50 protein-coding genes, 2 pseudogenes and 1 riboswitch are annotated in these 56,142 nt (G+C 71.1%); of the genes and pseudogenes, 32 read left to right on the forward strand and 20 right to left on the reverse strand.

Annotated features, from left to right (window positions below; all coding sequences use genetic code 11):
* Positions 1–99: 99 nt before the first annotated feature.
* Complete coding sequence (locus ACFXAZ_RS00385; RefSeq protein ID WP_384582701.1) at positions 100–696, reverse strand: DUF6817 domain-containing protein; 597 nt, start codon at positions 694–696, stop codon at positions 100–102.
* A gap of 174 nt (positions 697–870) precedes the next feature.
* Between ACFXAZ_RS00385 and ACFXAZ_RS00390 the strand changes: the two genes are divergently transcribed.
* Positions 871–1,761 (forward strand): LysR family transcriptional regulator, encoded by an 891-nt coding sequence (locus ACFXAZ_RS00390; RefSeq protein ID WP_384582704.1) that lies wholly within the window; start codon positions 871–873, stop codon positions 1,759–1,761.
* Between the two features lie 19 nt (positions 1,762–1,780).
* On the opposite strand, the gene ACFXAZ_RS00395 is transcribed toward ACFXAZ_RS00390, so the two are convergent.
* From ACFXAZ_RS00395 to ACFXAZ_RS00405, 3 genes are read right to left on the reverse strand one after another with little or no spacing between them, the layout of a single operon-like run.
* Positions 1,781–2,023 (reverse strand): DUF397 domain-containing protein, encoded by a 243-nt coding sequence (locus ACFXAZ_RS00395; protein ID WP_384582707.1) that lies wholly within the window; start codon positions 2,021–2,023, stop codon positions 1,781–1,783.
* A 22-nt stretch (positions 2,024–2,045) separates the two neighbouring features.
* Positions 2,046–2,240 carry a DUF397 domain-containing protein gene (locus ACFXAZ_RS00400; RefSeq protein ID WP_384582710.1) on the reverse strand — a complete coding sequence of 65 codons (195 nt, stop codon included), beginning with the start codon at positions 2,238–2,240 and terminating at the stop codon, positions 2,046–2,048.
* Entirely contained in the window at positions 2,237–3,088 is an 852-nt protein-coding gene (locus tag ACFXAZ_RS00405; protein WP_384582712.1) for a helix-turn-helix transcriptional regulator, read from the reverse strand. The genes ACFXAZ_RS00400 and ACFXAZ_RS00405 overlap by 4 nt, the downstream gene beginning before the upstream one ends.
* Positions 3,089–3,216: 128 nt before the next feature.
* On the opposite strand from ACFXAZ_RS00405, the gene ACFXAZ_RS00410 reads away from it, so the two are divergent.
* On the forward strand, positions 3,217–3,648 hold the full coding sequence (locus ACFXAZ_RS00410) for an ATP-binding protein (RefSeq protein ID WP_384582715.1): 432 nt from the start codon (positions 3,217–3,219) through the stop codon (positions 3,646–3,648).
* Positions 3,649–3,792: 144 nt separating this feature from the next.
* Here ACFXAZ_RS00410 and ACFXAZ_RS00415 read toward each other — a convergent pair whose 3' ends face one another.
* The 3 genes from ACFXAZ_RS00415 to ACFXAZ_RS00425 all read right to left on the reverse strand — a co-directional run bounded on the left by ACFXAZ_RS00415 (position 3,793) and on the right by ACFXAZ_RS00425 (position 5,177).
* Positions 3,793–4,026, reverse strand: coding sequence for a hypothetical protein (locus tag ACFXAZ_RS00415; protein ID WP_384582719.1), 234 nt, complete (start codon positions 4,024–4,026; stop codon positions 3,793–3,795).
* Positions 4,027–4,182: 156 nt separating this feature from the next.
* On the reverse strand, positions 4,183–4,497 hold the full coding sequence (locus tag ACFXAZ_RS00420) for an AzlD domain-containing protein (protein ID WP_384582722.1): 315 nt from the start codon (positions 4,495–4,497) through the stop codon (positions 4,183–4,185).
* A complete protein-coding gene (locus ACFXAZ_RS00425; protein ID WP_384582725.1) occupies positions 4,494–5,177 on the reverse strand; it encodes an AzlC family ABC transporter permease in 684 nt (227 codons plus the stop codon). Before ACFXAZ_RS00425 ends, ACFXAZ_RS00420 begins: the two co-directional genes overlap by 4 nt.
* A 75-nt stretch (positions 5,178–5,252) precedes the next feature.
* Between ACFXAZ_RS00425 and ACFXAZ_RS00430 the strand changes: the two genes are divergently transcribed.
* Complete coding sequence (locus ACFXAZ_RS00430; RefSeq protein WP_384582728.1) at positions 5,253–5,819, forward strand: helix-turn-helix domain-containing protein; 567 nt, start codon at positions 5,253–5,255, stop codon at positions 5,817–5,819.
* Between the two features lie 155 nt (positions 5,820–5,974).
* On the opposite strand, the gene ACFXAZ_RS00435 is transcribed toward ACFXAZ_RS00430, so the two are convergent.
* On the reverse strand, positions 5,975–6,178 hold the full coding sequence (locus ACFXAZ_RS00435) for a cold-shock protein (protein ID WP_003992177.1): 204 nt from the start codon (positions 6,176–6,178) through the stop codon (positions 5,975–5,977).
* A gap of 306 nt (positions 6,179–6,484) precedes the next feature.
* On the opposite strand from ACFXAZ_RS00435, the gene ACFXAZ_RS00440 reads away from it, so the two are divergent.
* The 5 genes from ACFXAZ_RS00440 to ACFXAZ_RS00460 all read left to right on the forward strand — a co-directional run bounded on the left by ACFXAZ_RS00440 (position 6,485) and on the right by ACFXAZ_RS00460 (position 11,894).
* Entirely contained in the window at positions 6,485–7,333 is an 849-nt protein-coding gene (locus ACFXAZ_RS00440) for a menaquinone biosynthetic enzyme MqnA/MqnD family protein (protein ID WP_384582732.1), read from the forward strand.
* A 156-nt stretch (positions 7,334–7,489) separates the two neighbouring features.
* Entirely contained in the window at positions 7,490–9,175 is a 1,686-nt protein-coding gene (locus ACFXAZ_RS00445) for a protein kinase (RefSeq protein WP_384582735.1), read from the forward strand.
* A 2-nt stretch (positions 9,176–9,177) separates the two neighbouring features.
* Positions 9,178–9,894, forward strand: coding sequence for a prepilin peptidase (locus ACFXAZ_RS00450; protein ID WP_384582738.1), 717 nt, complete (start codon positions 9,178–9,180; stop codon positions 9,892–9,894).
* A gap of 164 nt (positions 9,895–10,058) precedes the next feature.
* Positions 10,059–11,273, forward strand: coding sequence for a cyclic dehypoxanthinyl futalosine synthase (gene mqnC / locus ACFXAZ_RS00455; RefSeq protein ID WP_384582741.1), 1,215 nt, complete (start codon positions 10,059–10,061; stop codon positions 11,271–11,273).
* Positions 11,274–11,291: 18 nt separating this feature from the next.
* The gene (locus tag ACFXAZ_RS00460; RefSeq protein ID WP_384582744.1) at positions 11,292–11,894 is read left to right on the forward strand and encodes a hypothetical protein; all 603 of its coding nucleotides are present in this window, start codon (positions 11,292–11,294) and stop codon (positions 11,892–11,894) included.
* Positions 11,895–12,072: 178 nt separating this feature from the next.
* Here the strand turns inward: ACFXAZ_RS00460 and ACFXAZ_RS00465 are convergent, their stop codons facing one another.
* Positions 12,073–13,065, reverse strand: a complete 993-nt coding sequence (locus tag ACFXAZ_RS00465; RefSeq protein ID WP_384582746.1) for a chitinase — start codon at positions 13,063–13,065, stop codon at positions 12,073–12,075.
* A gap of 148 nt (positions 13,066–13,213) precedes the next feature.
* Between ACFXAZ_RS00465 and ACFXAZ_RS00470 the strand changes: the two genes are divergently transcribed.
* Positions 13,214–13,912, forward strand: coding sequence for a demethylmenaquinone methyltransferase (locus tag ACFXAZ_RS00470; RefSeq protein ID WP_384582749.1), 699 nt, complete (start codon positions 13,214–13,216; stop codon positions 13,910–13,912).
* A 122-nt stretch (positions 13,913–14,034) separates the two neighbouring features.
* Here the strand turns inward: ACFXAZ_RS00470 and ACFXAZ_RS00475 are convergent, their stop codons facing one another.
* Both ACFXAZ_RS00475 and ACFXAZ_RS00480 read right to left on the reverse strand, forming a co-directional pair.
* On the reverse strand, positions 14,035–14,346 hold the full coding sequence (locus ACFXAZ_RS00475) for a PASTA domain-containing protein (RefSeq protein ID WP_384582752.1): 312 nt from the start codon (positions 14,344–14,346) through the stop codon (positions 14,035–14,037).
* A gap of 142 nt (positions 14,347–14,488) precedes the next feature.
* Positions 14,489–14,995: a GNAT family N-acetyltransferase gene (locus tag ACFXAZ_RS00480; RefSeq protein ID WP_384582755.1), complete on the reverse strand. Its 507-nt coding sequence runs from the start codon at positions 14,993–14,995 to the stop codon at positions 14,489–14,491.
* 48 nt (positions 14,996–15,043) lie between these two features.
* On the opposite strand from ACFXAZ_RS00480, the gene ACFXAZ_RS00485 reads away from it, so the two are divergent.
* Positions 15,044–16,384: a geranylgeranyl reductase family protein gene (locus ACFXAZ_RS00485; protein WP_384582758.1), complete on the forward strand. Its 1,341-nt coding sequence runs from the start codon at positions 15,044–15,046 to the stop codon at positions 16,382–16,384.
* 57 nt (positions 16,385–16,441) lie between these two features.
* Here ACFXAZ_RS00485 and def read toward each other — a convergent pair whose 3' ends face one another.
* Complete coding sequence (gene def / locus ACFXAZ_RS00490) at positions 16,442–17,068, reverse strand: peptide deformylase (protein ID WP_384582761.1); 627 nt, start codon at positions 17,066–17,068, stop codon at positions 16,442–16,444.
* A 121-nt stretch (positions 17,069–17,189) separates the two neighbouring features.
* Here def and ACFXAZ_RS00495 point away from each other — a divergent pair, with 121 nt between their 5' ends.
* Positions 17,190–19,061: an FAD-dependent oxidoreductase gene (locus tag ACFXAZ_RS00495; protein ID WP_384582764.1), complete on the forward strand. Its 1,872-nt coding sequence runs from the start codon at positions 17,190–17,192 to the stop codon at positions 19,059–19,061.
* Between the two features lie 173 nt (positions 19,062–19,234).
* On the opposite strand, the gene ACFXAZ_RS00500 is transcribed toward ACFXAZ_RS00495, so the two are convergent.
* The gene (locus tag ACFXAZ_RS00500) at positions 19,235–20,113 is read right to left on the reverse strand and encodes a C40 family peptidase (protein WP_384582767.1); all 879 of its coding nucleotides are present in this window, start codon (positions 20,111–20,113) and stop codon (positions 19,235–19,237) included.
* A gap of 894 nt (positions 20,114–21,007) precedes the next feature.
* Between ACFXAZ_RS00500 and ACFXAZ_RS00505 the strand changes: the two genes are divergently transcribed.
* From ACFXAZ_RS00505 to recQ, 15 genes are all read left to right on the forward strand, one after another.
* Positions 21,008–21,367 (forward strand): NADH-quinone oxidoreductase subunit A, encoded by a 360-nt coding sequence (locus ACFXAZ_RS00505; RefSeq protein ID WP_007383963.1) that lies wholly within the window; start codon positions 21,008–21,010, stop codon positions 21,365–21,367.
* Positions 21,368–21,380: 13 nt separating this feature from the next.
* Positions 21,381–21,935, forward strand: coding sequence for a NuoB/complex I 20 kDa subunit family protein (locus ACFXAZ_RS00510; RefSeq protein ID WP_382680274.1), 555 nt, complete (start codon positions 21,381–21,383; stop codon positions 21,933–21,935).
* Positions 21,932–22,687 (forward strand): NADH-quinone oxidoreductase subunit C, encoded by a 756-nt coding sequence (locus ACFXAZ_RS00515; RefSeq protein ID WP_384582771.1) that lies wholly within the window; start codon positions 21,932–21,934, stop codon positions 22,685–22,687. The genes ACFXAZ_RS00510 and ACFXAZ_RS00515 overlap by 4 nt, the downstream gene beginning before the upstream one ends.
* Positions 22,684–24,006, forward strand: coding sequence for an NADH-quinone oxidoreductase subunit D (locus ACFXAZ_RS00520; protein ID WP_384582774.1), 1,323 nt, complete (start codon positions 22,684–22,686; stop codon positions 24,004–24,006). The genes ACFXAZ_RS00515 and ACFXAZ_RS00520 overlap by 4 nt, the downstream gene beginning before the upstream one ends.
* Positions 24,003–24,821, forward strand: a complete 819-nt coding sequence (nuoE, locus tag ACFXAZ_RS00525) for an NADH-quinone oxidoreductase subunit NuoE (protein WP_384582777.1) — start codon at positions 24,003–24,005, stop codon at positions 24,819–24,821. The genes ACFXAZ_RS00520 and nuoE overlap by 4 nt, the downstream gene beginning before the upstream one ends.
* Positions 24,818–26,167 (forward strand): NADH-quinone oxidoreductase subunit NuoF, encoded by a 1,350-nt coding sequence (gene nuoF, locus ACFXAZ_RS00530; protein WP_382680278.1) that lies wholly within the window; start codon positions 24,818–24,820, stop codon positions 26,165–26,167. The genes nuoE and nuoF overlap by 4 nt, the downstream gene beginning before the upstream one ends.
* A complete protein-coding gene (locus tag ACFXAZ_RS00535; protein WP_384582781.1) occupies positions 26,164–28,668 on the forward strand; it encodes an NADH-quinone oxidoreductase subunit G in 2,505 nt (834 codons plus the stop codon). Before nuoF ends, ACFXAZ_RS00535 begins: the two co-directional genes overlap by 4 nt.
* Positions 28,665–30,032 carry an NADH-quinone oxidoreductase subunit NuoH gene (gene nuoH, locus ACFXAZ_RS00540; protein WP_384582784.1) on the forward strand — a complete coding sequence of 456 codons (1,368 nt, stop codon included), beginning with the start codon at positions 28,665–28,667 and terminating at the stop codon, positions 30,030–30,032. The genes ACFXAZ_RS00535 and nuoH overlap by 4 nt, the downstream gene beginning before the upstream one ends.
* Entirely contained in the window at positions 30,025–30,627 is a 603-nt protein-coding gene (nuoI, locus tag ACFXAZ_RS00545; protein ID WP_384582787.1) for an NADH-quinone oxidoreductase subunit NuoI, read from the forward strand. The genes nuoH and nuoI overlap by 8 nt, the downstream gene beginning before the upstream one ends.
* A complete protein-coding gene (locus ACFXAZ_RS00550) occupies positions 30,624–31,466 on the forward strand; it encodes an NADH-quinone oxidoreductase subunit J (RefSeq protein ID WP_384582790.1) in 843 nt (280 codons plus the stop codon). Before nuoI ends, ACFXAZ_RS00550 begins: the two co-directional genes overlap by 4 nt.
* Positions 31,463–31,762, forward strand: coding sequence for an NADH-quinone oxidoreductase subunit NuoK (gene nuoK / locus ACFXAZ_RS00555; protein WP_351837913.1), 300 nt, complete (start codon positions 31,463–31,465; stop codon positions 31,760–31,762). The genes ACFXAZ_RS00550 and nuoK overlap by 4 nt, the downstream gene beginning before the upstream one ends.
* 15 nt (positions 31,763–31,777) lie before the next feature.
* Positions 31,778–33,691, forward strand: coding sequence for an NADH-quinone oxidoreductase subunit L (nuoL, locus tag ACFXAZ_RS00560; RefSeq protein WP_384582793.1), 1,914 nt, complete (start codon positions 31,778–31,780; stop codon positions 33,689–33,691).
* 5 nt (positions 33,692–33,696) lie between these two features.
* On the forward strand, positions 33,697–35,268 hold the full coding sequence (locus ACFXAZ_RS00565; RefSeq protein ID WP_384582796.1) for an NADH-quinone oxidoreductase subunit M: 1,572 nt from the start codon (positions 33,697–33,699) through the stop codon (positions 35,266–35,268).
* Entirely contained in the window at positions 35,265–36,914 is a 1,650-nt protein-coding gene (nuoN, locus tag ACFXAZ_RS00570; protein ID WP_384582799.1) for an NADH-quinone oxidoreductase subunit NuoN, read from the forward strand. The genes ACFXAZ_RS00565 and nuoN overlap by 4 nt, the downstream gene beginning before the upstream one ends.
* 224 nt (positions 36,915–37,138) lie before the next feature.
* A complete protein-coding gene (gene recQ, locus ACFXAZ_RS00575) occupies positions 37,139–39,325 on the forward strand; it encodes a DNA helicase RecQ (RefSeq protein ID WP_384582802.1) in 2,187 nt (728 codons plus the stop codon).
* A gap of 721 nt (positions 39,326–40,046) precedes the next feature.
* On the opposite strand, the gene ACFXAZ_RS00580 is transcribed toward recQ, so the two are convergent.
* Together ACFXAZ_RS00580 and fahA are read right to left on the reverse strand one after the other, a co-directional pair.
* On the reverse strand, positions 40,047–40,985 hold the full coding sequence (locus tag ACFXAZ_RS00580; protein WP_384582805.1) for a M56 family metallopeptidase: 939 nt from the start codon (positions 40,983–40,985) through the stop codon (positions 40,047–40,049).
* 547 nt (positions 40,986–41,532) lie between these two features.
* Positions 41,533–42,765, reverse strand: a complete 1,233-nt coding sequence (gene fahA, locus ACFXAZ_RS00585; RefSeq protein ID WP_384582808.1) for a fumarylacetoacetase — start codon at positions 42,763–42,765, stop codon at positions 41,533–41,535.
* Positions 42,766–43,027: 262 nt separating this feature from the next.
* Here fahA and ACFXAZ_RS00590 point away from each other — a divergent pair, with 262 nt between their 5' ends.
* Together ACFXAZ_RS00590 and ACFXAZ_RS00595 are read left to right on the forward strand one after the other, a co-directional pair.
* Positions 43,028–44,356: an ATP-grasp domain-containing protein gene (locus ACFXAZ_RS00590; protein ID WP_384582812.1), complete on the forward strand. Its 1,329-nt coding sequence runs from the start codon at positions 43,028–43,030 to the stop codon at positions 44,354–44,356.
* 284 nt (positions 44,357–44,640) lie between these two features.
* Positions 44,641–45,474: an HAD family hydrolase gene (locus tag ACFXAZ_RS00595; RefSeq protein WP_384582815.1), complete on the forward strand. Its 834-nt coding sequence runs from the start codon at positions 44,641–44,643 to the stop codon at positions 45,472–45,474.
* A 135-nt stretch (positions 45,475–45,609) separates the two neighbouring features.
* On the opposite strand, the gene ACFXAZ_RS00600 is transcribed toward ACFXAZ_RS00595, so the two are convergent.
* The 3 genes and pseudogenes from ACFXAZ_RS00600 to ACFXAZ_RS00610 form a co-directional block, all read right to left on the reverse strand.
* Entirely contained in the window at positions 45,610–46,083 is a 474-nt protein-coding gene (locus ACFXAZ_RS00600; RefSeq protein ID WP_384582818.1) for a transglycosylase SLT domain-containing protein, read from the reverse strand.
* A gap of 5 nt (positions 46,084–46,088) precedes the next feature.
* A riboswitch (cyclic di-AMP (ydaO/yuaA leader) is annotated at positions 46,089–46,261 on the reverse strand.
* A gap of 269 nt (positions 46,262–46,530) precedes the next feature.
* Positions 46,531–46,938, reverse strand: a pseudogene (locus ACFXAZ_RS00605) (peptidase S15); the annotation flags it as partial.
* A gap of 324 nt (positions 46,939–47,262) precedes the next feature.
* A pseudogene (locus ACFXAZ_RS00610) lies at positions 47,263–48,849 on the reverse strand (CocE/NonD family hydrolase); the annotation flags it as partial.
* Between the two features lie 309 nt (positions 48,850–49,158).
* Here ACFXAZ_RS00610 and ACFXAZ_RS00615 point away from each other — a divergent pair.
* From ACFXAZ_RS00615 to ACFXAZ_RS00630, 4 genes are all read left to right on the forward strand, one after another.
* Positions 49,159–50,169, forward strand: coding sequence for a polyprenyl synthetase family protein (locus ACFXAZ_RS00615; RefSeq protein ID WP_384582821.1), 1,011 nt, complete (start codon positions 49,159–49,161; stop codon positions 50,167–50,169).
* A 299-nt stretch (positions 50,170–50,468) separates the two neighbouring features.
* On the forward strand, positions 50,469–51,674 hold the full coding sequence (locus ACFXAZ_RS00620; RefSeq protein ID WP_384582824.1) for an outer membrane lipoprotein carrier protein LolA: 1,206 nt from the start codon (positions 50,469–50,471) through the stop codon (positions 51,672–51,674).
* A 110-nt stretch (positions 51,675–51,784) separates the two neighbouring features.
* Positions 51,785–52,759 carry an ATP-binding cassette domain-containing protein gene (locus tag ACFXAZ_RS00625; RefSeq protein ID WP_384582827.1) on the forward strand — a complete coding sequence of 325 codons (975 nt, stop codon included), beginning with the start codon at positions 51,785–51,787 and terminating at the stop codon, positions 52,757–52,759.
* 397 nt (positions 52,760–53,156) lie between these two features.
* Entirely contained in the window at positions 53,157–54,053 is an 897-nt protein-coding gene (locus ACFXAZ_RS00630; RefSeq protein ID WP_384582830.1) for an ABC transporter permease, read from the forward strand.
* Positions 54,054–54,120: 67 nt separating this feature from the next.
* Here the strand turns inward: ACFXAZ_RS00630 and ACFXAZ_RS00635 are convergent, their stop codons facing one another.
* The gene (locus ACFXAZ_RS00635) at positions 54,121–54,714 is read right to left on the reverse strand and encodes a flavodoxin family protein (RefSeq protein WP_384582833.1); all 594 of its coding nucleotides are present in this window, start codon (positions 54,712–54,714) and stop codon (positions 54,121–54,123) included.
* Positions 54,715–54,806: 92 nt separating this feature from the next.
* On the reverse strand, positions 54,807–56,066 hold the full coding sequence (locus tag ACFXAZ_RS00640; protein WP_384582836.1) for an amidase: 1,260 nt from the start codon (positions 56,064–56,066) through the stop codon (positions 54,807–54,809).
* Positions 56,067–56,142 lie beyond the last annotated feature (76 nt).

Raw genomic sequence — 56,142 nt, forward strand, 5'->3', positions numbered from 1 at the left:
GCGGGGGGGGCCGGCTTGTCTGGGGGGCCCCCCCGGGGCCGTGCGGGGCACAGCAGCCGCGGCCCAGCGCCAGGACCCAGTCCCTCGACCCCCCACCCCTTACCCCCGCAGAACCGCCCGGCAGTCCCCCCAAGCCCCCTCCCCCAGCAACGGCCGCATCCGGGTGAACAGGGCCAGTAGCTCCCGTCCGTACCGCGCCCGGAAGTCCTCGTCCTGCGTGGCGATGTCGAGTTCGTTCGCGGCCGTCAGCTCCGCGAAGTCCCGTAGGCGGCTGGACGGCAGCACCCGGACCACCCCCGTGAACCGGTCGTGGAACGGCCCCTCCGGCAGCCCCGGATACGTCGCCCCCCGGTCGCAGCTCGCGTAGAGGTACACCAGCGCCTCCGCCTCCGCCCCGATCGCGGCGGCGATCGCGCCCCGCCGGTCCAGCGGCAGCAGCGTCTTCGCGAAACCGTCCGTCCCGTACAGCGCATGGCAGAACCCGGCCAGTTGCAGCGCGGGTCGCGCCTGCCACCGGGCCAGCCTCAGATGCACCCGGTCCAGATGCGCGTACAAGGTCCCGCCGGGATGCGGTAGCGAGTCCGCCCCGAGATGCCGCAGCAGCGTCGCGGCACGGGTGTGGGAGGACGGCGGCGCGGCCGTCCCTTTGCGCGGCTGTACGGAGGGCACGGTGGTCCCCTTTCCGACGCGGCTCATGGGGTCGGCACCCGCCCCGCACCGCCTCCGGGTCCGGACCAGAGGCATGAGGAACGGACAGCGGGTTGCCGCCCCGGGGAGCGGCCGGCTCCCCGTTGATCGATCGTCCCAACGCCCCATCCGCTTAGTCAATCCTAAGGATTCCTCGCAACACCCCAGTGTTAGCTTGGAGTTATGACCCTTGAGGATCTGCGAGTGTTCGTGGCGGTGTGCCGCGCGGGCAGTCTGAGCGCGGTGGCCCGGCAGTTGGGGGTGACCCAGTCGGCGGTCAGCCAGCATGTGAAACGCCTGGAGCGCGAGACGGGCGTCAGCCTGCTGGAACGCCAGCCGCGCGGCGTCGCCCCGACCCGCGCCGGCCAGATCCTGGAGGCGGCGGCCTCCGAAGGACTCGCCGGACTCGATCTCGCCCTGCGCAACCTGCGTGAACTCGCCGACGGCGAGACCGGCTCCGTCCGCGTCGCCACGGGCGCCACGACCGTCCGGCACTTCATGGCCGACGCCGTCGTCGCCTTCCGCCAGCGTTACCCCGAGGCCAGCCTCGAATTCCACACGGAACCCTCCAGCCGCGCCTGCTTCGACGCCCTCGCCGACAGCGAACTCGACCTCGCCTGGGTCACCCTCGGCCCGCCCGTCCGGGGCATCGAACAGCGGGCGGTGGTCGACCTGCCCTGGGTCCTGGCCGTACGAGCCGACGACCCCCTCGCCGGCCGCCCCCACGCCCAGGTCCGCGAACTCGCCGACCTGCGCCTGATCCGGCTCCCCCCGAACTCCACCTCCGCCGCCCAACTGGACGCGGGCTGCGCGGAGTTGGGCGTCCGCTTCTCCTTCGACACCAGCGTGACCGACTGGGACACGGCCCTGTTGCTGGCCGAACTGGGCCTGGGCAGAGCGGTGGTCCCCGCCCTGCCCAGGTTGCACATCAACGGCACCGCCACCCCACCCACCGGCGACCTGCGCCTGGTCCCGCTCCCCGAACTCCGCCCCCTGACCGTCGGCTGGGCGGTCCGCCGCTGGTCGGCCCTGTCGCCCCTGGCCAGAGCGTTCGCGGAAACGGTCGCGGTGTGAGTCGTCCGGTACGGGTCTGTCAGCGCCCCGCGAGGCCGAGGAACCGGTCCCAGGCGTCGGCGGAGAGCGCGAGCTGGGGGCCGGTGGGGTTCTTGGAGTCGCGGATGTGGATGGTGTGGGGGCAGGTGGCGACCTCGACGCATTCGCCGCCCGCGCCGCTGCTGTAGCTGGACTTGCGCCAGGTGTAGGAGGCTTCGACACAGTCGCCGCCTTCACCACTGCTGTAGCTGGACTTGAACCAGGTCCGTGCCTCGGTGGTCATAGCTCCTCCAGCTTCTATGCGATCAGTGCTCGTGATGCCTTGCGCTGAGGGTGAGGAACCGGTCCCAGGCGTTGGCGGAGAGCGCGAGCTGGGGGCCGGTGGGGTTCTTGGAGTCGCGGATGCGGATGGTGTGGGGGCAGGTGGCGACCTCTACGCAATCGCCGCCAGAGCCGTCGCTGTAGCTGGACTTGAACCAGGTCCGTCCCTCGGTGCTCATAGCTCCTCCAGCTTCTTCTTGATCAGTGCTTCTGACTCCAGAGGGTTCAGAGCCATAGCCCGCATGATCCCATAGCGGTCGGCGATCTTCCGGACCTCATTCCGGTCGGTGATCAGCTGAGGGAATGCCTGTGCCTCGGTGTACGCCACCTGCCCATGCTCCTTGGGAGTCAGCAGGTTGAAGGCGCTGCTCAGATTGGGATGAGCCTCAATGCACGTGGGCAGCACCTGAATCTCGACATTCCGCATGCTCCCCATGTGCAGCAAGTGCCGCAACTGCCCAGCGAAGACCTCCCGTCCGCCGATCGGCCGGTCGAGAATGACCTCTTCGAGCACGTAGCTGACAATCGGGACAGGCCAGCCTTCGAACAACTGCTGTCGGGAGAGCCGGTCGGCGATGCGCTTCTCGATGGTCCCCTCGTCGTAGAGCGGACGCCAGTGAGTGAAGACCGCGCGCGCATAGCCCTCGGTCTGGAGCAGCCCTTGCACCACCTGGTTGCTGTAGTGGTGCAGCTCAACCGACTGAGCCTCCAGCGTGGCATAGCTCCGGTACCACTCCGGATGCCGAAGCCGAGCCTTCTTGATCGCCTGATGGACGTCCGGAATCATCTTCTTCAGCAGGCCGTTGGCGTCGAGGAGCTTGTCCGCCAACTCCAGCAGTTCCGGGCGCGGCACCCGCACCCCGCGCTCCATCGCGCCGATCGCGTCCGGCCCGTAGCTGACCAGGTCGCCGAACTGCTTCTGCGTCAGGCCCTTCCGCTCCCGCAGCAGTTTCAGTACGGTGCCCACCGCCACGAACAGCGCGGCCGACTCCGCGACCTCCAGTGGCAATTCCACCCGCTCCGTCATGTGCCCGTCCTCACGTCGTTGTGGTCACGGCCGACCGGCCGACAAAGGGCACGCCGCATCCGTACGGAACACGGCAGTCGCCCCGCCTCCCCTGGTCAGGGTAGATACACGCGGACACGCTGAGTCACATGAACCCCGAAATCTCCACCCCCCAATTTTCCTGCTACTTCAGCGCCACCCCCCTCGGCGCCCGCACCGCGCGAAACATCACGGAACGTCAGGTCGCTGAGTGGGGGCACCCACGCGGCAGCGAGGCCAACGAGACCGCCAAGCAGGTCGTCGCCGAACTCGCCTCCAACGCGGTTACTCACGGTCGCGTTCGGGGCCGAGGATGCAATCTGCGCCTCCTGCTCCCCTCGGCGGACATCCTCCGGATCGAGGTGAGCGACCCCCGGGGCGAACGCCAACTCCGTTACGTCATCGACCCGGACGCGGAGCACGGCCGTGGCCTGATCCTCGTCACGCTGCTCAGCCTCGCGTGGGGCGTCGCGGACCGGCAGATCGGCAAGACGGTGTGGGCGGAGATCTCCCTCAAGGAACCGGGCCGCAACCGTCGCTAGCGGCGAGGGCGTCCCGCGATCAGAAACGCGTGCGGCTTCGCCTCGCGGACCGTACGGGAGTGGGTCACGAACCCCGTCTCCTCCAGTGGCGCCGCCTTCCGCGCGGGTCGGCGCCGCCGGAAATCGACAGGGCCGGAAGCCGGATCAATCCCGTGCCCGTCCGTCTTCCGGCAGGTAGAAGTAGACGGTTCCCGAACGCCACGGGCCGTGTTCGGTCACCTCGGACTCGATCACCACGTCTTGGATCTCCACAGGGCCCAGAGCCTCGATGGCATCGGCCAGCCGTCGCAAGAGGGCCGGAACGCTGTCGCACCCCGGGCCGACGGGGTTGGCCTGCGAGAAATGGCGCACGGTCCAATGCTCCGGAGGATCAATCATGGGCTGATCGTAAAACCGCTGCGGTCAGCCGTGGTCAGCCGTGGTCAGCCGACGGACCGGGGGCCGGGCGACCCCCATCCCGCGTGGCCGGGATCGTGATGGATCGGACAAGCCCTGGGCGCCCCCACCGACAGACCCCCGGCGACCCCGTACGGATCAAGCCACCCCCACCAGCCGCAGCAGCGCCGTCGCCCCCGCCGCCCCCAGCACCACCCCCACGAACGGCACCCCCCGCCACGCCAGCACACCCCCGACCAGCACCCCCGCCGGACGCGCCCAGCCCGCGAAACCGCCGCCCTCCGTCAGCGCGCCCGTCGCCAGCAGTGCCACCAGCAGCACCACCGCCCCGGCCGCCAGCAGCCCCCGTACCCGATCCGGCAGCTCGACCCGCCCGTGCAGCAGCGGCCCGACCAGCCGGAAGGCATACGTGCCCACCGCCAGCGCCAGGATCATCACCACCGTCGCGTTCACGCCCGCGCCACCTCCCGCCGCCGTCCGTACAGCGCCAGCCCGGCCAGCGCCAGCAGCACCGGCAGGCCCGACGGCACCAGCGGCGTCACCGCCAGCGCCACCCCCGCGCCGACCAGCGCGGCCCGCCGCACCGCCGCGTCCTTGCGCAGCGTGGGCAGCACGAGGGCCACCAGTACGGCGGGGAAGGCCGCGTCGAGGCCGTAGCGCGCGGTGTCGCCGAGCGCGCCGCCCGCCAGCGCCCCGGCCAGGACCCCGAGATTCCACACCACGAACAGACCGATACCGGAGATCCAGAACGCGGCCCGGCGCCGCCGGGGATCCTCCTGCGCGAGCGCGAAGGCGACCGTCTCGTCCGTCACCAGATGCGCCCCCAGCAGCCGCGCCACCCGCCCGCGCCCCAGCACATCCGCCACGGCGAGGCCGAAGGCGACCGTACGGGTGTTGAGCAGCAGGCCGGTCGCCGCGGCGGCCACCGGGCCACCGCCCGCCAGCAGCACCCCGACCGCGCTGAACTGGGCCGATCCCGCGTACACCAGCACCGACATCAGTACCGGCACCCAGACCGGCAGCCCGCCCGCCACGGAGATCGCCCCGAACGACACCCCGACGACCCCACTGGCCAGCCAGACCAGCGAGGCGTCCCGGAGCAGATCCCTGGGTGTTCGGAGTAGCGAACGCATGTTTTCTACAGTGAACGGAAGAGGTAGTGTTCGTCAAGGCGAACAAAATGTCCGACCTGGCGAACGGAATCCGCGATGGACAGCACCCCCCCACCCCGACTCCCCCTCGACTGGATCGCCGGCGCCCTGCGCCGCGAGCGCACCCGCGCCGGGCTCTCCCTCTCCGAACTGGCCAAACGGGCCGGAATCGCCAAATCCACGCTGAGCCAGCTGGAGGCGGCGGCCGGGAATCCCAGCATGGAGACCATCTGGGCGCTGGCGGTGGCGCTCGGCGTGCCGTTCAGCGCGCTGGTGGAGCCGCCCGCCCCGGCCGTCCGGGTGATCCGGGCCGGACAGGGCCCCGCGGTCCGCTCCGGGCAGACCGGCTACTCGGCCGCGCTGCTCTCCGCGAGCCCGCCCGGCGCCCGGCGCGATGTATACGACGTACAGATCGAACCCGGCCCGGCACATGAATCGGAGCCGCATATTCCGGGAACGGTGGAGCATCTCGTGGTGGCGGCCGGACGGGTGAAAGCCGGGCCGCGCGGCGCCGAGGAAGAACTGGACGCCGGGGACTACATGACCTATCGCGGGGATGTCGCCCATTCGTACCGGGGGCTGGTGCCGGGCACGCGGTTCGTCCTGATCATGCAGCACGTGTGAGGGTCGGCCCGGGGGCAATTCCCGAAGAATTCATCTCACCGGGTTCGGAGGTATCGCCGGGCTCGGGGGGAGAAAGGGGCAGGAGCCCCGGCGCCTTACGGCGTGGGGCTCCTTGGGTACTGCGCTCGATCCTGGATCCGAGGAAATCAGACCGGTCAGACCGGGGTGACGTTCTCCGCCTGCGGGCCCTTCGGGCCCTGAGTGACGTCGAAAGACACCTGCTGGTTCTCCTCAAGGGAGCGGAAGCCGCTCGCGTTGATCGCGGAGTAGTGGACGAAGACGTCGGGGCCGCCGCCTTCTTGGGCGATGAAACCAAAGCCCTTTTCGGCGTTGAACCACTTCACGGTTCCGGTAGCCATAAGCCCTCCTTGGGCCCAAAGGGTTGCCCTGCTCCAGAACCAGCAAGTGTGAAGATGTAATTCTGCACAACTGCCCTAAGTCCAAGAACGACGAGAGCCCGCGGTCACATGCTCCGCAGGCTCTGTACTGCAAGGGAAACCAAACTGCAACTTGCGGCGAGCCTAGCACGCACGCGACGGAATGCAATAGAGGTCAAGATCACGCCACTGGGGTGTTTGAACGACCGTACGAGCGGTGCTGGCGGCGACGCCCCACCGGGAAGGGCCGCACCCGGTATCGCACCACCCAGGGTCTAGCCTCGCCGTGTGGACAATTCTCGCATCCGGCCGCGCGTCGGCCACATCCAGTTCCTGAACTGCCTGCCCCTGTACTGGGGGCTCGCGCGAACCGGAACCCTCCTCGACTTCGACCTGACGAAGGACACTCCGGAGAAGCTCAGCGAGCGACTGGTCCGCGGTGATCTCGACATCGGCCCCATCCCCGTCGCGGAGTTCCTGAAGAACGCCGACGACCTGGTGGTCTTCCCCGACATCGCGGTCGGCTGCGACGGCCCCGTCATGTCCTGTGTGATCGTCTCCCAGGTCCCGCTGGACCGGCTCGACGGTGCCCGGGTCGCCCTCGGCTCCACCTCCCGCACCTCGGTGCGGCTGGCCCGGCTGCTGCTGGCGGAGCGCTACGGCGTACAGCCCGACTACTACACCTGCCCGCCCGACCTCAGCGTGATGATGCAGGAGGCCGACGCCGCCGTCATCATCGGTGACGCGGCGCTGCGGGCCAATCTCCACGACGGGCCCCGCTACGGCCTCGACGTGCACGACCTGGGCTCGCTCTGGAAGGAGTGGACCGGGCTGCCGTTCGTCTTCGCGGTGTGGGCCGCCCGCCGCGACTACCTGGAGCGCGAGCCCGAGCTGACCCGGCAGGTGCACCAGGCGTTCCTGTCCTCGCTGGAGCTGTCCCGGCAGGAGGTCGCCAAGGTCGCCGAGCAGGCGGCCCGCTGGGAGGAGTTCGACGAGCAGGTCCTGGAGCGGTACTTCACCACCCTCGACTTCCACTTCGGCGCGCCGCAGCTGGCGGCGGTGGAGGAGTTCGCCCGCCTGGCCGGTCCGGCGGCCGGTTTCCCGTCGGACGTACGGGTGGAACTGCTGCGCCCCTGAGGTCCCGGCCATGGGTGTCCCGGGCAGGTTTGCTGCTTATACGCTTCCGGGCAGCAGGCGCGTACCGGCAGGCACCACAGGGGACCGGCCCACGGGGATCGCCCCACGGGGGGCCGGGCCCGCAGGGGATCGGGCACACAGGGGGATGAGGCCGCCATGCAGCCGCTCGGAGCCGATGAACCGTCCGTCGTGGGCCCCTACCGGCTGCTCGGCCGGCTGGGGTCCGGCGGCATGGGCCGGGTCTATCTCGGCCGCAGCGCGGGCGGCCGTACCGTCGCCGTGAAGATCGTCCATCCGCACTTCGCGCTGGACGAGGAGTTCCGCGAGCGCTTCCGCCGCGAGATCGCCGCCGCCCGGCGGGTCGGCGGCGCGTGGACCGCGCCCGTCCTGGACGCCGACCCCGAGGCGCCGGTGCCCTGGGTGGCCACGGCGTACGCGGCCGGACCCTCGCTGACCACGGCGATATCCGACGGCGGCCCGCTGCCCACGCACTCGGTACGCACCCTCGGCGCGGGCCTCGCCGAGGCGCTGAGCGCCGTCCACGAACTGGGCCTGGTGCACCGGGACGTCAAACCCTCCAACGTGCTGCTGACCCTCGACGGCCCCCTCCTCATCGACTTCGGCATCGCCCGCGCCATCGACGGCACCGCGTCCCTCACCTCCACCGGCGTCTCCGTCGGCTCCCCGGGCTATATGTCCCCGGAGCAGATCCTCGGCAAGGGGATCACCGGCGCGGCCGATGTCTTCTCGCTGGGCGCGGTACTGGCGTTCGCGGCGACCGGGGAGCCGCCCTTCCCCGGGGACACCACGGCGGCCCTGCTCTACAAGGTCGTGCACGAGGAGCCGCACCTGACCGGCCTCGACGGCGCCCTGCGCGACCTGGTCGCCGCGTGCCTGCGCAAGGACCCGGCGGCCCGTCCCGCCCCCGCCGAGATCGCCGCCCGGCTGGCCCCCGAGGGCGCGGCCCGGCTGGTCGCGGGCGGCTGGCTGCCGGGACCGCTGGTGGAACAGGTGAGCCGGGGCGCCGTACGCCTGCTGAATCTGGAGGCGGCGCAGGACGCGGTGCCGTCCGGGCCGGTGGGGTTCAGCAGGCCGGCGGTGGGGGAGTTCGGGCCGCCGCCCGTGATGGGGGCGGCCGAGCCGAGAGATGCCGTACCGGGGCCGACGGATGCCGTACGGGTCCCGGAGCCGGAGCCGAGGGATGCCACGCCCGTGCCGGAACCGGGCACGGGCGGCGGTGCCGGCCGCATATCCGTCTCCGTGGCGGCGACCACCACCGGGGGCGGGGTGTCCGGGCGGCGCCGGGGGCTCAGCTGCACGGTGGCGCTGGGGGTGGCCGCGGCGCTGGCGGCGGTGACCGTCGGCTCGGTCTTCGTCCTCGACCTGCTGCCGGGTGGCATCGACCTGGGACCCTCGACCGGTACCGACAGCGGCCAGGCGTCGCCCTCCCCGAGCGCCGGGTCGACGGAGGCCGACAGCGAGGCCATGGACCGGGTCCCCGCGTCCTACCTGGGCACCTGGGAAGGCGCGGGCGCGGGCCTGGACGGGGCCGTCCCCATGGGGACCTTCCGTCTCGTCGTCGAGCAGGCCGAGATCGGCGAACGGCTGGGCGAGGTCAGCAACACCGACCCCCTCGGCGGTGTCTGCGTCGACGAACTCAGCCTGAAGAGCGCCGCGCGGAACGAGGTGGTGGCGGAGGCCAAGGGCGTCGACGGCAACCCGGCCACCTGCTCCCAGACCCCGCACATGGTCACCCTCACCCCGGTCGGCGACGACCTCACGTACTCCTCCGACAGCACCGACTCCGGCGAGCCGACGGCCCGGCTGACGAAGGTCGAGTAACCGTGGCGATCACGGTCGTGTCCGCGCTGCTGTGGGGTGCCGTCACCGGCGCGCTGCTGCCCCGGGCGGCGTACCGCCTCTCCGTCCCCCCGGCGGAGCCATGGCGGGACGCCTGCCCCCAGGGCCACCCGCTCCCCGGCTGGCTGGGCCGCGCGACCTGCCCCCACTGCCCTACGCCGTACGCCCCCTCCGCCCTGCTCCCGGCCATGGTGACGGCCCTGCTGTGCGGGGGCGCGGCGCTGGCGACGGGCCTCCGCCCGGAGTTGGCGGTCTGGCTGCTGGTCCTCCCGCCCGGCGTGCTCCTCGCGCTCGTGGACCGGCGCGTCCACCGCCTCCCGGACGTCCTCACCCTCCCCCTGGCGGCGGCCGTCCCGGCGCTGCTGGGCCTCGCCGCGCTGTTCCCCGCCCACGCGGGCGACTGGCCGACCGCCCTGCTCGGCGCCGCCGCGCTGGCCACCGGTTTTCTGGTCCTCCACCTCATCAACCCCTCCGGCATGGGCTTCGGCGACGTGAAACTGTCCCTCGTCGCGGGCGCGGCCCTGGGCTGGTACGGCTGGCCGACGGTCCTGTTCGGCACGTTCGCGGGGTTCACGGGCGGCGCGGTGTACGCGGGCGCGCTGATCGCCGTACGACGGGCGGGGCGGGGGACGGCGATCGCGTTCGGGCCGTTCCTGCTCGCCGGGGCGTACGCGGGGGTTGTGGTGGGCGCCGCGGGCTGACGGCATCGGGGCGCGGGGGCGGGGCGGGCTGACGGCGTCGGGGCGCGGGGGGCGTGGCGGGCGCCGCGGGCTGACGGCGTCGGGGAAAATCCGCTGACGTAGGCTGGTTCAGTCCGTCCAGACCTGGGACAAAGTCCCTGACCCTTGACGAAAGGGACGCTTCGGTGAGCGAGCAGGCCGACCTCATGCCGTTCGATGTCACAGCCGTCCTCGACCGGGCCGCCGAGGGCGGGCGGATCACGCCGGAGGAGGCGCTCGTCCTGTACCGGGACGCCCCGCTCCACGCGCTGGGCGCCGCCGCCGACGCCGTACGCCGCCGCCGGTACGCCGGGGTCGAGCACATCGCGACGTACATCATCGAGCGGAACATCAACTACACCAACGTCTGTGTGACGGCGTGCAAGTTCTGCGCCTTCTACGCCCCGCCGACGGCCAAGGACAAGGGCTGGACCCGCGACCTGGACGACATCCTGCGGCGCTGCGCCGAGACGGTCGAACTGGGCGGCACCCAGATCATGTTCCAGGGCGGGCACCACCCGGACTACGGCGTGGAGTACTACGAGGAGCACTTCGCGGCGATCAAGAAGGAGTTCCCGCAGCTCGTCATCCACAGCCTGGGCGCCAGCGAGGTCGAGCACATGGCCCGGATCTCCAAGGTCGGCGTGGAGGAGGCCATTCAGCGCATCCACTCCGCCGGGCTCGACTCCTTCGCCGGAGCCGGTGCCGAACTGCTCCCCGAGCGGCCCCGCAAGGCCATCGCCCCGCTCAAGGAGAGCGGCGAGCGCTGGCTGGAGATCATGGAGACCGCCCATGGGCTGGGCGTCGAGTCCACCTCCACCATGCTGATGGGCACGGGCGAGACCAACGCCGAGCGCATCGAGCATCTGCGGATGATCCGTGACGTACAGGACCGGACGGGCGGCTTCCGCGCCTTCATCCCGTACCTCTACCAGCCCCAGAACAACCACCTCAAGGGCCGCACCCAGGCGACCATCTTCGAGTACCTGCGGATGATCGCCATCGCCCGGCTCTTCTTCGACAACGTGGCCCACATCCAGGGCTCCTGGCTCACCACCGGCAAGGACGCGGGTCAGCTCACCCTGCACTACGGCGCCGACGACCTCGGCTCGATCATGCTGGAGGAGAACGTCGTCTCGGCGGCCGGTGCCAAGCACCGCTCCAACCTGCTGGAGATGATCGAGATGATCCGTGGCGCCGACCGGGTCCCGGCCCAGCGCGCCACCACGTACGAGCACCTCGTCGTGCACGACGACCCGGCGGACGACCCGGTCGACGCGCGCGTGATGTCCCACATCTCCTCCACGGCGATCGAGGGCGGCACGGCTCACCCCGAGCTGAAGCTCCTCGCCTCCAGCTGACGACCCGGAGCCGCTGCCGTGCTGACGATCCACGCCGACGGGCGGGGCCACGCTTTCGCGGTGCGCGGGGAGTGGATCACGGCGGTGGGGCCGGTGGCCGAACTGGTGGCCGGTCACCCCGGCGCCCGCGTGCGCGAATGGCCCGGCATGCTCACCCCGGGCCTCATGAACCTCTACGGCCCCGAACTGCTCGACCACGCCTACCACCCCGACCCGCGCGAGGCCGCCGACCTGGGCACCGAGCCCCTCACCGGCGACGCCCTGGCCGCCCTCCCGATGGACGACACACGGTGGGGCGCGAGCGCCCGGCGCGGAGTCCAGCGGATGCTCGCGCACGGGACGGTGGCCGTGGCCGGGGCGCCGACCCGCCCGTCCGTGGAGGCCGCCGTACGGCGCTCCGGGATGGGGGTGGTGGGGCGGCTCGGCGCCCCCGAGGGACCGCCCTCCCTGGACCCCTTCGCCTGTCCGCTGCCGGTGGAGTTCCCCCCGGAGCGCGAGCCCGGCTCCGCCGCCCGCTTCGCCGTCTTCGACGTACGGGATGCGGGCGAGCTGGCGGAGAGGGGCGCGGGCACGTGCGTGGCGACGGTGGTGGCGGGGCGGATCGTGTATCGGCGGCGGTAGCGCGCATCGGGGGTGGGGTGGGGCGGGCCTCCCGACCTGTTGGCGGGCGCCGCGGGGCGGCCCGGCGCGGCCGGGGCCGCGGCGCGGCATTTGCCGGGCCGCGGGCAACCCCCCGACCAACCCCCACCGGCCCGCACCCGGCCTGCCGCCTTTACCCCCCGAGTTACCCCCCCCCGAGTTACCCCCCGAACGCCTCCCCGAACGCCCCCTCCTCCTGCTCCACCCCACTGCACTCCGTCGTCTGCCCCTCCGCACACGCCCGGTCCCGGTACGCCGCCCACATCGACACCCACCCGATGCCCTTCTCCTCGGCGAAGGCCCGTACCTGCCCGGCGTCCTCGACGGTGAACGTCTCGCCCTCGACGTCGTTCACGCCGATCATCGAGGTCAGGGCCATGCCCCGCCACGCCTCGGCCTCGCTCCACCCCAGCGCCTCCATCAACTGCGCGTGCGCCGCACCGGCCGCCTCGACGGCGTAGTCGCCCATGTCGCCGCCGAGGGACTCCGCGTAGTTCATGGTCATGAGATTGACCGTGCCGACCTCCACCCCGTGGTCCCCGGCGGACGCCAGCAGGTTCAGGCCGCCCTCATCGAGCCCGGAGGGCATCACGGGAAGGGTGTACGACACCTCCAGACCGGCCCGCTCCTCCTGGAGCAGCGCGATCGCCTCGTTGCGCAGCCCGACCGACCCGGTGTCGCCGAGGTCGTCGCCCTCGATGTCGAAGTCGGCCTTGGTCGCGTCGACCGCGTCCAGCGCCTCGCCGTACGCCCGCGCCAGCTCCCGCGCGCTGCCGCAGACGGACGCCAGTTCATCGCCGTCCGCCCCGCCGAAGGAGACCCGGACATCGGCGCCGGAGCCGGTGAGCATCGAGACGCGGGTCGGTATCGCCGCGTCGTCGATCGCCACCACCCCGTCCCACATCGGCGTGCACCCCTCGCCGTCGGAGAGGACGAAGGCCAGGTTGTACGACTGCGGCGACCCGGCCCCGTCGACCAGCGAGGGGGTCGTGGCGATCACGTAGGGGGCGTACGCGGTGCCGTCGGCGGCGGCGGACGGCTTCGCGGCGGACGCCGGGTCCGTGCCCTCGCCCTTGCTCTCCGCCTCGCCGGAGCATCCCGTGAGCGCCAGCACCAGGCCCAGCCCGGCCGCCGGCTTCAGCAGAGCCCTCATCGCACACCTATTCGCTTTCGTTGTCACGGCAGATGGGGGACAAGGTATGTCGTCGTGTTCGGCGAGGTGGCCGAAAGCCCGCTTTTCTCGATCGACTTCACGCGGAGCCGGGACGGGCCCGTGCGGCGGCGGCTGCAAGAATGGATCCGTGACCCGCGCCTCCCTGAGCAAGCAGCCGCACGAAGTCGCCTCGATGTTCGACGCCGTGGCGAGACGGTACGACCTGACCAACGACGTGGTGTCGCTCGGCCAGGACCGGGTGTGGCGCAAGGAGGTGTCGAAGGCCGTCGACGCCCGGCCCGCGCAGAAGGTGCTGGACCTGGCCGCCGGTACGGCGACCTCGTCGCTGCCGTTCACGCGTGCGGGCGCGTACGTCGTGCCGTGCGACTTCTCGCTCGGGATGCTCCAGGTCGGCAAGGAGCGGCACTCCTGGATGCCGTTCACGGCGGGGGACGCGACGCGGCTGCCGTTCCGGGACGAGGTCTTCGACGCGGTGACGATCTCGTTCGGGCTGCGCAATGTGCAGGACGTCGACGCCGCGCTGCGCGAGATGTACCGGGTCACCCGGCCCGGTGGACGCGTGGTGATCTGCGAGTTCTCCCAGCCGACGTGGGCGCCCTTCCGGACCGTCTACTCCGGGTATCTGATGCGCGCGCTGCCGCCGGTGGCCCGCACGGTGTGCTCCAACCCGGACGCGTACGTCTATCTCGCCGAGTCGATCCGCGCCTGGCCCGACCAGCCCGCACTGGCCGAGCGGCTCCAGGCGGCGGGCTGGTCGAAGGTGGCGTGGCGGAATCTGACGGGGGGCGTGGTGGCGCTGCACCGGGGGTTCAAGGCGGTGGACTGACGGCGCTGTCCGGGGTGGGGTGGGCCGAGGGGCCTGGCCGGTGGGCTGACGGTCCTGGCCGGTGGACTGACGGCCACGTCCGGTGGGCTGACGGCCACGTCCGCGGCCGTCGCCGCCGCTTCTCAGTGCATCGGCTCGAAGGCGTCCCCGGGTGCGTCCAGTTCCCGTTGCATTCCGCCGCTCGGCGGCCTCGGCACCCTGGGCTCGCGCACTCCCGCGCCGCCCCCGCCCGCTCCCTCGTCCAGGTCGAACCACACGGTGACCACCGCGCCGCGCGGCACCTCCACGCCGGGCGGCGGGTACTGCCGTACGACATAGTCCACGACGGTGAGATGGAAATCGGGTCGGTCGGGCGCGGCGAGCAGGATTCCGTGCGTCTCGGCGGCCTCGCGGGCGTCCACGGCCATCAGTCCGACGAGCTTCGGCACGCGCACTTCGGGTGTTTTGGGTGGTATGCGCACAGATGTCACCCCCTGCGGTACTGGCAGGGTAACCGCCCGGGGGTGTCGTCCGGAAGCGTCAAGTGTCTTTCCGTAGCCGATTACTACTCTCGGTAGCTCTCCGGTATGAGGGCGGTCAGAGGTCGAGCCGGTAGCAGTGACCCTTCTGCTGGGTGGCCGGGGTCAGATAGGTCTCGGCGAGACGCATGCCGAGCCGCTGGGTCACCGCGATCGAGCGGGCGTTGCGGGCGTTGACCATGGCGACCACGCTGCTGGTGCCGGTGGCCCTCAGCCGCTCCAGGGTCAGCCGCGCGGCGGCCGTGACATACCCCTTGCCCCAGTGCTCCCGGCCCAGCCGCCAGCCGATCTCGATCTCGCCCTGCGGACCCCACTCACCGGGCCACGGCTGGGCGCCGGTGAAGCCGAGCACCCGGTCGTGCTCGTCCAGCACGGTCCACAGGCAGAAGCCGCGCTCGGCGTCGTGGCGGCGCTGGCGTGCGGTCAGCTCCTCGTAGACGGACAACTCGGCGGACCGGCCGCCGTGGAACTCCATGACGTCCGGGTCGTCGAAGACGCGATGCCAGGCGACCGCGTCCTCGTCGGTCGGGACGCGCAGTCGTACCACGGGTGGAGCTGAGTTCACGAGGCATCCCCTTCGGCCGGTTGATCAATTCTGCTGAATAGACTGCCCATGTCCAGTGCCGGTCGGCACGCAGATTTCGAGCTTTGGGGAGATCCCGTCGTGACCGAGCCTCTGTCGGACAACACCGCCGATGTGATCGTCGTGGGCGCCGGACCGGCCGGTTCCACGACGGCGTACCACCTGGCCCGCGCCGGACTCGATGTCCTGCTGCTGGAGAAGACCGCGTTCCCGCGCGAGAAGGTGTGCGGCGACGGGCTCACCCCGCGAGCCGTGAAGCAGCTCGTCGCCATGGGCATCGACATCTCCGAGGAGGCCGGCTGGCTGCGCAACAAGGGGCTGCGCATCATCGCCGGCGGCTCCCGGCTCCAGATGGACTGGCCGGACCTGGCTGCGTACCCGAACTACGGACTCGTCCGCAAGCGCGACGACTTCGACGAGCAGCTCGCCCGGCAGGCCCAGAAGGCGGGCGCACGCCTGTACGAGCGCTGCAATGTCGGCGCCCCCGTCGTGGACGACCGCACCGGCCGGATCACCGGCGTGCACGCCAAGCTCGGCGACACGGGGGACAAGCGGGAGGTCACCTTCCACGCACCCCTGGTGGTCGCCGCCGACGGCAACTCCACGCGGCTGTCCCTGGCGATGGGCCTGCACCGCCGCGAGGACCGCCCGATGGGCATCGCGGTCCGGACGTACTTCACCTCGCCCCGCCATGACGACGACTACCTGGAGTCCTGGCTGGAGCTGTGGGACCGCCGCGGCGCCCAGGACCGGCTGCTCCCCGGCTACGGCTGGATCTTCGGCATGGGCGACGGCACGTCCAACGTCGGTCTCGGGGTCCTGAACACCTCCTCCTCCTTCAAGGAACTGGACTGGCGCGAGGTGCTCAAGGCGTGGTGCGCGTCCACGCCGGAGGAGTGGGGCTACACCCCGGAGAACATGACCGGCCCGATCCGCGGTGCCGCCCTGCCCATGGCCTTCAACCGCCAGCCGCACTACACGCGCGGGCTGCTGCTGGTCGGCGACGCCGGCGGCATGGTGAACCCCTTCAACGGCGAGGGCATCGCCTACGCCATGGAGTCCGGCCAGATCGCCGCCGACATCGTCGTCCAGGCGTTCGCCCGCGCGACCCCGGCCCAGCGTGAGATCGCGCTGAGGCGCTATCCCCAGGTCCTGAAGGACACCTACGGCGGCTACTACACGCTGGGCCGCGCCTTCGTGAAGCTGATCGGCAACCCGAAGATCATGAAGCTCGCGGCGGAGCGGGGGCTGACGCATCCGCTCCTGATGAAGTTCACGCTGAAGCTGCTCGCCAACCTCACCGATCCGACGGGCGGGGACGCCATGGACCGGATCATCAATGGGCTGAGCAAGGTGGCGCCGAGGGCGTGACGTCCTCCGGGGCCCCGGGGAGGGCCGGGGGGCTTGGCGCGTCAGGACATCAGGCCGTCAGGCCGTCAGGGAGCGTTCCTTGGCGGCCCGGCGGGCGTAGACGTCCTCCCGGCGGTCCGTCGCCTGCCGCAGTGCCTCCTTCCGGTCCCTTCGTGACAGCCGGTCGATATAGACCTGCCCGTTGACATGGTCGGTCTCGTGCGCGAGGCAGCGGGCGAAGTAGCCGGTGCCCTCGATCAGGAGGGGGGCGCCCTCCTTGTCGTACCCACGCACCACCGCGCGGTCCGGGCGCGGTACCTCCATGGTGGCACCCGGCACTGACAGACAGCCCTCGCCCTCCTCGATCAGGCGTCGCCCGGTCGGGTCGAGCGGTGCCAGTACGGGGTTGACGATGTGTCCGACATGTCGGACGCCGTCGTCGTCGGGGCAGTCGTAGACGAAGAGGCGCAGATCCACTCCGACCTGGTTCGCCGCGAGCCCGGCCCCCTCGGCGACGTACATGGTCAGGAACATGTCGTTGATCAGCGCGGCGAGATCCGGTCCGAACTCGGTGACGTCCCGGCACGGCTTGTGCAGCACCTCCGCACCGACCTCGGTGATCCGCCGTACCGTCCCGTGCCGGGCCTCGGGCGCGAGCCGGGGGTAGGAGCCCACGGGTCGTCCCTGAACGAAAACACTGGGCATGTCTCTTTCTCCTTCTGTTGGTTTGTCGGCTTGCTGGGTCGTTGGCCCGGCGGTCTGTTGACATGGCTGGCCGGTAACCGTCCTTTCGGCCCCGGCCGCCCGTCCGTACCCTCCCCTACTCATGACAGCAGAACACCCCCCACACCACTCCCAGGACTCCCAGGACCTTCAAGGCCCCGAGCACTCCCCGGACCCTCGGAAGCCGGGCGGCGGTTCCAGCCGCCGCCGCTTCCTGGCAGGTACCGGCGCCGCCACGGGCGTCCTCGCGCTCGGGACGACCGGCGGGATTGCCGCAGCCGCCACCCCCGCCAAGCGCGTGGCCGTCCTCGGCGGTGGCGTCTCCGGCCTGAGCGCCGCCCAGGAACTCGCCGAGCGCGGCTACCACGTCACCGTCTACGAGTACTACGACGAACTCGGCGGCAAGGCCCGCTCGATGGACGTCCCCGGCACCGCCGCCGGAGGGCGCGCACCGCTCCCCGGCGAGCACGGCTTCCGCTTCTTCCCGGGCTTCTACCGGAACCTTCCGGACACCATGCGCCGCATCCCGGTCCCCGGCAACGCCGACGGCGTCCGCGGCAATCTGCGCAGCGGCACCGAGGCCCTCTTCGCCCGCGCGGACGGCAGGCCCGACCTGCACTTCCCGTTGCGCCGCGTGACGACCCCGCCCGCCCTGGGCAGCCTCACCCCGAGCTGGATCCGCGATCAGTTGCTGTCGGTCCTGGACCTCGGCACCCGGCTGCCCGCCCATGAGGCGGCCTATTTCGTCGGCCGGGTCCTGGTCCACCTCACCAGCTGCGACGCCCGGCGCGAGGACGAGTGGGAGCGGACGGCGTGGTGGGACTTCATCCGCGCGGAGGAGATGAGCACCGAGTACCGCACCCTGCTCGGCATCGGCCAGACCCGCAACCTGGTCGCCACCCGCGCGGAGGTCGCCTCCACCCGTACCGTCGGCCGGGTCATCATCGAGGCCCTGCTGCTGTGGGGCCTGCTCGGCCGGGGCATGGACGGCCCGGACGCCGACATCGACCGCGTCCTCAACGCCCCGACCAGCGAGGCGTGGATCGACCCCTGGGAGAGCCATCTGCGCTCACTGGGGGTGGAGTTCGCCCTCGGCACCGAGGTACAGGAGATCGAGTACGCCGCCGGACGGATCACCGGCGTACGGGTCGCGGCCCGGGAGGGCGGACAGAACCGGACGATCCATGCCGATCACTACGTCTGCGCGCTGCCCGTCGAGCACGCCCGCCGGACCTGGGGACCGGCCCTGCGCTCGGCCGACCCGCAGCTCGCCCGCTGCGACGCGCTGACCACCGACTGGATGACCGGAGTGATGTTCTATCTGCGCACCCCCACCCCCGTGGTGCACGGCCACATCAACTGCCTGGACTCGCCCTGGTCGGTGACCGCGATCGGACAGGCGCAGTTCTGGGACGGCCGGGACTTCGCCCGCGACTACGGCGACGGCCGGGCCCGTGACTGCCTCTCCGCGATCATCTCCGAGTGGGACAAGCCGGGCATCCTGTACGGCAAGACGGCCCGCGAGTGCACCCGGGACGAGGTGGTCGCCGAACTCTGGGCCCAGCTCAAGGACAGCCTCAACGACTCCGGCAAGACCACCCTCACCGACGCCGACCGCCTCGGCTGGTTCATGGACCCGGCGGTGACCGGTCTGGGCGGCCCCGACCCGCAGAACCGGGAGCAGTTGCTCGTCCATCCGACAGGCACGCTCCACAACCGCCCCACGGCGCGCACCCGGGTGCCCAATTTCTTCCTCGCCGGGGACTATGTCCGCACCGACGTGGATCTCGCGTCCATGGAGGGCGCCAACGAGTCCGCCCGGCACGCCGTGAACGCCCTGCTGGACGCGGAGGGCTCGGACGCGGAGCGCTGCCGGCTGTTCGAGCTGTACCGCCCACCGGAGTTCGAGCCGCTGAAGCGGGTGGACGAGGTGCGGTATCGGCTGGGGCTGCCGAATACGTTCGATCTGGGGTGACGGGGCGGGGCGTCCCGTGCGTCCCGTGAGAAGAAGCGGCCCCGCGAGGAAGCGCCCCGAGAGGAAGCGCCCCGAGAGGAGAAGCGCCCTGGGAGGAAAGCAGGGCGGGACCGCTGCCCGGGCGGCTGCGGTCCCTTCCGCTTCTGCGTCCTGCGTCCTGCGCCTTGGGCAGGTCAGAGCACGCGTACCGCGCCCGACGCCGGGTAGCCGGAGAGGTCCTGGATGACCACGCCCTTGGACGGGTTGGCCGCGTCCAGGTACTGGCCGTCCCCGATGTACACACCGACGTGGTAGGCGGAGCCCTTGCCGCCCCAGTACAGGATGTCGCCGACCTGGAGGTTGGAGGTGCCGACCTCGGTGCCGACCATCGACTGGTCCTGCGAGACCCGCGGCAGATCCACGCCGACCTGCTTGAACGCGGCCTGCACCAGGCTGGAGCAGTCCCAGGCGCTGGGGCCGGTGGCGCCCATGACATAGGCGTCGCCGAGCTGCGCCTTGAGGAAGTCGATGACGGTCGCGACGCTGCCGCTCGCGGGGGCCGAGGCGGTCGACTCGCTGCTCGTGCCGGTGCTGGTGCTGCTGTCGGTGGACGACGACGGCGTCGAGGCCGTGGTGGTGAGCGTGGTGCGCTCGGCGTCCCGCGCGGCGCGCTCGGCGGCCTCCTTGCGGGCCTCCTCGTCGGCCTTCTTCTTGGCCTCGGCCTTCGCCTTCGCCTCCGCGAGGTCGGCCTCCGCCTGCTGGGCGGCGTCGGCCGCGGCGGCGTCGCGCTCGGCCTGGAGTTCGTAGTTCGCGGCGGCCAGCTGCGTGGCGTACGCGGACTTGGACACCTGGACGGACAGGTCGGCCGTCAGGGTGGGCAGTTCGAGGGTCTGGGTCACGGGCTCGGCGGCGTTGGCCGAGGCGGCGGAACCGACTGCCACGGTGCTGAGGATGCCACCGGCCACTCCGGCGCGCATCGCGAGCGACGAGGCGCTGCGGGGCCGGGGTTTCCGGTGGCTGCGTATGTGAGCGGTGAGGGACATGGGACTAACCGGTATCAGGGGCTCCTCCATACCTTCAAGAAACGTGTCCTGCGCCACAGTTGTTCAATCGGTGTGATGAATCCCGGGCGTGTCACTCTTTATTGACGCCGTAACGGACATTGTGGACCGGCCGTAATGCGCCTGTGATCATGGGCTTTCATTGATACGTCCGAATTGCCCCGCACCTACCACCTGTTGCGATTCTTGGCCAACACCCGTTCTCACCTCCCTCTCATCAATGTGGCGGAGGTCACGGAACGGTTACCGGTACTTGTTGCGTCCAGTAGGGGCTCGCTCTTGATCGGCCTCGGAGGTGGGCCGGGGTGGGTGGGGGGTGGGGCGGAGTCCGGCAGGTCGGCTGCCGGGTCGGGGTCGGCGTCCGGGCCGGAGGGTGGAGTGGATCGGCCTTGGTCGGCTCCCGAGTCGGCTCGCGGGTCTGCCCCCCGGTCGGTTCCTGAGTCGGCTCCCGAGTCGGACCCGGACCGCTCGTGAATGCGTGCACACGTCCACATCTCGCCCCGCACCCCCTCCGGGGTGTGAACGCGCTCCACTACCAAGACCGCCCGTCCGGCACCAATTTGCATGCAGCGGAACTCTCTTGATATTGAGACGCACCCTCTGAGCTGCCCTGACGAGCGAAGATGTCGCGATTGGTGATCGCTCGACTGCTTCCAGTGTGAAGATCACCGCTCATCCGGCTTCATGATCCTTCGTCAGGTGGTGGAGATCACAAAGCTTGTGTAATACCCCGTGTCGCAGATCACAGAGCGGCGGGCATAAGATGCGGAGCAGTTGGGCTTGTGACCTGCTTCACATGTTCTCGATCTTCGCCGGGACGAGTGGGACTCGTAGGACTGGTGGGGCGGAGTGCGGGCCCATGCACCACCGCCAGCAGTCAGTGCCGACTGAGAGGAGCGAGGAGCGGTGAACGCGTATGCGCCCATCCTCGTACTGGGAGCCCTCGGGGCAGGCTTTGCGATCTTCTCCGTGGTCATGGCCACGCTGATCGGTCCGAAGCGGTACAACCGCGCCAAGCTCGAAGCCTACGAGTGCGGTATCGAGCCGACCCCCACGCCGGCCGGCGGCGGGCGCTTCCCTATCAAGTACTACCTGACGGCGATGCTCTTCATCGTCTTCGACATCGAGATCGTCTTCCTCTACCCATGGGCCGTCACCTTCGACGCCCTGGGTGTGTTCGGGCTCGTGGAGATGCTGCTCTTCGTGCTCACCGTTTTCGTCGCCTATGCGTATGTATGGCGGCGCGGCGGCCTGGAATGGGACTGAGGGGCCTTTAGCCATGGGACTCGAAGAAAAGCTGCCGAGCGGATTCCTGCTGACCACCGTCGAGCAGGCCGCGGGCTGGGTGCGCAAGTCGTCCGTCTTCCCCGCCACCTTCGGCCTCGCCTGCTGTGCCATCGAGATGATGACCACCGGCGCCGGCCGCTACGACCTGGCGCGCTTCGGCATGGAGGTCTTCCGCGGTTCACCGCGACAGGCGGACCTGATGATCGTGGCCGGCCGGGTCAGCCAGAAGATGGCGCCGGTGCTGCGGCAGGTCTATGACCAGATGCCCAACCCGAAGTGGGTGATCTCCATGGGCGTGTGCGCGTCCTCGGGCGGCATGTTCAACAACTACGCCATCGTCCAGGGCGTCGATCATGTCGTTCCGGTCGACATCTATCTCCCCGGCTGTCCGCCGCGGCCCGAGATGCTGCTGGACGCGATCCTCAAGCTCCACCACAAGATCCAGACCTCCAAGCTCGGTGTGAACGCGGAGGAAGCGGCCCGTGAGGCGGAGGAAGCGGCGCTGAAGGCCCTGCCGACGATCGAGATGAAGGGGCTGCTGCGATGAGCGACGCCAACGGCACCGGCGAGGCGTCGAACGGGGTGAACCCCGAGAAGGACCTCGCCGCCGCCAACCTCCCCGGCCGGCGCGGCGAAGGCGGTGAGGAGATCCGCGTCCAGCGCGGCATGTTCGGCGCCAACAACGGCGGCGACACCTCCGGCTACGGCGGCCTGGTCCGCTCGGTCCGGCTGCCGGGACCCGCGAGCCGTCCCTACGGCGGCTGGTTCGACGAGGTCGCCGACGAGCTGGAGGGCGCCCTGGAGGAACAGGGACTGGTCCCCGAGAACGCGATCGAGAAGACGGTCACCGACCGCGACGAACTCACCTTCCACATCGAGCGCGAGCACCTCGTCCGCGTCGCCCGCACCCTGCGCGACGACCCGGCCCTGCGCTTCGAGCTGTGCACCGGCGTCAGCGGTGTCCACTACCCGCAGGACAAGGGCCGCGAGCTGCACGCCGTCTACCACCTGCGCTCGATCACCCACAACCGGCTGATCCGGCTGGAGGTGAGCGCCCCCGACGCCGACCCGCACATCCCGTCGCTGGTCCCCGTGTACCCGACCAACGACTGGCACGAGCGCGAGACGTACGACTTCTTCGGGATCGTCTTCGACGGTCACCCGGCCCTGACGCGGATCATGATGCCGGACGACTGGCAGGGCCACCCGCAGCGCAAGGACTACCCCCTCGGCGGCATCGCCGTCGAATACAAGGGCGCCCAGATCCCGGCTCCGGACCAGCGGAGGTCGTACTCATGAGCACACAGCACGCGACTGGGCGCGAGACCACTGAGGGCACCGTCTACACGGTCACCGGTGGCGACTGGGACGAGGTCGTCCAGTCCGCGGCCCGCGCCGACGACGAGCGCATCGTCGTCAACATGGGCCCCCAGCACCCCTCCACCCACGGAGTGCTCCGCCTGATCCTGGAGATCGACGGCGAGACGGTCACCGAGGCCCGCTGCGGCATCGGCTATCTGCACACCGGCATCGAGAAGAACCTCGAATACCGCACGTGGACGCAGGGCACCACCTTCGTCACGCGCATGGATTACCTGACGTCCTTCTTCAACGAGACCGCCTACTGCCTCGCCGTCGAGAAGCTCCTCGGCATCGAGGACCAGATCCCCGACCGGGCCACGATCATCCGCGTGCTCCTGATGGAGCTGAACCGGCTCTCCTCCCACCTGGTGTGCATCGCCACCGGCGGCATGGAGCTGGGCGCGACCACGATCATGATCTACGGCTTCCGCGACCGCGAGATGATCCTCGACCTGTACGAACTGATCACCGGCCTGCGGATGAACCACGCCTACATCCGCCCCGGCGGACTCGCCCAGGACCTGCCGCCCGGCGCGGTCGACCAGATCCGCGAGTTCATCAAGAAGATGCGCAAGAACCTTCCCGAGTACGACAAGCTCGCCACCGGGAACCCCATCTTCAAGGCCCGGATGCAGGACGTCGGCTATCTGGACCTGGCCGGCTGCATGGCGCTCGGCGCCACCGGCCCGATCCTGCGCTCCACCGGCCTGCCGCACGACCTGCGCAAGACCCAGCCCTACTGCGGCTACGAGACCTACGACTTCGACATCCCGACCGCCGACACCTGCGACTCCTACGGCCGCTTCCTCATCCGCCTGGAGGAGATGCGCCAGTCGCTCAGGATCGTCGAGCAGTGCCTGGACCGGCTACAGCCCGGCCCGGTCATGGTCACGGACAAGAAGATCGCCTGGCCCGCCCAGCTCGCCCTGGGCCCCGACGGGCTCGGCAACTCCCTCGACCACATCAAGACGATCATGGGCACCTCCATGGAGGCCCTGATCCACCACTTCAAGCTGGTCACCGAGGGCTTCCGCGTCCCGCCCGGCCAGACGTACGCGGCGGTCGAATCACCCAAGGGCGAACTCGGTGTGCACGCCGTCTCCGACGGGGGCACCCGCCCCTTCCGGGTCCACTTCCGCGACCCGTCCTTCACCAACCTTCAGGCCATGGCGGCGATGTGCGAGGGCGGCCAGGTCGCCGATGTCATCGTCGCCGTCGCGTCCATCGACCCCGTGATGGGAGGCGTCGACCGGTGACCACCTCTTCTTCGGAACGCGGCGTCAGCCTGGGCATGCCCGAACTGCCCGCGCCCGCCTACCCGGACGACGTCCGTGCCCGGCTGGAACGGGACGCGCGCGAGGTCATCGCCCGCTACCCCGACTCCCGCTCCGCCCTGCTGCCGCTGCTGCACCTCGTGCAGTCGCAGGAGGGCCATGTCACCCGCACCGGGATGCAGTTCTGCGCGGATGTGCTGAACCTGACCACGGCGGAGGTCACCGCGGTCGCCACCTTCTACACCATGTACCGGCGCCGGCCCTCCGGCGACTACCAGGTCGGGGTGTGCACCAACACCCTGTGCGCGGTGATGGGCGGCGACGCGATCTTCGAGGCGCTCCAGGAGCACCTCGGCGTCGGCAACAACGAGACCACCGACGACGGCAAGGTCACCCTGGAGCACATCGAGTGCAACGCGGCCTGCGACTTCGCGCCGGTCGTGATGGTCAACTGGGAGTTCTTCGACAACCAGACCGTGCCCAGCGCGAAGCGCCTGGTGGACGACCTGCGCGCCGGGCGTGAGGTGACCCCCACGCGCGGGGCGCCGCTGTGCACCTTCAAGGAGACCGCCCGCATCCTGGCGGGCTTCCCCGACGAGCGGGACGGCGCCGTCGCCGCCGGCGGCAGCGCGGGACCCGCGTCCCTGATCGGGCTGCGCCTGGCCAAGGGGGAGACCGGTCCGGCCCGCGTGGTCCACCCGCGCGACAGCGGCCCACAGGACACACCGCACGACGCACCGCACGACGCGCCACGGGACGAACCGCGCGACGCGCCGCCCGTCGAGGAGGGGGAGTGATGACCTTGGCACCCGAGCTGAAAGGGACGAGCCCCGAGAAGCTGCTCGCACCCGTGCTGTCGGCCTTCTGGGACGAGGACCGGTCCTGGACGCTGGACGTCTACCGTCGGCACGAAGGGTACGAGGGACTCCGCAAGGCGCTCGCCATGTCGCCGGACGACCTGATCGCGTACGTCAAGGACTCCGGTCTGCGCGGGCGCGGCGGGGCGGGATTCCCGACCGGGATGAAATGGCAGTTCATCCCCCAGGGCGATGGAAAACCGCACTATCTAGTTGTCAACGCCGACGAATCGGAGCCCGGAACCTGCAAGGACATTCCGCTCCTCTTCGCGAACCCGCACAGCCTCATCGAGGGCATGATCATCGCGTGTTACGCCATCAGGTCGTCGCATGCCTTCATCTATCTGCGTGGTGAAGTCGTCCCCGTGCTGCGGCGGCTGCACTCGGCGGTCGCCGAGGCGTATGCGGCGGGCTATCTCGGCGAGAACATCCTGGGCAGCGGGCTCGATCTCGACATCACCGTGCACGCGGGCGCGGGCGCGTACATCTGCGGTGAGGAGACCGCACTGCTGGACTCGCTCGAAGGCCGCCGCGGCCAACCGCGGCTGCGTCCCCCCTTCCCTGCCGTCGCGGGCCTCTACGCGTGCCCGACTGTGGTGAATAACGTCGAGTCGATCGCGTCGGTTCCCGCGATCCTGAACAACGGCAAGGAATGGTTCAGGTCGATGGGCAGCGAGAAGTCCGCGGGCTTCACGCTCTACTCGCTCAGCGGCCATGTCGCCGGTCCCGGGCAGTACGAGGCCCCGCTCGGCATCACCCTGCGCCAGCTGCTGGAGATGAGCGGCGGGATGCGTCCCGGCCACCGGCTGAAGTTCTGGACGCCGGGCGGCTCCTCGACGCCCATGTTCACCGACGAGCACCTCGACGTCCCGCTCGACTACGAGGGAGTGGGCGCCGCGGGTTCCATGCTCGGCACCAAGGCACTCCAGTGCTTCGACGAGACGACCTGCGTGGTGCGGGCCGTCACCCGGTGGACCGAGTTCTACGCCCACGAGTCCTGCGGCAAGTGCACACCCTGCCGCGAAGGCACGTACTGGCTGGTCCAGTTGCTCCGTGACATCGAGGCCGGCAAGGGCACCCTGTCCGACCTCGACAAGCTCAACGACATCGCCGACAACATCAACGGCAAGTCCTTCTGCGCCCTCGGCGACGGCGCCGCGGCGCCGATCTTCTCCTCGCTGAAGTACTTCCGCGAGGAGTACGAGCAGCACATCACCGGCCGGGGCTGCCCCTTCGACCCGGCCAAGTCGACTGCCTGGGCGGACCGCCCGGAGGTGAACGCATGACCGTGACCACCAGCGCCCCCACCGGCGGGGGAGAGGCGGCGGTCCCGCCCGAGGACCTCGTCTCGCTGACGATCGACGGCGTGGAGATCAGCGTGCCCAAGGGCACCCTGGTCATCCGGGCCGCCGAGCGCCTCGGCATCGAGATCCCCCGGTTCTGCGACCACCCCCTCCTCGATCCGGCCGGCGCCTGCCGCCAGTGCATCGTCGAGGTCGAGGGCCAGCGCAAGCCCATGGCGTCCTGCACCATCACCTGCACCGACGGGATGGTCGTCAAGACCCAGCTGTCCTCGCCGGTCGCGGAGAAGGCGCAGAAGGGTGTGATGGAGCTGCTGCTCATCAACCACCCGCTGGACTGCCCGGTCTGCGACAAGGGCGGCGAGTGCCCGCTCCAGAACCAGGCCATGTCGCACGGCCAGTCCGACTCCCGCTTCGAGGGCAAGAAGCGCACCTTCGAGAAGCCGGTGCCGATCTCCACCCAGGTACTGCTGGACCGCGAGCGGTGCGTGCTGTGCGCGCGCTGCACCCGGTTCTCCAACCAGGTGGCCGGCGACCCGATGATCGAACTCCTCGAACGCGGCGCGCTCCAGCAGGTCGGCACCGGCGAGGGCGACCCCTTCGAGTCGTACTTCTCCGGCAACACCATCCAGATCTGCCCGGTCGGCGCGCTCACCTCGGCGGCGTACCGGTTCCGCTCCCGCCCCTTCGACCTGGTGTCCTCGCCGAGCGTGTGCGAGCACTGCTCCAGCGGCTGCGCCACCCGCACCGACCACCGGCGCGGCAAGGTCATGCGCAAGCTCGCCGCCAACGACCCCGAGGTCAACGAGGAGTGGATCTGCGACAAGGGCCGCTTCGCGTTCCGCTACGCCCAGCAGCGCGACCGGCTCCAGACGCCCCTGGTGCGCAACGCCGAGGGTGACCTGGAACCCGCGTCCTGGCCCGAGGCGCTCCAGATCGCCGCCCAGGGGCTGCTCGCCTCGCGCGGCCGGACCGGGGTGCTCACCGGCGGGCGGCTGACGATCGAGGACGCCTACGCGTACAGCAAGTTCGCGCGCGTGGCGCTCGACACCAACGACATCGACTTCCGCGCGCGCGTGCACAGCGGCGAGGAGGCCGACTTCCTCGCCGCCCGCGTCGCGGGCCGCGGCCGGGACCTCGACGGTACGGGGGTCACGTACACCCTGCTGGAGAAGGCTCCGGCGGTGCTGCTGGCCGGGTTCGAGTCCGAGGAGGAGGCGCCCGGCGTCTTCCTGCGGCTGCGCAAGGCGTGGCGCACGCACGGGCAGCGGGTGTTCTCGCTGGCCACACACGCCACCCGCGGTCTGGAGAAGGCGGGCGGCACGCTGCTGCCGGCCGCGCCCGGCACCGAGACCGAGTGGCTGGACGCGCTGGCCGGCGGTGTCGGCCTGGAGACGCCCGGCGAGCGGGCCGCCGAGGCGCTGCGGGCCGAGGGCGCGGTCATCGTCGTCGGCGAGCGGCTGGCGGCCGTGCCGGGCGGCCTGACCGCCGCCGTACGGGCCGCGACCGCGACCGGCGCGCGGCTGGTGTGGATCCCGCGCCGGGCCGGGGAGCGCGGGGCGATCGAGGCGGGCGCGCTGCCCTCGCTGCTGCCGGGCGGGCGCCCGGCGACCGACCCGCGCGCGCGGGAGGAGGTCGCGGCCGTGTGGGGCGTGGCCGAACTCCCGCACCGCTACGGCCGTGACACCGGGCAGATCGTGGAGGCCGCCGTCTCCGGTGAACTCCAGGCGCTGCTCGTCGCGGGCGTCGAGACCGCCGATCTGCCGGACCCGGCACGCGCGCGGGAGGCGCTCGGCGCGGTCGGCTTCCTGGTGTCGCTGGAACTGCGGCCCAGCGAGGTCTCCCGCCTCGCCGATGTCGTCCTGCCGGTCGCCGCGGTCGTCGAGAAGGGCGGCACCTTCCTCAACTGGGAGGGCCGGGTGCGGTTCTTCGACGCCGCGCTCAAGCCCGACCAGATGCCCCGGACGCTGCCGCCGACCGACGCGCGCGTGCTCCAGATGCTGGCCGACGCCATGGACGTTTACCTCGGTCTGCCGGATCTGCGCACCGCGCGGGCGGAGATCGACCGGCTCGGCGCCTGGGACGGCCCCCGCGCGGGCGAACCGCGTGAGAGCGCCGTCCAGTTGCCGCGTCCCGCCGCCGGCGAGGCCGTGCTGGCCGGGCACCGGCTGCTGCTCGACCAGGGCGTCCTCCAGCAGGGCGATGCCGCCCTCGCGGGCACGCGACACGCCGCACACGCGCGCGTGTCGGCCGCCACGGCCGTCGAGGCGGGCGTCGCGGACGGTGACCCGCTGGTGGTGACCGGCCCCGCCGGGACCGTCGCCCTGCCGCTGCGGATCACCGAGATGCCCGACCGTGTGGTCTGGCTCCCGCTGAACTCCACCGGGGGCGGTGTCGCCTCCGACACCGGCGCCCTGCCCGGCTCCCTCGTCCGCATCGGCCCGGCCCTCGCCGCCGGCGAGGCCCCCAAGGAGGTGGAGGCATGAGCCCGTACTTCCTCGCCGCTGAAGACCTCTCGCTGTTCGGCCGCGACCCGTGGTGGCTGGTCGCCATCAAGGCGGTCTTCTGCTTCGCCTTCCTGATGGTGACCGTGCTGTTCTCCATCGTCTGGGAGCGCAAGGTCGTCGCCTGGATGCAGTTGCGCATCGGCCCGAACCGGCACGGCCCCTGGGGCATGCTCCAGTCGCTCGCCGACGGCATCAAGCTGATGCTCAAGGAAGACCTCATCGTCAAGCGCGCGGACAAGGTGGTCTACGTCCTCGCGCCGATCGTCGCCGCCATCCCGGCGTTCATGGCGATCGCGGTGATCCCCTTCGGCCCGGCCGGCAACGAAGTCTCGATCTTCGGCCAGCGCACCACGATGCAGCTCACCGACCTGCCCATCGCGATGCTCTACGTCCTCGCGGTCGCCTCGGTCGGCATCTACGGCATCGTGCTGGCGGGCTGGAGCAGCGGATCGACGTATCCGCTCCTGGGCGGCCTGCGCTCCGCCGCGCAGATGATCTCGTACGAGATCGCCATGGGCGCCGCCTTCGCCTCGGTCTTCCTGTACTCGGGGTCGATGTCCACCTCGGCGATCGTCGAGGCGCAGGCGGACCGCTGGTACGTGATCCTGCTGCCGGTCTCCTTCATCATCTACATCGTCACGATGGTCGGTGAGACCAACCGCGCCCCGTTCGACATGCCGGAGTCCGAGGGCGACCTCGTGGGCGGCTTCAACACCGAGTACTCGTCGATCAAGTTCGCGATGTTCATGCTCGCCGAGTACGTGAACATGGTGACGGTCTCGGCGGTGTCCGTGACGCTGTTCCTCGGCGGCTGGCGGGCCCCCTGGCCCGTCTCCACGTTCTGGGAGGGCGCGAACCACGGCTGGTGGCCGATGCTCTGGTTCGTCCTGAAGGTGCAGTTGCTGCTGTTCTTCTTCATCTGGCTGCGCGGCACCCTGCCCCGCGTCCGCTACGACCAGCTGATGAAGCTCGGCTGGAAGGTGCTGATCCCGGTCTCCCTGGTCTGGCTGATGCTGGTCGCGACCGTGCGGACGCTGCGCAACGAGAACTTCGACTTCGCCGACATCGCGTTGTACGTCGGCGCCGCCGTCCTTGCGCTGCTCCTGATCTCGTTCGCCGTCGACATCTTCCGCGACCGCGGCAAGCCCGCCCCCGAACCGCCCGCCCAGGCCCCCGGGTTCGACCCGATGGCCGGTGGATTCCCGGTGCCGCCGCTGCCCGGACAGCAGCTGCCGCCGGTGCCCAGGCGCAGCCCGCGCCGGGACCGGGAGCTGATTGTCAGTGGCGGACCCGATACTCACAGTGACGGATCGCTGGATGGAAAGGAGGCGTCCGATGGCTGAGGAGCCCAAGGAGACCGACCCCGGTTTCCAGAACCCCGTGGCCGGCTTCGGCGTGACCTTCAAGGCCATGTTCAAGAAGCGGCTGACCGAGCAGTACCCCGAGCAGCAGAAGACCACCGCTCCCCGGTTCCATGGACGGCACCAGCTCAACCGCCATCCGGACGGCCTGGAGAAGTGCGTCGGCTGCGAGCTGTGCGCCTGGGCCTGCCCCGCCGACGCCATCTATGTGGAGGGCGCCGACAACACCGACGAGGAGCGCTACTCCCCGGGCGAGCGGTACGGGCGGGTGTACCAGATCAACTACGCCCGCTGCATCCTGTGCGGCCTGTGCATCGAGGCGTGCCCCACGCGCGCGCTGACGATGACCAACGAGTTCGAGCTGGCCGACTCCAGCCGCGCCAACCTCATCTACACCAAGGAGCAGCTGCTCGCCGGTCTCGAAGAGGGCATGGTCGACTCGCCGCACGCGATCTTCCCCGGGATGGACGAACAGGACTACTACCGGGGCCTGGTCACCGAGGCCGCCCCGGGCACGGTCCCCCAGCCCGCCGTCTCCAAGGGCGAGAAGCCCGAGGACGAGGGGGTGGACGCATGAGCGCGCAGCTCGCCGCCTACTCCACGTCCACCGGCGAGGCCGTCCAGTTCTGGATCCTCGGCACGGTCGCGGTGATCGGCGCCCTGTGCACCGTCTTCATGAAGAGGGCCGTGCACAGCGCGCTGTGTCTGGCCGGGACCATGATCGTCCTCGCGGTGTTCTATCTCGCCAACGGCGCCTATTTCCTCGGCGTGGTGCAGATCATCGTCTACACCGGCGCCATCATGATGCTGTTCCTGTTCGTGGTGATGCTGGTCGGTGTCACCGCGGCGGACTCCCTGAAGGAGACCATCAAGGGCCAGCGCTGGCTGGCCCTGGTGTGCGGTCTCGGCTTCGGCGTCCTGCTGATCGGCGGGATCGGCAACGCCTCGCTGACCCAGTTCGACGGCCTGGCGACGGCGAACGCGAACGGCAATGTGCAGGGGCTCGCGTCCCTCCTCTTCACCCGGTACGTGTTCGCCTTCGAGATCACCGGCGCCCTGCTGATCACGGCCGCCGTCGGCGCCATGGTGCTCACCCACCGCGAGCGCATCGAGCGCGCCAAGACCCAGCGCGAACTCGCCGAGGAGCGCGTGCGCGAGGGCAAGCACCTGCCGCCGCTGCCCGCCCCCGGTGTGTACGCGCGGCACAACGCCGTGGACATCGCGGGCCTGCTGCCCGACGGCACCCCCTCCGAGCTGACGGTCAACCGGACGCTGCGTGAGCGCGGCCAGGTCCGTGATGTGTCGGCGGAGGCCATCAGCGACCTCAAGGCGCTGGAGCAGCGTTCGGAGGAACGCCTGGAGCGGGACGAGATCGAGCCCCCGCACCTCAAGCGGACCGAGGAGGCGTCGAAGTGAACCCCGTCAATTACCTCTATCTCGCGGCTCTGCTGTTCACGATCGGCGCGACCGGCGTGCTGATCAGGCGGAACGCGATCGTGCTGTTCATGTGCGTGGAGCTGATGCTCAACGCGTGCAACCTCGCCTTCGTCGCCTTCTCCCGGATGCACGGCAATCTCGACGGGCAGGTCATCGCCTTCTTCACGATGGTCGTCGCCGCCGCCGAGGTCGTGGTCGGACTCGCGATCATCGTGTCCTTGTTCCGCGCCCGCCACTCGGCCTCGGTCGACGACGCCAGCCTGATGAAGCTGTAAGGGGTCGGAAGAATCGTGGAGAACCTGATTGCGCTGCTGGTCGCGGCGCCCTTGCTCGGAGCCGCCGTGCTGCTGTGCGGCGGACGCCGGCTCGACGCGGTCGGCCACTGGATCGGCACCCTGCTGTCGTTCGTCTCGTTCGTCTTCGGGGTGATCCTCTTCGCCGACCTGCTGGGCCGGGGCGCCGAGGACCGCACACTGATCCAGCATCTGTACACCTGGATCCCGGTCGAGAGCTTCCAGGCGGACATCGCCTTCCGCCTCGACCAGCTGTCGATGACGTTCGTGCTGCTGATCACCGGCGTCGGCTCGCTGATCCACCTGTACTCGATCGGGTACATGGAGCACGACGAGCGCCGCCGCCGTTTCTTCGGCTATCTCAACCTGTTCCTCGCGGCGATGCTGATCCTCGTCCTCGCCGACAACTACCTGGTGCTGTACATCGGCTGGGAGGGCGTCGGTCTCGCCTCCTACCTGCTGATCGGCTTCTGGCAGCACAAGCCCAGCGCGGCCACGGCCGCGAAGAAGGCGTTCCTGGTCAACCGGGTCGGCGACATGGGCCTGGCGATCGCGATCTTCCTGATGTTCACGACGTTCGGCACCTTCGCCTTCGGGCCGGTGCTCGGCACCCCCGGGGAGCCGGGCCTGGTCGGCGGTGCCAGTGAGGCGGTGCTCACCGGCATCGGCCTGATGCTGCTGCTCGCCGCGTGCGGCAAGTCCGCCCAGGTGCCGCTCCAGTCCTGGCTCGGGGACGCGATGGAGGGCCCGACCCCGGTCTCGGCCCTGATCCACGCCGCGACCATGGTGACCGCGGGCGTCTATCTGATCGTCCGCTCCGGCGCGATCTTCAACGCCGCGCCGGACGCCCAGCTCGTGGTGACCATCGTCGGCGCGGTCACGCTGCTGTTCGGTGCGATCGTCGGTTGCGCCAAGGACGACATCAAGAAGGCGCTGGCCGGCTCCACCATGTCGCAGATCGGCTACATGATCCTCGCCGCCGGTCTCGGCCCCATCGGCTACGCCTTCGCGATCATGCACCTGGTGACGCACGGCTTCTTCAAGGCCGGGCTGTTCCTCGGCGCCGGTTCGGTCATGCACGGCATGAACGACGAAGTGGACATGAGGAAGTACGGCGGCCTGCGGAAATACATGCCGATCACCTTCGTCACCTTCGGGCTCGGCTACCTCGCGATCATCGGGTTCCCGGGGCTGTCCGGCTTCTTCTCCAAGGACAAGATCATCGAGGCGGCGTTCGCCAAGGGCGGCACCGAGGGCTGGATCCTCGGCGGCGTGGCCCTGCTCGGCGCGGCCATCACCGCGTTCTACATGACGCGCGTGATGCTGATGACGTTCTTCGGCGAGAAGCGCTGGCAGCCCGACGAGAACGGCCACGAGCCCCACCCGCACGAGTCCCCGAGGTCCATGACGATCCCGATGATCGTGCTGGCCGTCGGCTCGGTCGGGGCCGGCGCCTTCTTCAGCGTCGGCGAACGCTTCGTGCACTGGCTGGAGCCGATCACCCAGTACGAGCACGGACACCCGCCGGTCAGCGCCACCACCGTCACCCTGTCCACGGTCGCCGTCATGGTCATCGGCGTGGCCATCGCCTGGGCGCAGTACGGGCGCCGCCCGGTCCCGGTCGTCGCACCGCGCGGGTCCCTGCTCACCCGGGCCGCCCGCCGCGATCTGCTCCAGGACGACTTCAACCATGTGGTCCTGGTCCGCGGCGGCGAGCACCTCACCCGCTCCCTGGTGTACGTCGACCACAGCCTGGTCGACGGAGTCGTCAACGGCACGGCGGCCTCGGTCGGCGGCCTCTCCGGACGGCTGCGCAAGCTCCAGAACGGCTTCGCGCGGTCGTACGCGGTCTCGATGTTCGGCGGTGCGGCGCTTCTGATCGCCGCGACGCTGCTGATGAGGGCGGTCTGATACCGATGTCCTTTCCCCTGCTGACAGTGACGGCGGCGCTCCCGGCGCTCGGGGCCATCGCCACGGCCGCCGTACCGGCCGCCCGGCGCTCGGTGGCCAAATGGCTGGCGCTGCTGTTCTCGCTCGCCACCCTCGCGCTCGCCGTCGTGATCATGGTCCGCTTCGACCCCGGCGGCGACCGCTACCAGCTCACCGAGTCGCACGCCTGGATCTCCGAGTTCGGGGTGCGCTACGAACTGGGCGTGGACGGCATCGCCGTGGTGCTGATCGCGCTGACCGCCCTGCTGATCCCGTTCATCATCCTCGCGGGCTGGCACGACGCCGACCCGCTGGAGACCGGCTCCACCCGCTGGCGGCCCACCCAGGGCTTCTTCGCGCTGATCCTGGCCGTCGAGGCGATGGTGATCATCTCCTTCGAGGCCACCGACGTCTTCCTCTTCTACATCTTCTTCGAAGCCATGCTGATCCCGATGTACTTCCTCATCGGCGGCTTCGGGGACCGGGCCCACGAGCACGGCGAGAAGACGGCGGCCACCCAGCGGTCGTACGCCGCCGTCAAGTTCCTGCTCTACAACCTGGCCGGCGGCCTGATCATGCTGGCCGCGGTGATCGGCCTCTATGTCGTCGCCGGGAACTTCTCCCTCACCGAGATCGCCGCGGCCCGCGCCAGCGGCGAGCTGACCATGGCGACCAACACCGAACGCTGGCTGTTCCTCGGCTTCTTCTTCGCCTTCGCGGTGAAGGCGCCACTGTGGCCGCTGCACACCTGGCTGCCCAACGCGATGGGGGAGGCCACCGCACCGGTCGCCGTCCTGATCACCGCGGTGGTCGACAAGGTGGGCACCTTCGCGATGCTGCGCTTCTGCCTCGGGCTCTTCCCGGAGGCATCGAAGTGGGCGACACCGGTCATCCTCGTCCTCGCCCTGATCAGCATCATCTACGGGGCGCTGCTCGCGGTCGGCCAGCGGGACATGAAGCGGCTGGTGGCGTACGCGTCGATCTCGCACTTCGGCTTCATCGTCATGGGCATCTTCGCGATGACCAGCCAGGGCCAGTCCGGCGCCACGCTCTACATGGTCAACCACGGGATCTCCACGGCCGCCCTGATGCTGGTGGCCGGCTTCCTGATCTCCCGGCGCGGCTCGCGGCTCATCGCCGACTACGGAGGGGTGCAGAAGGTCGCCCCGGTGCTCGCCGGCACCTTCCTGATCGGCGGCCTGGCGACCCTGTCGCTGCCGGGACTGGCGCCCTTCGTCAGTGAGTTCCTGGTCCTGGTCGGCACCTTCGCGCGCTATCCGGTGATCGGCATCATCGCCACCTTCGGCATCGTGCTCGCCGCCCTGTACACGCTGGTGCTCTACCAGCGGACGATGACCGGCCCGGTGAAGCCCGCGGTCGCCAAGATGCCCGACCTCAGAGTGCGGGAACTCGTGGTCGTCGCCCCGCTGATCGCGCTGCTGATCGTGCTCGGCGTCTACCCGAAGCCGATCGCCGACATCGTCAACCCGGCGGTCGAGCACACCATGTCCGACGTACAGAAGCAGGACCCCCAGCCCGAGGTGGAGGCCGCAAGGTGAGCGCAGCAGCCGTCCACAGCCTGTGGACAACCGCGGCCGACCCGATCTCGAAGATCGAGGCGCCGAAGATCGAGTACGCCCAGCTCTCGCCCATCCTGATCGTCCTCGGCGCGGCGATCGTCGGGGTGCTGGTGGAGGCGGTCGTACCGCGCAAGTCCCGTTACCACGCCCAGACGTTCCTGGCCGTCGTCGCGCTCGCCGCCGCCTTCGCCGGGGTGGTGGCGCTCGCCGCCGACGGATACGCCACCACCAAGTCCGGCATCGCCGCCATGGGCGCGATCGCCGTCGACGGACCGGCCCTGTTCCTCCAGGGCACGATCCTGCTGACCGCCATGGTCGGCCTGTTCACCTTCGCCGAGCGGCGCCTGGACCCGGCCGCGCACGGCAACCGGGTCGACTCCTTCGCCGCCCAGGCCGCGGCCGTACCGGGCAGTGACGGCGAGAAGGCCGCCGTGCGGGCCGGGTTCACCACCACCGAGGTGTTCCCGCTGCTGATGTTCGCGGTCGCCGGCATGCTGCTCTTCCCGGCGGCCAACGACCTGCTGACCCTGTTCGTCGCCCTTGAGGTCTTCTCGCTGCCGCTGTACCTGATGTGCGCCCTCGCCCGCCGCAAGCGGATGATGTCGCTCGAAGCGGCCGTGAAGTACTTCCTGCTCGGCGCGTTCGCCTCCGCGTTCACCCTGTTCGGCATCGCCCTGCTGTACGGCTACGCGGGCTCGATGTCGTACGCCACCATCGCGCAGGTCGTCGACGGCACGGTCACCAATGTCACGCCCGCCCTCGCCGACACCATGGACAACGACGCGCTGCTGCTGGTCGGCACCGCGCTGATCGTGATGGGCCTGCTGTTCAAGGTCGGCGCCGTGCCGTTCCACATGTGGACGCCGGACGTCTACCAGGGCGCGCCCACGCCCGTCACCGGCTTCATGGCGGCGGCGACCAAGGTGGCCGCCTTCGGCGCGCTGCTGCGCATCCTGTACGTCGTGCTGCCCGGCCTGCGCTGGGACTGGCGGCCGGTGATGTGGGGCGTCGTGATCATCACCATGCTGGGCGGCGCGATCGTCGCGATCACCCAGACCGACATCAAGCGGCTGCTGGCGTACTCGTCGATCGCGCACGCGGGCTTCATCCTCGCCGGTGTCGTCGCGACCACACCGGACGGCATCTCCTCGGTCCTCTTCTACCTCGCCGCGTACTCCTTCGTCACGGTCGGCGCCTTCGCCGTCGTCACGCTGGTGCGCGACGCGGGCGGCGAGGCCACCCACCTGTCGAAGTGGGCGGGGCTGGGACGGAGATCGCCGCTGGTGGCGGCCGTCTTCGCGGTGTTCCTGCTGGCCTTCGCCGGTATCCCGCTGACCTCCGGCTTCGCCGGGAAGTTCGCCGTGTTCAAGGCGGCGGCGGAGGGCGGGGCCGCGCCGCTGGTCGTGGTCGGTGTGATCTCGTCGGCGATCGCCGCGTTCTTCTACATCCGGGTGATCGTGCTGATGTTCTTCAGCGAGCCGAGGCCCGAGGGCCCGACCGTCGCCGTGCCCTCACCGCTGACGATGACGACGATCGGCGTCGGCGTGGCGGTCACGCTGGTGCTCGGGGTGGCCCCGCAGTACTTCCTGGACCTCGCCGGGACGGCGGGAGTGTTCGTGCGCTGACCTGCGGCTTCCGGGTCGCGTTCGGCGCGTGAGGGGCCCTGGCTCTCCTTGGGGAGCCGGGGTCCTTTTGTGTGGGGTGAGGTGGGGTGCGGTGCTGTGTGCGGTGGGGAGGGGCGCGGAGCGGTGAGGTGGGATGGGGTTGGCCTGTGGATAGCTCCTGGGGTGTCAGTGCGGGGGCCTATCGTGGACGCAGTGGTCGAGGCACGACGTACGGGGGCACGGCGATGCGTGGGACGGGCGGGATCGGTGGCATGGCGGCGGTAGCCGGGAGCGAAGCGTTGGAGACGCTCCACAAGATCTTCGGATACGAGTCCTTCCGGGGCGAGCAGGAAGCCGTCATCGAGCATGTGGTGGCCGGCGGGGACGCCGTGGTGCTGATGCCGACGGGGGGCGGCAAGTCACTGTGCTATCAGATCCCCGCGCTGGTCAGACCCGGTACGGGGATCGTCGTCTCGCCGCTGATCGCGCTGATGCAGGACCAGGTGGACGCGCTGCGGGCGCTCGGTGTGCGGGCCGGGTTCGTCAACTCCTCGCAGAACTTCGACGAGCGGCGGACGGTGGAGGCCGAGTTCCTCGCCGGTGAGCTGGATCTGCTGTATCTGGCGCCGGAGCGGCTGCGGCTGGACAACACCCTGGATCTGCTGTCTCGGGGCAAGATTTCGGTCTTCGCCATCGACGAGGCGCACTGTGTGTCCCAGTGGGGCCATGACTTCCGGCCCGACTATCTGAGCCTGTCGGTGCTCGGCGAGCGCTGGCCGGAGGTACCGCGGATCGCCCTGACGGCGACGGCCACGCACGCCACCCACAAGGAGATCACCCAGCGGCTGAACATGCCGGAGGCCCGGCACTTCGAGGCAAGCTTCGACCGGCCCAACATCCAGTACCGGATCGTCCCGAAGGCCGACCCCAAGAAGCAGCTCCTCGGCTTCCTGCGGGAGGAGCACCCGGGAGACGCGGGCATCGTGTACTGCCTCTCGCGCAACTCCGTGGAGAAGACGGCGGAGTTCCTCTCGCGCAACGGCGTCGAGGCGGTGCCGTACCACGCGGGGCTGGACTCGGGCACCCGCGCGGCGCACCAGTCGCGGTTCCTGCGGGAGGACGGGCTGGTGGTGGTGGCGACCATCGCCTTCGGCATGGGCATCGACAAGCCGGACGTCAGGTTCGTGGCCCATCTGGACCTGCCGAAGTCGGTGGAGGGCTACTACCAGGAGACGGGCCGGGCCGGGCGCGACGGACTGCCGTCCACGGCCTGGATGGCGTACGGGCTCAACGACGTCATACAGCAGCGCAAGATGATCCAGTCCGGCGAGGGCGACGAGGCGTTCCGGCGCCGCGCCCAGGCCCACCTGGACGCGATGCTCGCCCTGTGCGAGACCGCCCAGTGCCGACGCGGGCAGCTCCTCGTGTACTTCGGCCAGGAGCCGGGCGCGGCGGGATGCGGCAACTGCGACACCTGCCTGACCCCGCCGGAGACCTGGGACGGCACGGTCGCGGCGCAGAAGGTGCTGTCGACGGTGGTGCGGTTGCAGCGGGAGCGGGGGCAGAAGTTCGGCGCCGTGCAGATCGTGGACATCCTGCTGGGCAAGCGGAGCGCCAAGGTGATCCAGTTCGACCACGACCAGCTGTCGGTGTTCGGCATCGGTGAGGAGCTGGCCGAGGGGGAGTGGCGCGGCGTCGTCCGGCAGCTCCTGGCACAGGGCCTGCTCGCCGTCGAGGGTGAGTACGGCACGCTGGTGCTGACCGAGGCGAGCGGTTCGGTGCTGCGGCGGGAGCGGGAGGTTCCGCTGCGGAAGGAGCCGAAGAAGGCGGCGGTGGCCCGGTCCGGCGGTGGCAGCGGTGGCAGCGGTGGCGGTGGCGGGGGTCGTGGGGAGCGCAAGGCGAAGGCTGCGGTGGCCGAGCTGCCCGAGGAACTGCTGCCCGCGTTCGAGGCGCTGCGCGCCTGGCGGGGCGAGCAGGCCAGGGAGCAGGGCGTCCCCGCGTATGTGATCTTCCATGACGCCACGCTGCGGGAGATCGCCACGGTCTGGCCCGCGTCCGTGCGGGAGCTGGGAGGTATCAGCGGCGTCGGCGAGAAGAAGCTGGCGACGTACGGGGAGAGCGTGGTCGGGGTGCTGGGGGGCCTTGAGCGGCCGGTGGGCGGCGGTGGTGCCGGGGCCGACGGTGCTGGCGGCGGCTCTGGCGGCGGTGTGGGTGTTGGTGGTGGAGCGGGCTCGCGTGGTGATGCCGGTGGTGGGGGGCGGGGTAGAGCCGGTGCCGGTGCCCGTGCCGGTGCCGGGGTTGGGGCCGGGGTCGGGCGAGGTGGTGGTGCCGGGTCCGGTGGCCGGGGTGGCTCCGGGGGTGATGTCGGCTTCGGTGGTGACGAGCTGTGGCCCGACGGGGATGTGGAGCCGGAGCCGGACGACTGGATGTAGCTGTGCGGCGGGGGCGGGTGGGGCTCGCGACGCCTCACCGGGCGCGGGTCGCGTAGGCCCTGACGTCCGGGTCGGGGGCGGTCGTCGCCGTGGACAGCGCGGTGTGGGGCTCCGCCTGCTCGCGGGGGCGGGGTCAGGTGCCTGGGCGGCGGCCTTCCGGACATCGGCGTTGGGGTCGGGGACGGGCTTGGCGAGGGGGGGATGCGCGGATCGGGCGCGGTGGCTGACAGGGGGCGGCCTACGGGGTGGTGGCCGATAGGACGGGAGGTCGGCGGGGCGGTGGCCGATGGAGCGGGCCGCCGACGGGGCGGTGGTTGACAGCGCGGGCGCCGGACGGGCCGGCGGCGGCAGCGGCGTGGATCTGCTGGGCCGGGTTGAAGTGGGCGGTGGCGGCATCGGCGCCAGGGGGCCGGGCAGCCGGTGGGGGCAGGGCCGCGTAGATGGCGGCGCGGATCGGGGCGTCGGGGGCGCCCGTCGTTCGGTCAGGTGGTCAGGTGGTCGGGGCGTGGGGGCCGCGCCAGAGGGGGCTGCCGGAGTGCCTTTGTCCCCGGTGTCTCCTGTCTCCTGACGCGCGCCACGGCTGCCGGGTCCGGCGCGCGGTGGCCGTGGTCGCGTCCTGCTCGGCGTGGTCCCGGACGCGGTCCACGGGTGGAATGGCCGGACGCGGGCGAGAGCTGCCACCCGCCGACCGGTCCCGGACCGGCATCGGAAGGGGCAGGAGTCAGCCCAGGGCGTGGAGACCCGGGAGGAAGGTGATGATCAGCGGCAGGAGTGGTACGAGGGCGGCGACCGTGGTCGTGAGCGCGCGGTGACGGCGGTTCAGGCGCGGCTTGGGCTCCAGCAGACGGTCCACGCGCTCGCCCAGGAGACGGCGACTGGAGGCGCAGGACAGCACGCCCCGGTGCTGGTTCAGCTCGATCAGGGCGAGGGCGGTGGTCATATGGCCGCAGCGGCGGGAGGCGGTGTCGTCGGCGGCGAGTTCGACGAGGCGGCGGGTCTGGTCGCAGAAGTGGGCGAACAGCGGCACCCGCGGGAAGCCGGTGGCCAGCGCCGTGGACAGATGCAGCAGCCAGTCGTGGTGGGCGCGGGCGTGGCCGCGTTCATGGGTGAGGACGGCGTCGAGCTGGTGGTCGGTGAGCTTGTGCAGGGCGCCGGTGGTCACCACCAGCTGGGGCGGATGGCCCGGCAGCCACCAGGCGTCGGGGTACTCGTCCTCCAGCACCAGCAGCGGGCCGCGTGAGCGGGGCAGCCCGGCGGGCAGTTCGGGGGCGCGTTCGCGCAGATGGGCGCGGGTGGTGCCGCGTCGCCGCCGTACCTCCACCAGCTCGCGGGCCAGCATCGCCGTGGTCCAGGCCGCGCCGCACGCCAGCAGCAGGGTGAGGATCACCGACCACACCGGCGCGGCGGACAGGTCGTAGGCGGCGGTGACACCCGGGGGCGCCGGGGCGAAGACATGGTCGCGCACGGTCTGGAAGACCGCCGCCGCGCCCAGGGTCAGCGCGGTCAGACAGCACAGCAGGACGGTGGCGACCAGGCACTGCCACACCCAGAGCCCGACGACGGGCTCCCGCTCGGGCCATTCGGCCCGGATCAGCGCATGGGGTGCCGGCACGGCGGCCGTCAGGGCGACGACGCTCAACAGGAGCAGGGTGACGGTCATCCCAGGGTCTCCGGATCCTGGTCGGTACGGGCGGCTCGGGTTGGACGGGGGAGCGGGTGGGGCGGGGCGGGTGGTGTGATGACGCCCGGCGGGGTGCCGGGCGGGCGGCTCGGCGATAGGTGGCGGCCCGCGCGGGACATCACGCACGGGGCGCTCACTTACGCGCCGCCGACCAGTATGACTGGCTCGGGCGCCTGTAGTCAGCCGTCGGAACCCGGCGAGAACATGCCATCCGGCTCCGGCCTCCCCGCCGGGGGGCCAGGACCGCCCCCGGGCATGCCTGCGGCCACCCCTGCGGTCACCCCTCAGACCGTCACTCCGACTACCCCTCCGACCGTCCTCGGGCCTGCCTCGGCTGCCCCCTGACCGCCCTCCCGGCAGTCCTCCGACGGCCTCCCCGGGCCGCCCTTCCGACCGCCCCCGACGGCCCCGGGTAGCTACCCTCCCGCCAGACCGCCCCCGACGGCTCTCCGGTGGTCACCTTCCCCTCCGACCGCCCCCGACGGTCCTCCGGTGGCCACCCTCCCCCCGACCGCCCTCCGATCCGCTACCCCCGGACAGTCCCCCCGGTCGCCCCCACGACCCGTCCCACCACATCCCCCAGTCCCACCCGCAACCCGTCCGGGCCGGGGGCCCAGCCTGTGAGGGTTACCACGTCGCCGTCCTCCAGGAAGGTCCGCTTGCCGTCGGGCAGGTCCAGGGAGTCGCGGCCGTTCCAGGTCAGCTCCAGCAGGGAGCCGCGTTCGCGCTCGCCCGGCCCGCTGACCGTGCCGGAGCCGTAGAGGTCGCCGGTGCGCAGGGAGGCGCCGTTGACGGTCAGGTGGGCGAGCTGCTGGGCGGCGGTCCAGTACATGGTGGAGAAGGGCGGCTCGGAGACGAGATGGCCGTTGATCGCGATGGAGAGCCGCAGATCGTATCCGGCGGGCTCCTCCTCGCTGTCGTCGAGGTACGGCAGCAGGGGATGGGTGCGCTCCGGCGGGGCGACCCGGGCCGTCTCCAGGGCGTCCAGCGGGGTGATCCAGGCCGAGACCGACGTGGCGAAGGACTTGCCGAGGAACGGTCCGAGGGGGACGTACTCCCACGCCTGGACGTCCCGCGCGGACCAGTCGTTGAGCAGGCACAGCCCGAAGACGTGGTCGCGGAAGTCGCCCTGGGCCACCGGGCTGCCCGGCTCGCTCGGGACGCCCACCACGAAGCCGACCTCGGACTCGATGTCCAGCCGGACGGAGGGGCCGAAGACCGGCGCCGGGTCGGTGGGCGCCTTGCGCTGCCCGGACGGCCGTACGACCTGTGTCCCGGAGACCACGACCGTGCCCGCGCGGCCGTGGTAGCCGGTGGGCAGATGTTTCCAGTTCGGGGGGAGGGAGTCCGGGGCGTCGGGGCGGAAGATGCGGCCGACGTTCCGGGCATGGTTCTCGGACGAGTAGAAGTCGACGTAGTCGGCGACCTCGAAGGGCAGGTGCAGGGTCACCGAGGACAGCGGGTGCAGCAGCGGCTCGATCACCTCGCGGTGCGCCGGGACCGTCACCCAGGCGGTCAGTGCGCGCCGCACGTCCGACCAGGCGGTCCGGCCCGCCGCGAGCAGCGGGCCGAGGGTGGGGCGGGCGAGGAGCGCGAAGTAGGGGGAGCCCAGGGCGCGTGCGGCGGCACCGGCGTCGAGGACGTGGTCGCCGAGCCGGACGCCGACGGTCCGTTCGCGCGTACCGGCCGGGGAGAAGACACCGTACGGAAGGTTGTGCGGGCCGAAGGGGTCGCCCTCGGGGACATCGAAGGGGGACATGCGGTTCTGCCTCACTCTCGTGGGGGCCATGTGGTGACGCACCACATCTCTTACCCGGTGCCGCCAATGGGGCCGTTATGTGGCCGCGCCACACGTTACGTCGCGGCGGGTCGGCGCCCCGCGGTCTCGGACGTCTAAAGAATTCGGCAATGTCCTGAAAACCGGCATTCGGCGGAGGCGAGCCCGGCTTAGCGTCCTGTGCGGGGACGGACGGGATTCATCCGGTCCGCAGGGGGATCAGGGGGGACACGTGGGGCGACTCATGGCCAAGCGCACCTTCGGGGTGCCGGTGGACGTCGACCGTGCGGTGCCGGGCCTGATCGTCAAGTTCGGCGACTATCCGCTGCACCACGGCGGTGTCGGCGCCATCCGCAGCCTGGGGCGGCTCGGCGTCCCGGTGTACGCCATCACCGAGGACCCGTACACGCCCGCGGCGGCCTCGCGCTATCTGACCAGGGCGTTCGTCTGGCCGACCGCGGGCACCGAGGAGCCGGACCACCTGGTCGAGGGCCTGGTGCGGATCGGCCGCCGGATCGGCCGCCCGGCCGTACTGATCCCGACCGACGAGGAGGCGGCGGTCCTGATCGCCGAGCGCCGCGCCGATCTCGCCGGCCACTTCCTCGCCCCGCCCGTCGCACCCGCCCTGCCGCGCCGCCTGGCGAGCAAGCAGGGCCTGCACGAACTGTGCCTGGCACACGGCATGCCCACCCCCGAGACCGTCGTACCGGCGACGTACGACGACATCGCCGCCTTCGCCGAACGCGCCCGCTTCCCGGTGGTGGCGAAGAACCGCGAGGCGTTCGTACGGCGTCGGCGCCCCGCCGTGCACGGCACCACCCGGATCACCACCCGCGAGCGCCTGCTGGCGCTGGCCCGCGACTGGACCGCCCCCGGACGGGGCCGCCCGGGAGCCCTCACCGCGACCGCCGCTGACGGCGACACCGACCCCGGCGGCGGCTCGGGCGACCTCGGCGTGATCCTCCAGGAGTACCTGCCGCGCGAGTTCGCCGAGGACTGGATCGTGCACGGCTGCTTCGCCGCCGACAGCACCCCGCTCGCCCTGTTCACCGGTGTCAAGGTGCGTTCCTGGCCTCCGCACGCCGGAATGACGGCGAACGCGTATGTCGTCCGGAATCCGGAACTCGCCGATCTCGCCGCGCGTTTCATCGAGCAGATCGGCTTCACCGGTGTCATCGATCTCGACCTGCGCTTCGACCGCCGCGACGGACAGTACAAACTCCTCGACTTCAACCCGCGTACGGGCGCCCAGTTCCGGCTCTTCGAGAGCGAGTCGGGGGTGGACGTCGTCCGCGCGCTCCACCTGGACCTGACCGGCCGCCCGGTCCCCGAGGGCGGGCAGCGCCCCGGCCATCGGTACATCGTGGAGAACATCGACCTGCCCGCTCTCCTCGCCTACCGCCGCAGCGGCTACACCACCCCGCACGCCCCCCGCCGCGCGACGACGACGGAACTGGCCTGGCTGGCGGGTGACGACCCCCTGCCGTTCGCCACGATGCTCGCCCGCTCCGTCCGCCCGGCGGTCAAGCACGTCCACCGACTCTGGCGCACCCACCGGCACGGCAACGGCTGAACACGGTGCGGACGTCGGCCGCGACACGTCCCCACGTCCCACTGCGCACCCCGCCCTCCTCCCGTACCCCCCGCACCACCCCCCGGCGGCAGCCCATGGCCGCCTCGGGCTACCCCACCTCTGAGTGAAAAGCGGACCCGTTTTCAGCACTCGGGAACAGGGCTCCGAGAGTGAAAGCCCGCATGGTACAGGGGAGTTGACGGGGACGGGCGGGACGTGAGGGAACCCGTCCGGCGTCCGGTTCCGGCCGGGTCGGGGCCGCGCGATGTCCGTATTCTCTGATCATGGCCGCACCCACTGCATATGCCGCACGCACCGCGCGCACCACGTACGCCCTCGTCGCCACCGACCTCGACGGAACACTTCTGCGCGGCGACGACACCTTCTCCGACCGCTCGCTGGCCGCGCTCGCGCGGATCACCGAGGCCGGTGCCCGGCATCTCGTGGTCACCGGCCGGCCGGCCCCGCGGGTGCGCCCGCTCCTGGAGCAACTGGGCAGCACGGGCCTGGCGGTGTGCGGCCAGGGCGCGCAGCTCTACGACGCCGGCGCGGACCGGCTGCTGTGGTCGGTCACCCTGGACCGGGAACTGGCGGAGACCGCCATCGGCAAGATCGAGGCCGAGGTCGGCGAGGTGTACGCGGCGGTCGACCAGGACGGTGTCGAGGGCCTCACGCTGATCGAGCCGGGCTATCTGATGCCGCATCCGACGCTGCCCGCGGTGCGGGTCCGGCGCCGCGACGAACTGTGGACCGAGCCGATCAGCAAGGTGCTGCTGCGCCATCCGGAGCTGTCCGACGACGAGTTGGCGTCGGTGGCCCGCGCGGTGGTCGGTTCGCTCGCGACGGTCACCATGTCGGGGCCGGGCACGGTCGAGCTCCAGCCGTGCGGGGTGACCAAGGCGACCGGCCTGGCGCTCGCGGCCCGGCGGCTGGGGGCGCGGGCCGAGGACACCATCGCGTTCGGGGACATGCCCAACGACATCCCGATGTTCGACTGGGCCGGGTACGGGGTGGCGATGGCCAACGCCCATCCCGAACTCAAGGCGGTCGCCGACGAGGTCACCACATCGAACGAGGACGACGGCATCGCCGTCGTCCTCGAACGACTTTTTCCCTGACGGGAATTCACCTCGGAGAAACGGTCGAGACGGCCCGGTGGAAGATCTGGTTGATTTCCCTTTGCGAGCCCCAACCCGCAAAGGGAACCGCCGGAAAGGCCGTACGGCCGGTGAGGCCGCTCAGGCGCGGAGCGCTCAGTAGGCGCCGAAGACGTTGTCGATCGACCCGTACCGGTCCGCCGCGTAGTTGCACGCGGCGACGATGTTGGCGATCGGGTCGTACGGGTCGTTCAGCGTGCCCGAGACGTGGTACGCGGCGAAGGTCGGGTCGATCACCTGGAGCAGGCCCTTGGACGGGGTGCCGGCGGCGGCGTTGGAGTCCCAGTTGTTGACGGCGGCCGGGTTGCCGGAGGACTCGCGCATCACATTGCGGTAGATGCCGTTGTAGCTGCCCGGGATGCCGTTCTGGGCCATGATGTCGAGCGACTGCCGGATCCAGCCGTCGAGGCTGTTCGGGTACGCGGAGGTGGCCGCCGAGATGACGGTCGGCGAGGCGGCGGAGGCGCTGGTGGCGCCGATGAGCGGGAGGGCGAGCACGGCGGCGCCGGTGCCGGCGACGGCGAGCTTGCGGGCGAGGCGGCGAACACGCGTGGAGCGGTGTACGGACATGGGGAACTGTTCCTCTCCTACGCCTGCGAGGTGAGCTGTCGGGTTCGGGCGGGGAGGTGCCCGGCCGGCCCTTGCGGGCACGGCTTCACCCCGAGCCGTTCCGGTGCGTCGTACGACGTCCGGCCCGGCGACTTACCTGGGTCCCCCGCTCCTGCCGTGGATCTAGTGGGTTGGTGCGGGCGGTGGCAGGACTAGGCGTCCGCCCGACTGGCCGGGAACGTATGCGAGAGCGGATGTCGGAAACAAGTGGCGGAATCACAAAATGCCGCTTCTGATCTTCGCACCCTTATCTGACCCACATGATCCTTTGCGACCGAAAAGGGTCAACTCGGTGAACGGGAAAGGTGGATCGGGGGATGGCCGGGGAAACGCCGCGCGTGGGCGGGAGTGAGTCAAGTCACGTCCGAGCGCAAGAGTGGTAAATCGGGCATTGAGCCCAAGTGCCTACTAACCAGCGGTCCGTGGAATCCGTCGCTCCCAGGTGCGGTGGAAGACCACCTCGTCGCCTTGGGTGCAAATCACCTCATTAGAGGTCAAAAACTCCGTATCCGTGCAGCCGATCTCCGACCGCGCCCGGACCGTCGTGTCCCAGGCCGACTCCGGCCGGTGCAGCCGGATCGTCCGGTCCGAGCGGGTGCGCGCGGACAACGCGTCGCCGTCGCGGATCGTGTACGACTCCAGCGCCTCCTCGGTGGCCTCCAGCCCGTCGGGATGCACCTGGGTGCCGCCGGGCCGGGGATCGACCTCCAGCCGCCACTCGCCCCGGGCGACGTCCCGCACCACCAGCCGCGCGGGCCGCGGCTCGTCCAGGGTGAGGGGGGAGACGACACCGAGCGGCTCGGCCTGCTCGGGCTCGGCCCAGGGCCGCCGACCCAGCCGGTCGGCTTGGTCCGCCTGGCTCTCCCAGGCCGCCTGGCTCTCTCGGGCCTCCTGGCCCGCTCGGCCTTCCCGGGCAGCCCGGCCTTCCCGGGCCTCCTGGCCTTCCCGGGCCTCCTGCTCCGCCTGACTCTCCTGGACCCTCCGGACCCCCCAGTCCCCCCAGTCCAAGCCGTCCTCACGGTCCCCCTGGCCCGAGCGGTCCTCCCTCTCCCCCCGGTCCGCCCCATCCCCCCGGTCCGCCCAGTCCGCCTGGTCCCCCCGCTCCCCCCGGGCCGCCCCGGCGTCGGGCTCTTCCCGCCGTACCGGCAGCTCCAGCGCGCTGCCCGCCGGGTCCAGGGTGAAACCTGCCTCGGAGCCGGGCTGCGGCCAGACCCAGGGCCAGTACGCGGAGGAGACCGCGAGCCGTACCCGGTGCCCCGGCGCGAAGACGTGGCCCGTGCCGCCCAGCTCGAAGGTCACCTCCTCGGTCGCGCCCGGCGGCCACGGCACCGACCGGTCCGGGCCCCTCCGCGCGGACAGGTTCAGCACGCCCCGGGTCACCAGGGCCGAGGCGCCGTCCGGGGCGACGTCGCACAGCCGGGCGATCACCTGCCCGCGCGGCACCTCGCAGCGCAGCCGCAGCCTGACCCGCGGGCGCCCCAGCACCGAGGTCCGCTCACCGACCGGGAACTCGAAGCAGACCGACCGCCCGTCCTCCGCGCGCTGGTCCGGCGGCAGATCGGCGTCGCCCCCGCGCGGCAGGAAGGCGCCCGCGTCGACCCCGGTGTGCATCGGGGACCGTACCGGCACGGGGGCGCCCTGGAGGGCGTACGTGACGTGGGTGACGTACGGGGAGGGCCAGGCGGGCTCGGCGGTCCAGCGGCCGGGCAGGGTGGCGTACGCGGGCGCCGGCGGATGGCTCTCGGTGAGGTACGCGCGCAGGAGGGGATCGGCGAGCACGCGCGTGTCCCGGCCCTTGAGCCAGTGGTCCCACCAGCGCAGGGTCTCCTGGAGGAAGCCGATCGCCGGACCGGGCGGGCGGCCCCGGTCGGGGTACTCGTGCGGCCAGGGGCCGAGCAGCCCGCGCACCCGGTCGGCCGGGAGGTGCTCGACCAGCCGGAGCACGGTGTCGTGGTACGGGTCCTACCAGCCGCCGACCGCGAGCACGGCCGCCTCGATCGCGCCGTACCTCTCCCGGACGTCACCGGCCCGCCAGTGACCGTCGCGGACCTGATGTTCCAGCCACGCGTGCAGGACCGGTTCGAGCGCCTCCAGACGGCACAGCCACAGCTCCCGCCAGGCGTCCCCGGTGTGACGCGGGTCCGGCGGGCGGGCGGCGAGGGCGAGGGTTCTGGCCGCCCAGGCGGGCATGTCCGCCGCCAGGACGGAACCTCCCGTGTACTGCCCGTCGTTGTCGTATCGATCGTCCGTGGCACACACACTGACGACCGCCTTGAGCGGTCCGGGCGCGAGGGCCGCGGTCCGCAGCGAGAGGGAGCCGCCCCAGGAGATGCCGAACATCCCGACCTTGCCGTCGCACCAGGGCCGCGTGGCGAGCCAGTCCACGACCTCGGCGGCGTCCGCCGCGTCCACCGAGACCATCGTGTCCGCCGTTTCCCCCGTGCCCGTCCCGGGGCCCCCGCCCGAGGGGACGCCCCCGCTGTTGCCGTGCCCGCGCGCGTCGACCCGGACGGAGGCGTAGCCGTGGCCCGCGTACCAGGGATGGCGCTGCGCGTCGCGCGCGGCGGTCCCGTCGGTCAGCCGGAAGGGCAGGTGTTCCAGGAGCGCAGGTACGGGTTCGCCGGTCAGCGGGCGCCACACGCGCGCGTACAGCAGGGTCCCGTCACGCAGCGGGACCCGGAGGTCCTCATGGCTCGTCTCATAGGGGAAGGACGTACGGATGTGCATCAGGGTGACCCCAGGTGGGCGGCGGCGCGGCGGGCGGCCGGGATCCGTGGGCGGCTGAAAGTGGTGCGGTCGGCCCTGGGCACCGAGGCCAGATCCGCGACATTTATCCCTACTTCTATGCAAGTCGCTAAATATCAGCTCTTATCAGGTGATCAAAAACATACCTGGCGTGATCCGATAGCGCCCGCGCTGTGCGGTGGGCGGCATCCGTGATCGAAACATGACCGGATACGCTGACGTGAGTGAGGGCAGCGACGTATCGACATACCGGGTAATCGCCAGTAGACACCAGCAGACAGGAGATCCCTCGTGACCGTCGTCGGGCCGTTCGGGCTGAGCGTGCGGGACCAGGTTCTGGAAGCAGATGTCCAGGCCGGATTGGCGGCTGTCGAGGAAGGGCTGCTAGAGGCCACCAAGAGCGAGGTGCCGTTCATCACCGAGGCCGCCCAGCATCTGGTGCGGGCCGGCGGCAAAAGATTCCGGCCACTTCTGGTGATGCTCGCCGCCCAGTTCGGCGATCGCTACGCGCCCGGGGTCGTCCCCTCCGCCGTCGTCGTCGAGCTGACCCATCTGGCGACCCTCTATCACGACGATGTCATGGACGAGGCGGCCGTCCGGCGCGGGGTGCCCAGCGCCAACACCCGCTGGGGCAACTCGGTCGCCGTCCTCACGGGTGACTTCCTGTTCGCCCGCGCCTCGCACATACTGGCCGACCTCGGGCCAGAGGCCGTACGGGTACAGGCGGAGGCGTTCGAACGGCTGGTCACCGGCCAGATCCTGGAGACCGCCGGACCGGCCGACGGCCGCGACCCGGTCGACCACTACCTCGATGTGCTCGGCGGCAAGACCGGATCGCTGGTCGCGGTCTCCTGCCGGTTCGGCGCGATGATGTCGGGCGCCGACGAGTCCGTGATCGACGTCCTCACCCAGTACGGCGAGCGGCTCGGTGTCGCCTTCCAGCTCGCCGACGACGTCCTGGACATCGCCTCCGACAGCCAGGATTCGGGCAAGACGCCGGGCACCGATCTGCGCGAGGGCATCGCCACCCTGCCGGTACTGCGGCTGCGTGAGCGCGCCGCACGGCTCGGGCTGGCCGAGGACCTCGCCCTGTGCGCGCTGCTGGACTCCGATCTCACCGACGACAGCCGCCACGCCGAGGCCCTGACCGGACTGCGCGGGCATCCGGCGCTGGAGCAGGCCCGGCGGGACACCGTGCGCTACGCCGAGGAGGCGCGGTCCGCGCTCGCCCCGCTGCGGGAGTGCGACGCCCGGCGGGCGCTGGAGGAACTGTGCGACGCGGTGGTGCACCGGGCGGGCTAGGTGCCGTCCGTTCGTAGGGGGCTCGGCCTCGAACTCCCCCATGGTCGGCCTCGAACTCCCCCACGGGGGGTGCCCCTACCCCTACGGGTGGGGGTAGCCGTAGGGGGTCCCTGTCATACCGAGGCAGTACGCGCAGTTGGCTCTGGGGGCTGACGATTTTGTGCCGTTGATTTGGTCTGATGGTGAGCACGGAAGGACACCACTCCTCACCGATTCGGGTGAGAATGGCGGCTCGGGGTGGGACCCGTGCACCGACGCGACATGACGGAAGCCGCCGCCGACACGGAGGTAAGGCACACATGGCACCGTACGAATCCGACGACAGCACGACCGCCGCGGGCATCGACACCCCGCGTGCGAGCCGGCGCAAGAAGGCCGCGCGGTATGTCGTCCCGGTCGCGGTGACGGGGGTGGCGGCGGTAACCATCGGACTGGTTCCCGCGATCGCCGACTCCGGCAGCCCCGACCTCCCGGAGATCAGCGCGCAGCAGCTCATCCAGCGGATCGCCGAGTCGGACACCGAGCGACTGTCCGGCACGGTGAAGATCACCACGGACCTCGGCCTGCCGAACCTGGGCGGTCTGGAGAGCGGGTTGCTGTCCGGCGCCGCCACCCCGGGCGACGACGGCAGCGGTTCCGCGGCCGACCCGCAGACCAGGCTCACCGAGCTGGCCACCGGCACGCACACCCTGCGGGTCGCGGTGGACGGCCCCGACAAGCAGAAGCTGTCCCTGCTGGAGGACGCGGCGGAGTACAGCCTCATCCACAACGGCAAGGACGTCTGGGGCTACGACAGCCAGTCCAACGAGGTGTACCACTCGACGTCCGCCGAGGGCGCCGAGGCGGAGCAGGATGTCCCGGCCACCCCGAAGGACTTGGCCGAGCGCGCCCTGGCGGCGGTCGACGAGACCACGTCGGTCACCGTCGACGGCACCGCGCAGGTCGCCGGCCGCGATGCCTACAAGCTGGTCGTCAAGCCGAAGCAGTCCGGCTCGACGGTCGGTCAGATCAGCATCGCGGTGGACTCCGAGACGTACACCCCGCTGAAGTTCACGCTCACCCCGGCCGGCGGCGGCGCCGCCGTGGTCGACGCCGGGTTCACACAGGTCAGCTTTGACCCGCCGGCCGCCTCCACCTTCGACTTCACCCCGCCCGAGGGCGCGAAGGTCACCGAGGAATCCGACCTCCCGGCGGCCGAGCCCCAGCAGCCCAAGTCCGAGGAGGATCTCGCCAAGGGCCTCGACGGGCTGAATGTGCTGGGCGAGGGGTGGAACGCGATCGCGGTGCTCGACACCGGCGGCCAGGGCATCCCGTCCGGCACCGAGACCGGCGGCGCCTTCGGCGGCTTCCTGGACTCCCTCGGCAGCCAGGTCAGCGGCACGTTCGGCAAGGGCACGGTCTTCGAGACCCGCCTGATCAACGCCCTGATCACCGACGACGGCAAGGTCTACGTGGGCGCGGTCACGCAGGACGCGCTGGTGAAGGCGGCCGATTCGGGGCAGTGACGAGCAGCGAGAACCGCGAGGGCGCGGCGAGGAACAGCGAGGCACGGCGCGGCGAGGGGCGGTGGCGGCGGTCGTGAGGGCCGGCGCGTACGACGATCGGGGGAGCACATATGGAGGAGGCGTCCGCCACGGAACCGCGGCCGGAGCGTGTGGATGAGGGCATCATCCACACCCGCGCGCTCACCAAGCGCTACCGCGGCGGGCAGCTCGCCGTGGACGCCCTCGACCTGACCGTCCCGGCGGGCAGCGTCTTCGGCTTCCTCGGCCCCAACGGCTCGGGCAAGACCACCACCATCCGCATGTTGATGGGCCTGATCGAGCCCACCTCCGGCACGGCCCGGGTCCTGGGGCAGCCCATGCCCCGGGCCACCCGCACCGTGCTCCCGCACGTCGGCGCCCTCATCGAGGGCCCCGCCCTGTACGGCTTCCTCTCCGGCCGCGACAACCTGCTCCGCTACGACGCCGCCGACCCGACCGCCGACCCCCGCACCCGGCGCACCCGCGTCGCCGCGGCGCTGGAGCGGGTCGGGCTCGGGGCGGCGGCCGGCAAGAAGGCCAAGGCGTACTCCCTCGGCATGAAGCAGCGTCTCGGTCTCGCCGCCGCGCTGCTCCAGCCGCGCGAGCTGCTGGTGCTCGACGAGCCGACCAACGGGCTCGACCCGCAGGGCATGCGCGAGATCCGCGCCCTGATCCGCGAACTCGCCTCCGACGGCACCACGGTCTTCCTCTCCTCCCATCTCCTCGACGAGATCGAGCAGGTCTGCACCCACGCCGCGGTGATGGCCCAGGGCCGGCTGATCACCCAGGGGCCGGTGACCGAGCTGGCCGCCGGGACACGCGGCCGGCTGGTCGTCGTCACCCCGGACGCCGGGGACGCGGCACGGGTGCTCAAGGAACAGGGGGTAGGGGATGTCGTACTTGAGGACGACAGGGTCTTCGGGGAGCCCCCGGAGGGGGAACTCGCCGATCTCAACGCCGCGTTGGTCGCGGCGGGGGTCCGGGTACGGGGCTTCACCGTGGAGCGGGCCTCGCTGGAGGACGCGTTCGTGGCGCTGACCGGGGAGGGCTTCGATGTCGCGGGGTGAGACCAACGGGGACGACGGGACGCCTGCGGCGGGGCGGGCGCCTCAGCCGGGGGCTGCGTCCCAGGCGAGGGATGTGCCCGAGACTGCGGGCACGCGGGAGACGGTAGGTGGGCCTCGGCCAGTGGGCTCGCCGGAGACGGTGGGTGCGCCTCAGCCAGTGGGCACGCCCGAGATGGTAGGTGCGCCTCGGCCGGGGGGCACGCTCGGGACTGTGGGCTCGCCCGAGACGCCGGGCTCGCCCGGGCCGGTGGGCTCGCCCGAGACGCCGGGCTCGCCCGGGCCGGTGGGTGCGCCCGAGAGGCCGGGTACGCCCGAGACGGCGGGCTCGCCCGAGACGGCAGGCTCGCCCGAGATCGTGGGTGCGCCTCGGGCTGGGTGGGTGTCTCGGGGGTCCCGGATGGCGCGGGCGGCTCAAGGAGGGCGGGCGCCTCGGGTGGCCCGCGCGCCGAGTCCGCTGTGGACGCTCGGGCTGCTGCGCAGCGAACTCGCCCTGACCTTCGGTCGCTGGCGCACCCTCGCCCTGCTGGGGGTGCTCGCGGCCGTGCCGATCCTGGTCGGGATCGCGGTGCGGATCGAGACCGGCGACGGTTCCTCGCTGGACGGTGGGGGAGGGGGCGGCGGAGGCCCGGCCTTCATCTCCCAGATCACCAACAACGGGCTCTTCCTGGTCTTCACCGCCCTCGCCGCCACCCTGCCGTTCTTTCTGCCGATGGCCGTGGGAGTGGTGGCGGGCGACGCGATCGCGGGGGAGGCGAACGCCGGGACGTTGCGGTATCTGCTGGTCGCCCCCGCCGGCCGCACCCGGCTGCTGCTCACCAAGTACGCCACCGTGATCGTGTTCTGCGTCGCCGCGACGCTCACGGTGGCGGTGTCGGCACTGATCGTGGGGGCCCTGCTCTTCCCGTTGGGCGAGCTGACCACGATCTCCGGTACGCGCATCAGTTTCGCCGAGGGGCTCGGGCGGGCACTGCTGATCGCCCTTGTCGTCGCCGCGTCGCTGATCGGGGTGGCGGCGCTCGGGCTGTTCGTGTCCACGCTCACCGGGAGCGGGATCGCGGCGATGGCGACGACGGTCGGGCTGCTGATCACCGTGCAGATCCTTGACCAGATACCCCAGTTGAGCGCGCTCCAGCCGTACTTCTTCTCGCACTACTGGCTGTCGTTCGCCGACCTCATGCGCGAGCCGGTGTACTGGGACGAGCTGGTCAGGAATCTCGGGTTGCAGGCGCTGTACGCGGCCGTGTTCGGGTCGGCGGCCTGGGCGAGATTCGCGGCCAAGGACGTGACCGCGTAGCGCCGACGGGGATCCGTCGGCCGTACGGGTCCTCGGACAGGTCCTTGGACAGGCCCTCGGTAGGGTCCTACACCTCCTCGTAGACCTCGTAGGGGAAGCGGGCCGCCGGGGCCTCCTGGGCGAAGAAGGTCCTCGCCCTCGCCAGGGCCGTCGTGTCCTTGAGGACGTCGCCCGGCTTGCTGCCGTTGCCCAGGAGCACCCCGCCGAAGTTCATGTGCAGGAACGCGGCCGAGAGGTGGAGCGTGCCGATGAGCGGGTCCGCGACCTCGAACTCCTCGTGGGCGAGGGCGGTCACGCCCCACAGCGTGCGCCCGGACAGAGTGTCCTGGAAGTCCACCCCCGGGGTGCGCGTCCAGCCCGACCAGTGGTCGAGGTAGCGCTTGATGGGCGTGGACAGGGTGTACCAGTACAGCGGCGAGGCGATCACGATGTCCGTCGCCGCGAGCGTGGCGTCCAGCAGATCGGCGAGAGGCCCCTCGGTGGGGCGGACATGGTCGCTGTCGTGGCGCAGATCCTCGAACTCGGGCACATCGAGCCCGGAGAGGTCGATCCACTGCTGCTCGACATCGGAGGGCAGGTGCGAGGCGGCCTCGCAGGTCAGTAGTTCGGTGTTGCCATTGGGGCGGCTGCTGCCCAGCACGAACAGAAAACGGCGGGTCATGGGGTTCCCCCAGTTTGAACGGGTGTCCATGGCTGTTCTGCGGCGCGTTCACCACCCGCGTACCCCGCGTGCGGTGATTAAGCGCACGCGCATTATGTGCACACGCATCCATTGTCTGTCCACTGCCGGGCAACCGCCAGGAGCAGCTCCTCCCGGCCGTGCGGCGCCACGATCTGGAGCCCGGCCGGACACCCGTCGCTCCCGAACCCGGCCGGGAGGCTGATCGCCGGGTGCCCACTGAGGTTGAACGCCCAGGTCAGCTCGGTGGAGTAGCGGTCGCCGGGGCCTTCGTGGCCATGTGGGGCGGTGGGGACGGCGGGGGTGAGCAGGAGGTCCGTACGGGTGAACAGGGTTGCGAGACGCCGGTCGTTCGCGGCGCGGAGGCGCCGGGCGGGGGCGAGGTCGGCGCCCGGTGTGCGCAGGGCCAGCCAGGCCGGGGCGGGATCGGCGAGGCGCAGGGCGGCGGGTGGGGTTGGGGTGGCCAGCTGTATGACTCCGTCGTCCGCGAGGCGATGGGCGGCGGCGTGGGCGAGGGCCAGAGGTTCGGGGTCGGGGGTGCCGAAGCCGAGGTCGGGGGACCAGGTGGCCAGGGGTGGGGAGGGGGTGGTGGGGGTGGACACGGTGGTGGGGGTGGTGGCTGGGGTGTGGGGGATGGGGGAGGCAGATGGGGTACGGGAGATGGAAGAGGTGGATGGGTTTCTGGGAACCAGGGTGCTCGATGGGGCCCCGGAGACCGCGTTCCAGTACGCCGCCGCGTCCGCCGGGCAGCGGGTGAGGACGCCCAGGGCGGTCAGGCCGGTGGGGTCGATGACCGGCAGACGGCCGTTCGTCGTCTTCAGGCCGAGGACTCCGCACCAGGCCGCCGGTATCCGTATCGACCCGGCCCCGTCGCCGCCAGTCGCCAGTGGCACCAGGCCCGCCGCCACCGCCGCCGCGGCACCCGCCGAGGAGCCGCCCGGCGTACGGTCCGCCCGCCAGGGGTTGACGGTACGGCCGTACTGCCCGAGTCCCCAGGTCTGCCAGACGGTGCCCGGACCGGGCACGGACGTGGCGCCCACGGGCACGCACCCGGCATCGACCAACGCCCGCGCGTCCGCCGCGCGCAGTCCGCCGCGCCGCCCCTTGACCCCGATCGGCACCCCGGCCAATGGCATCGCCTCGCCCGCGGCGACCCGCATGTCCACCGCCTCGGCCCGCCGCAGCGCCGCCTCCGGCCACACCTCGGCGAACGCGCTCAGCGTGGGTTCGGCCCGGGCGATCCGGTCGAGCGCGGCCGTCACGACGTCGACGGCACGCGTCGCGCCGGAGCGGACGGCGGCGGCGATCTCGTGGGCGCAAGGGGTGGGTTTCATGAGCGCCTGCCTGTTTCGTTCGTACTGTCAGCCGTATCGGTCGTATCAGCCATGCCGGTTGGCCCAGTTGACCCTG

Source organism: Streptomyces sp. NPDC059477 (assembly GCF_042749375.1).
In the GTDB taxonomy this organism is placed as follows: domain Bacteria; phylum Actinomycetota; class Actinomycetes; order Streptomycetales; family Streptomycetaceae; genus Streptomyces.

What these genes read in the sequence shown, in the direction of transcription:
- ACFXAZ_RS00385 (WP_384582701.1), bottom strand. Translation starts at nt 696, where the DNA reads ATGAGCCGCGTCGGAAAGGGGACCACCGTGCCCTCCGTACAGCCGCGC.
- ACFXAZ_RS00390 (WP_384582704.1), top strand. Translation starts at nt 871, where the DNA reads ATGACCCTTGAGGATCTGCGAGTGTTCGTGGCGGTGTGCCGCGCGGGC.
- ACFXAZ_RS00395 (WP_384582707.1), bottom strand. Translation starts at nt 2,023, where the DNA reads ATGACCACCGAGGCACGGACCTGGTTCAAGTCCAGCTACAGCAGTGGT.
- ACFXAZ_RS00400 (WP_384582710.1), bottom strand. Translation starts at nt 2,240, where the DNA reads ATGAGCACCGAGGGACGGACCTGGTTCAAGTCCAGCTACAGCGACGGC.
- ACFXAZ_RS00405 (WP_384582712.1), bottom strand. Translation starts at nt 3,088, where the DNA reads ATGACGGAGCGGGTGGAATTGCCACTGGAGGTCGCGGAGTCGGCCGCG.
- ACFXAZ_RS00410 (WP_384582715.1), top strand. Translation starts at nt 3,217, where the DNA reads ATGAACCCCGAAATCTCCACCCCCCAATTTTCCTGCTACTTCAGCGCC.
- ACFXAZ_RS00415 (WP_384582719.1), bottom strand. Translation starts at nt 4,026, where the DNA reads ATGATTGATCCTCCGGAGCATTGGACCGTGCGCCATTTCTCGCAGGCC.
- ACFXAZ_RS00425 (WP_384582725.1), bottom strand. Translation starts at nt 5,177, where the DNA reads ATGCGTTCGCTACTCCGAACACCCAGGGATCTGCTCCGGGACGCCTCG.
- ACFXAZ_RS00430 (WP_384582728.1), top strand. Translation starts at nt 5,253, where the DNA reads ATGGACAGCACCCCCCCACCCCGACTCCCCCTCGACTGGATCGCCGGC.
- ACFXAZ_RS00435 (WP_003992177.1), bottom strand. Translation starts at nt 6,178, where the DNA reads ATGGCTACCGGAACCGTGAAGTGGTTCAACGCCGAAAAGGGCTTTGGT.
- ACFXAZ_RS00445 (WP_384582735.1), top strand. Translation starts at nt 7,490, where the DNA reads ATGCAGCCGCTCGGAGCCGATGAACCGTCCGTCGTGGGCCCCTACCGG.
- ACFXAZ_RS00465 (WP_384582746.1), bottom strand. Translation starts at nt 13,065, where the DNA reads ATGAGGGCTCTGCTGAAGCCGGCGGCCGGGCTGGGCCTGGTGCTGGCG.
- ACFXAZ_RS00485 (WP_384582758.1), top strand. Translation starts at nt 15,044, where the DNA reads ATGTCCAGTGCCGGTCGGCACGCAGATTTCGAGCTTTGGGGAGATCCC.
- def (WP_384582761.1), bottom strand. Translation starts at nt 17,068, where the DNA reads ATGCCCAGTGTTTTCGTTCAGGGACGACCCGTGGGCTCCTACCCCCGG.
- ACFXAZ_RS00495 (WP_384582764.1), top strand. Translation starts at nt 17,190, where the DNA reads ATGACAGCAGAACACCCCCCACACCACTCCCAGGACTCCCAGGACCTT.
- ACFXAZ_RS00500 (WP_384582767.1), bottom strand. Translation starts at nt 20,113, where the DNA reads ATGGAGGAGCCCCTGATACCGGTTAGTCCCATGTCCCTCACCGCTCAC.
- ACFXAZ_RS00510 (WP_382680274.1), top strand. Translation starts at nt 21,381, where the DNA reads ATGGGACTCGAAGAAAAGCTGCCGAGCGGATTCCTGCTGACCACCGTC.
- ACFXAZ_RS00515 (WP_384582771.1), top strand. Translation starts at nt 21,932, where the DNA reads ATGAGCGACGCCAACGGCACCGGCGAGGCGTCGAACGGGGTGAACCCC.
- ACFXAZ_RS00520 (WP_384582774.1), top strand. Translation starts at nt 22,684, where the DNA reads ATGAGCACACAGCACGCGACTGGGCGCGAGACCACTGAGGGCACCGTC.
- ACFXAZ_RS00535 (WP_384582781.1), top strand. Translation starts at nt 26,164, where the DNA reads ATGACCGTGACCACCAGCGCCCCCACCGGCGGGGGAGAGGCGGCGGTC.
- nuoH (WP_384582784.1), top strand. Translation starts at nt 28,665, where the DNA reads ATGAGCCCGTACTTCCTCGCCGCTGAAGACCTCTCGCTGTTCGGCCGC.
- nuoI (WP_384582787.1), top strand. Translation starts at nt 30,025, where the DNA reads ATGGCTGAGGAGCCCAAGGAGACCGACCCCGGTTTCCAGAACCCCGTG.
- ACFXAZ_RS00550 (WP_384582790.1), top strand. Translation starts at nt 30,624, where the DNA reads ATGAGCGCGCAGCTCGCCGCCTACTCCACGTCCACCGGCGAGGCCGTC.
- ACFXAZ_RS00565 (WP_384582796.1), top strand. Translation starts at nt 33,697, where the DNA reads ATGTCCTTTCCCCTGCTGACAGTGACGGCGGCGCTCCCGGCGCTCGGG.
- recQ (WP_384582802.1), top strand. Translation starts at nt 37,139, where the DNA reads ATGCGTGGGACGGGCGGGATCGGTGGCATGGCGGCGGTAGCCGGGAGC.
- ACFXAZ_RS00580 (WP_384582805.1), bottom strand. Translation starts at nt 40,985, where the DNA reads ATGACCGTCACCCTGCTCCTGTTGAGCGTCGTCGCCCTGACGGCCGCC.
- fahA (WP_384582808.1), bottom strand. Translation starts at nt 42,765, where the DNA reads ATGTCCCCCTTCGATGTCCCCGAGGGCGACCCCTTCGGCCCGCACAAC.
- ACFXAZ_RS00590 (WP_384582812.1), top strand. Translation starts at nt 43,028, where the DNA reads ATGGCCAAGCGCACCTTCGGGGTGCCGGTGGACGTCGACCGTGCGGTG.
- ACFXAZ_RS00595 (WP_384582815.1), top strand. Translation starts at nt 44,641, where the DNA reads ATGGCCGCACCCACTGCATATGCCGCACGCACCGCGCGCACCACGTAC.
- ACFXAZ_RS00600 (WP_384582818.1), bottom strand. Translation starts at nt 46,083, where the DNA reads ATGTCCGTACACCGCTCCACGCGTGTTCGCCGCCTCGCCCGCAAGCTC.
- ACFXAZ_RS00620 (WP_384582824.1), top strand. Translation starts at nt 50,469, where the DNA reads ATGGCACCGTACGAATCCGACGACAGCACGACCGCCGCGGGCATCGAC.
- ACFXAZ_RS00625 (WP_384582827.1), top strand. Translation starts at nt 51,785, where the DNA reads ATGGAGGAGGCGTCCGCCACGGAACCGCGGCCGGAGCGTGTGGATGAG.
- ACFXAZ_RS00630 (WP_384582830.1), top strand. Translation starts at nt 53,157, where the DNA reads ATGGCGCGGGCGGCTCAAGGAGGGCGGGCGCCTCGGGTGGCCCGCGCG.
- ACFXAZ_RS00635 (WP_384582833.1), bottom strand. Translation starts at nt 54,714, where the DNA reads ATGACCCGCCGTTTTCTGTTCGTGCTGGGCAGCAGCCGCCCCAATGGC.
- ACFXAZ_RS00640 (WP_384582836.1), bottom strand. Translation starts at nt 56,066, where the DNA reads ATGAAACCCACCCCTTGCGCCCACGAGATCGCCGCCGCCGTCCGCTCC.